Annotated in this window: 55 protein-coding genes and 1 tRNA gene (2 of these 56 only partly in view); 39 read left to right on the forward strand and 17 right to left on the reverse strand. The window is 42.6% G+C overall.

The features are described from left to right. The 21 genes from J3L18_RS19465 to J3L18_RS19565 all read left to right on the forward strand — a co-directional run. On the forward strand, positions 1-1,000 hold the 3' portion of the coding sequence (locus J3L18_RS19465; protein WP_129569966.1) for an MBOAT family O-acyltransferase. Its footprint begins 389 nt before the window's first position; only the last 1,000 of its 1,389 coding nucleotides appear in the window; the start codon falls outside the window, past its left edge; it ends in the stop codon at positions 998-1,000. Then, the gene (locus tag J3L18_RS19470; RefSeq protein WP_129569965.1) at positions 1,000-2,109 is read left to right on the forward strand and encodes an alginate O-acetyltransferase AlgX-related protein; all 1,110 of its coding nucleotides are present in this window, start codon (positions 1,000-1,002) and stop codon (positions 2,107-2,109) included. Before J3L18_RS19465 ends, J3L18_RS19470 begins: the two co-directional genes overlap by 1 nt. A gap of 20 nt (positions 2,110-2,129) precedes the next feature. Beyond that, complete coding sequence (locus J3L18_RS19475; RefSeq protein WP_129569964.1) at positions 2,130-2,966, forward strand: glycosyltransferase family 2 protein; 837 nt, start codon at positions 2,130-2,132, stop codon at positions 2,964-2,966. A 42-nt stretch (positions 2,967-3,008) separates the two neighbouring features. Continuing rightward, complete coding sequence (locus J3L18_RS19480; RefSeq protein ID WP_129569963.1) at positions 3,009-3,950, forward strand: glycosyltransferase family 9 protein; 942 nt, start codon at positions 3,009-3,011, stop codon at positions 3,948-3,950. Next, on the forward strand, positions 3,943-4,869 hold the full coding sequence (locus tag J3L18_RS19485) for a glycosyltransferase (RefSeq protein WP_129569962.1): 927 nt from the start codon (positions 3,943-3,945) through the stop codon (positions 4,867-4,869). Before J3L18_RS19480 ends, J3L18_RS19485 begins: the two co-directional genes overlap by 8 nt. Then, complete coding sequence (locus tag J3L18_RS19490; protein WP_129569961.1) at positions 4,859-5,713, forward strand: hypothetical protein; 855 nt, start codon at positions 4,859-4,861, stop codon at positions 5,711-5,713. The genes J3L18_RS19485 and J3L18_RS19490 overlap by 11 nt, the downstream gene beginning before the upstream one ends. Before the next feature lie 102 nt (positions 5,714-5,815). Beyond that, complete coding sequence (locus tag J3L18_RS19495; RefSeq protein WP_129569960.1) at positions 5,816-6,640, forward strand: glycosyltransferase family 2 protein; 825 nt, start codon at positions 5,816-5,818, stop codon at positions 6,638-6,640. 3 nt (positions 6,641-6,643) lie between these two features. Beyond that, a complete protein-coding gene (locus tag J3L18_RS19500) occupies positions 6,644-7,576 on the forward strand; it encodes a hypothetical protein (RefSeq protein WP_129569959.1) in 933 nt (310 codons plus the stop codon). An 11-nt stretch (positions 7,577-7,587) separates the two neighbouring features. Beyond that, on the forward strand, positions 7,588-8,505 hold the full coding sequence (locus J3L18_RS19505; protein ID WP_129569958.1) for a glycosyltransferase family 2 protein: 918 nt from the start codon (positions 7,588-7,590) through the stop codon (positions 8,503-8,505). A 10-nt stretch (positions 8,506-8,515) separates the two neighbouring features. Continuing rightward, positions 8,516-9,676, forward strand: a complete 1,161-nt coding sequence (locus J3L18_RS19510; protein WP_129569957.1) for a glycosyltransferase family protein — start codon at positions 8,516-8,518, stop codon at positions 9,674-9,676. 30 nt (positions 9,677-9,706) lie between these two features. Further along, positions 9,707-10,735 (forward strand): glycosyltransferase family 4 protein, encoded by a 1,029-nt coding sequence (locus J3L18_RS19515; RefSeq protein ID WP_091174013.1) that lies wholly within the window; start codon positions 9,707-9,709, stop codon positions 10,733-10,735. Then, a complete protein-coding gene (locus J3L18_RS19520; protein ID WP_091174015.1) occupies positions 10,732-11,949 on the forward strand; it encodes a glycosyltransferase family protein in 1,218 nt (405 codons plus the stop codon). The genes J3L18_RS19515 and J3L18_RS19520 overlap by 4 nt, the downstream gene beginning before the upstream one ends. Positions 11,950-11,952: 3 nt before the next feature. After that, entirely contained in the window at positions 11,953-13,236 is a 1,284-nt protein-coding gene (locus J3L18_RS19525; RefSeq protein ID WP_223266185.1) for a glycosyltransferase family protein, read from the forward strand. Further along, positions 13,223-14,113, forward strand: a complete 891-nt coding sequence (locus J3L18_RS19530) for an FkbM family methyltransferase (protein WP_129569956.1) — start codon at positions 13,223-13,225, stop codon at positions 14,111-14,113. The genes J3L18_RS19525 and J3L18_RS19530 overlap by 14 nt, the downstream gene beginning before the upstream one ends. Then, complete coding sequence (locus tag J3L18_RS19535) at positions 14,114-15,271, forward strand: glycosyltransferase family 4 protein (protein WP_129569955.1); 1,158 nt, start codon at positions 14,114-14,116, stop codon at positions 15,269-15,271. A 97-nt stretch (positions 15,272-15,368) separates the two neighbouring features. Next, entirely contained in the window at positions 15,369-16,778 is a 1,410-nt protein-coding gene (locus J3L18_RS19540; protein WP_129569954.1) for an exosortase Y-associated Wzy-like protein, read from the forward strand. Positions 16,779-16,860: 82 nt separating this feature from the next. After that, positions 16,861-17,484, forward strand: a complete 624-nt coding sequence (locus J3L18_RS19545) for a class I SAM-dependent methyltransferase (protein WP_129569953.1) — start codon at positions 16,861-16,863, stop codon at positions 17,482-17,484. Beyond that, positions 17,481-18,344 carry a glycosyltransferase family 2 protein gene (locus J3L18_RS19550; protein WP_129569952.1) on the forward strand — a complete coding sequence of 288 codons (864 nt, stop codon included), beginning with the start codon at positions 17,481-17,483 and terminating at the stop codon, positions 18,342-18,344. Before J3L18_RS19545 ends, J3L18_RS19550 begins: the two co-directional genes overlap by 4 nt. Further along, positions 18,341-18,907 carry an exosortase Y gene (gene xrtY / locus J3L18_RS19555; RefSeq protein ID WP_129569951.1) on the forward strand — a complete coding sequence of 189 codons (567 nt, stop codon included), beginning with the start codon at positions 18,341-18,343 and terminating at the stop codon, positions 18,905-18,907. The genes J3L18_RS19550 and xrtY overlap by 4 nt, the downstream gene beginning before the upstream one ends. Continuing rightward, complete coding sequence (locus J3L18_RS19560; RefSeq protein ID WP_223266184.1) at positions 18,873-19,445, forward strand: putative colanic acid biosynthesis acetyltransferase; 573 nt, start codon at positions 18,873-18,875, stop codon at positions 19,443-19,445. Before xrtY ends, J3L18_RS19560 begins: the two co-directional genes overlap by 35 nt. 31 nt (positions 19,446-19,476) lie before the next feature. Next, complete coding sequence (locus tag J3L18_RS19565) at positions 19,477-21,048, forward strand: hypothetical protein (protein ID WP_129569950.1); 1,572 nt, start codon at positions 19,477-19,479, stop codon at positions 21,046-21,048. Here the strand turns inward: J3L18_RS19565 and obgE are convergent. The 4 genes from obgE to J3L18_RS19585 all read right to left on the reverse strand — a co-directional run bounded on the left by obgE (position 21,041) and on the right by J3L18_RS19585 (position 23,432). Continuing rightward, on the reverse strand, positions 21,041-22,048 hold the full coding sequence (obgE, locus tag J3L18_RS19570; RefSeq protein ID WP_090530054.1) for a GTPase ObgE: 1,008 nt from the start codon (positions 22,046-22,048) through the stop codon (positions 21,041-21,043). The two genes, J3L18_RS19565 and obgE, sit on opposite strands and share 8 nt — an antisense overlap. A gap of 112 nt (positions 22,049-22,160) precedes the next feature. Beyond that, positions 22,161-22,739 (reverse strand): adenylate kinase, encoded by a 579-nt coding sequence (locus tag J3L18_RS19575; RefSeq protein WP_090530057.1) that lies wholly within the window; start codon positions 22,737-22,739, stop codon positions 22,161-22,163. 98 nt (positions 22,740-22,837) lie between these two features. Beyond that, positions 22,838-22,911 (reverse strand) — tRNA-Arg (locus tag J3L18_RS19580). A gap of 59 nt (positions 22,912-22,970) precedes the next feature. Then, complete coding sequence (locus J3L18_RS19585) at positions 22,971-23,432, reverse strand: redoxin domain-containing protein (RefSeq protein WP_129569949.1); 462 nt, start codon at positions 23,430-23,432, stop codon at positions 22,971-22,973. 264 nt (positions 23,433-23,696) lie between these two features. On the opposite strand from J3L18_RS19585, the gene J3L18_RS19590 reads away from it, so the two are divergent. The 3 genes from J3L18_RS19590 to atpC all read left to right on the forward strand — a co-directional run bounded on the left by J3L18_RS19590 (position 23,697) and on the right by atpC (position 26,697). Beyond that, on the forward strand, positions 23,697-24,683 hold the full coding sequence (locus J3L18_RS19590; RefSeq protein ID WP_129569948.1) for an NAD(P)H-quinone oxidoreductase: 987 nt from the start codon (positions 23,697-23,699) through the stop codon (positions 24,681-24,683). A 174-nt stretch (positions 24,684-24,857) separates the two neighbouring features. Beyond that, positions 24,858-26,363 (forward strand): F0F1 ATP synthase subunit beta, encoded by a 1,506-nt coding sequence (atpD, locus tag J3L18_RS19595; protein WP_090530069.1) that lies wholly within the window; start codon positions 24,858-24,860, stop codon positions 26,361-26,363. A gap of 82 nt (positions 26,364-26,445) precedes the next feature. After that, complete coding sequence (gene atpC / locus J3L18_RS19600) at positions 26,446-26,697, forward strand: ATP synthase F1 subunit epsilon (RefSeq protein ID WP_091174059.1); 252 nt, start codon at positions 26,446-26,448, stop codon at positions 26,695-26,697. A 222-nt stretch (positions 26,698-26,919) separates the two neighbouring features. Here atpC and J3L18_RS19605 read toward each other — a convergent pair whose 3' ends face one another. The 3 genes from J3L18_RS19605 to J3L18_RS19615 all read right to left on the reverse strand — a co-directional run bounded on the left by J3L18_RS19605 (position 26,920) and on the right by J3L18_RS19615 (position 29,620). Further along, a complete protein-coding gene (locus J3L18_RS19605) occupies positions 26,920-28,425 on the reverse strand; it encodes a TlpA family protein disulfide reductase (protein ID WP_129569947.1) in 1,506 nt (501 codons plus the stop codon). A gap of 144 nt (positions 28,426-28,569) precedes the next feature. Further along, positions 28,570-28,926 carry a Fic family protein gene (locus J3L18_RS19610; protein WP_311084055.1) on the reverse strand — a complete coding sequence of 119 codons (357 nt, stop codon included), beginning with the start codon at positions 28,924-28,926 and terminating at the stop codon, positions 28,570-28,572. Further along, a complete protein-coding gene (locus tag J3L18_RS19615) occupies positions 28,913-29,620 on the reverse strand; it encodes an ankyrin repeat domain-containing protein (RefSeq protein WP_129569946.1) in 708 nt (235 codons plus the stop codon). Before J3L18_RS19615 ends, J3L18_RS19610 begins: the two co-directional genes overlap by 14 nt. Positions 29,621-30,010: 390 nt before the next feature. Here J3L18_RS19615 and ilvD point away from each other — a divergent pair, with 390 nt between their 5' ends. From ilvD to J3L18_RS19685, 14 genes are all read left to right on the forward strand, one after another. Then, the gene (gene ilvD, locus J3L18_RS19620; protein WP_175490025.1) at positions 30,011-31,717 is read left to right on the forward strand and encodes a dihydroxy-acid dehydratase; all 1,707 of its coding nucleotides are present in this window, start codon (positions 30,011-30,013) and stop codon (positions 31,715-31,717) included. A gap of 142 nt (positions 31,718-31,859) precedes the next feature. Next, a complete protein-coding gene (gene ilvB / locus J3L18_RS19625) occupies positions 31,860-33,596 on the forward strand; it encodes a biosynthetic-type acetolactate synthase large subunit (RefSeq protein ID WP_129569945.1) in 1,737 nt (578 codons plus the stop codon). A 21-nt stretch (positions 33,597-33,617) separates the two neighbouring features. Beyond that, complete coding sequence (ilvN, locus tag J3L18_RS19630; protein WP_090530083.1) at positions 33,618-34,220, forward strand: acetolactate synthase small subunit; 603 nt, start codon at positions 33,618-33,620, stop codon at positions 34,218-34,220. Positions 34,221-34,421: 201 nt separating this feature from the next. Then, positions 34,422-35,480, forward strand: coding sequence for a ketol-acid reductoisomerase (gene ilvC, locus J3L18_RS19635; protein ID WP_090531289.1), 1,059 nt, complete (start codon positions 34,422-34,424; stop codon positions 35,478-35,480). A gap of 219 nt (positions 35,481-35,699) precedes the next feature. After that, complete coding sequence (leuC, locus tag J3L18_RS19640; protein WP_091174069.1) at positions 35,700-37,115, forward strand: 3-isopropylmalate dehydratase large subunit; 1,416 nt, start codon at positions 35,700-35,702, stop codon at positions 37,113-37,115. 35 nt (positions 37,116-37,150) lie between these two features. Then, positions 37,151-37,564, forward strand: coding sequence for a GxxExxY protein (locus J3L18_RS19645; protein WP_091174072.1), 414 nt, complete (start codon positions 37,151-37,153; stop codon positions 37,562-37,564). Positions 37,565-37,621: 57 nt separating this feature from the next. After that, positions 37,622-38,212, forward strand: a complete 591-nt coding sequence (gene leuD, locus J3L18_RS19650) for a 3-isopropylmalate dehydratase small subunit (RefSeq protein ID WP_090530089.1) — start codon at positions 37,622-37,624, stop codon at positions 38,210-38,212. An 87-nt stretch (positions 38,213-38,299) separates the two neighbouring features. Continuing rightward, a complete protein-coding gene (locus tag J3L18_RS19655) occupies positions 38,300-39,097 on the forward strand; it encodes a methyltransferase domain-containing protein (RefSeq protein WP_129569944.1) in 798 nt (265 codons plus the stop codon). A gap of 58 nt (positions 39,098-39,155) precedes the next feature. Beyond that, the gene (leuB, locus tag J3L18_RS19660) at positions 39,156-40,226 is read left to right on the forward strand and encodes a 3-isopropylmalate dehydrogenase (RefSeq protein ID WP_129570011.1); all 1,071 of its coding nucleotides are present in this window, start codon (positions 39,156-39,158) and stop codon (positions 40,224-40,226) included. Between the two features lie 131 nt (positions 40,227-40,357). Then, positions 40,358-41,113 carry a class I SAM-dependent methyltransferase gene (locus tag J3L18_RS19665; protein ID WP_129569943.1) on the forward strand — a complete coding sequence of 252 codons (756 nt, stop codon included), beginning with the start codon at positions 40,358-40,360 and terminating at the stop codon, positions 41,111-41,113. A 206-nt stretch (positions 41,114-41,319) separates the two neighbouring features. Next, positions 41,320-42,486, forward strand: a complete 1,167-nt coding sequence (locus J3L18_RS19670) for a 2-isopropylmalate synthase (RefSeq protein WP_091174080.1) — start codon at positions 41,320-41,322, stop codon at positions 42,484-42,486. Positions 42,487-42,488: 2 nt separating this feature from the next. Then, positions 42,489-43,739 carry a threonine ammonia-lyase IlvA gene (gene ilvA, locus J3L18_RS19675; RefSeq protein ID WP_112656072.1) on the forward strand — a complete coding sequence of 417 codons (1,251 nt, stop codon included), beginning with the start codon at positions 42,489-42,491 and terminating at the stop codon, positions 43,737-43,739. 138 nt (positions 43,740-43,877) lie between these two features. Then, a complete protein-coding gene (locus J3L18_RS19680; protein ID WP_129569942.1) occupies positions 43,878-44,900 on the forward strand; it encodes a proline iminopeptidase-family hydrolase in 1,023 nt (340 codons plus the stop codon). Positions 44,901-44,954: 54 nt separating this feature from the next. After that, positions 44,955-45,794 carry a DUF2911 domain-containing protein gene (locus J3L18_RS19685; protein ID WP_129569941.1) on the forward strand — a complete coding sequence of 280 codons (840 nt, stop codon included), beginning with the start codon at positions 44,955-44,957 and terminating at the stop codon, positions 45,792-45,794. A 206-nt stretch (positions 45,795-46,000) separates the two neighbouring features. Here J3L18_RS19685 and J3L18_RS19690 read toward each other — a convergent pair whose 3' ends face one another. The 4 genes from J3L18_RS19690 to J3L18_RS19705 all read right to left on the reverse strand — a co-directional run bounded on the left by J3L18_RS19690 (position 46,001) and on the right by J3L18_RS19705 (position 50,599). Beyond that, entirely contained in the window at positions 46,001-46,891 is an 891-nt protein-coding gene (locus J3L18_RS19690; protein WP_189549506.1) for an IS1595 family transposase, read from the reverse strand. Positions 46,892-46,972: 81 nt separating this feature from the next. After that, complete coding sequence (locus J3L18_RS19695; RefSeq protein ID WP_091174713.1) at positions 46,973-47,698, reverse strand: DUF2490 domain-containing protein; 726 nt, start codon at positions 47,696-47,698, stop codon at positions 46,973-46,975. A gap of 140 nt (positions 47,699-47,838) precedes the next feature. Further along, positions 47,839-48,864 (reverse strand): lipid A deacylase, encoded by a 1,026-nt coding sequence (locus J3L18_RS19700; RefSeq protein WP_129568624.1) that lies wholly within the window; start codon positions 48,862-48,864, stop codon positions 47,839-47,841. A gap of 10 nt (positions 48,865-48,874) precedes the next feature. Next, the gene (locus J3L18_RS19705; RefSeq protein WP_129568625.1) at positions 48,875-50,599 is read right to left on the reverse strand and encodes an ArnT family glycosyltransferase; all 1,725 of its coding nucleotides are present in this window, start codon (positions 50,597-50,599) and stop codon (positions 48,875-48,877) included. Positions 50,600-50,749: 150 nt separating this feature from the next. Between J3L18_RS19705 and J3L18_RS19710 the strand changes: the two genes are divergently transcribed. After that, positions 50,750-51,229: a DinB family protein gene (locus J3L18_RS19710; protein WP_129568626.1), complete on the forward strand. Its 480-nt coding sequence runs from the start codon at positions 50,750-50,752 to the stop codon at positions 51,227-51,229. Here J3L18_RS19710 and J3L18_RS19715 read toward each other — a convergent pair. The 6 genes from J3L18_RS19715 to nth form a co-directional block, all read right to left on the reverse strand. After that, a complete protein-coding gene (locus J3L18_RS19715; RefSeq protein ID WP_129568627.1) occupies positions 51,226-52,497 on the reverse strand; it encodes a hypothetical protein in 1,272 nt (423 codons plus the stop codon). The genes J3L18_RS19710 and J3L18_RS19715 overlap by 4 nt on opposite strands. A 56-nt stretch (positions 52,498-52,553) precedes the next feature. Then, a complete protein-coding gene (locus J3L18_RS19720) occupies positions 52,554-54,062 on the reverse strand; it encodes an FAD-binding protein (RefSeq protein ID WP_129568628.1) in 1,509 nt (502 codons plus the stop codon). 6 nt (positions 54,063-54,068) lie between these two features. After that, positions 54,069-54,425 carry a Bor/Iss family lipoprotein gene (locus tag J3L18_RS19725; RefSeq protein WP_112651392.1) on the reverse strand — a complete coding sequence of 119 codons (357 nt, stop codon included), beginning with the start codon at positions 54,423-54,425 and terminating at the stop codon, positions 54,069-54,071. A 132-nt stretch (positions 54,426-54,557) separates the two neighbouring features. Continuing rightward, complete coding sequence (gene cfa / locus J3L18_RS19730; RefSeq protein WP_129568629.1) at positions 54,558-55,673, reverse strand: cyclopropane fatty acyl phospholipid synthase; 1,116 nt, start codon at positions 55,671-55,673, stop codon at positions 54,558-54,560. A gap of 185 nt (positions 55,674-55,858) precedes the next feature. Next, entirely contained in the window at positions 55,859-56,881 is a 1,023-nt protein-coding gene (recA, locus tag J3L18_RS19735) for a recombinase RecA (RefSeq protein WP_090534412.1), read from the reverse strand. 158 nt (positions 56,882-57,039) lie between these two features. Beyond that, positions 57,040-57,671, reverse strand: partial view of an endonuclease III gene (gene nth, locus J3L18_RS19740; protein WP_129568630.1) — the 3' portion only. It continues 127 nt past the right edge of the window; only the last 632 of its 759 coding nucleotides appear in the window; its start codon lies off the right edge, out of view — the gene reads right to left on this strand; the stop codon is at positions 57,040-57,042.

The raw sequence follows: 57,671 nt of genomic DNA on the forward strand, positions 1-57,671 counted from the left end.
TATGAGCTACACCATTGAGGTTTACCGGGGCAATCAACCCGCCGAGCGTCACTTTGGCCTTTATGCCTTGTATGTAATGTTTTACCCGCAAATGGTAGCAGGCCCAATTGAACGGCCCCAGCATATTTTGCCCCAGTTACACCGGGTGAACAATTTCCGAAGCAGTAACTTGATAACTGGTTTATTTTTTATGGCGATGGGCCTGTTTAAAAAAGTGGTGATTGCCGATAGACTGGGCCTTTACGTCGACCCTGTTTTCAATAATCCGCATGGTCATTCGGCACTTGAACTGCTCGTAGCTACCTATTTTTTTGCATTCCAGATCTATTGCGACTTTAGCGGGTATTCGGATATCGCGGTTGGCACGGCCCTCGTTTTGGGTATCGAGCTAATGCAGAATTTTAACTTGCCCTATCTCGCCTCCAATGTTTCTGATTTTTGGAAACGCTGGCATATCTCACTTTCCACCTGGTTTCGTGATTATTTGTATATCCCGTTGGGGGGCAGCAAGATTAATTTCCGGGTAACCTGCATTAACCTGCTTATCGTATTTATGATAAGCGGCCTGTGGCATGGCGCCAACTGGAAATATCTTGTTTGGGGCCTGATTCATGGTTTGCTGCTCGTTGCTTACCAGTTATTCAACAAGTACGATATCGGGATCAAAGGCTTTACCTTCCTGAAATGGCTTTTCACTTTTAACCTGGTTTCTCTTGCCTGGGTGTTTTTCAGGGCAGCTACAGTATCCGATGCTTTTTATATTTTAAGTAAAATATTGGCCGGTAAAGGATTTACCTATTCGGCCGGTAATTTGATGTCTGTCCCTGAACTTTGGTATTGTGCCTTTATTATCATTATCCTGCTTTTAGGCGAACGTTATTTGCGAAAAGCGAAAGATTATTCAAACACAACAAAGGCGGTCATTATAGGCGGGCTTATCCTTGCCTGTTACTTTTTAGGGATCTTTAACGAAGCTCAGTTTATTTATTTCCAGTTTTAATGCGTAAGGTTACCAGTTTATTCATATTGCTCATTAGTGTTGCGTTGCTGCTTAGTTCCATGAACCGGTCATTCATCAATAAATTATATTTTGACAAATATTTCAGCCACATTTATTCCAAAACAACAAAGGAAACCAACTGGTATAAAGCCTTTTTTTCCTATTCGGACAAGTGGCGCTATGGCGATCTTTACGGCATGTCAAATCTGCCTCAATACAAATTTGAACTCGAACTTTTTAAACACTACAACCCCAAACCCGGCAGGCAAAACACCAATAGGATATTATATATTATAGGCGACAGCTTTTTGGCAGATAAAATACTTTACGGCGCTTTTGATGCATTTGATAATGTAATTTTCCTTGATCGTCGTTTTGCCTTCGGTCCAATTAAACTGGATAGTACCAAACAAAACTATCTCATAATGGAATTTGCCAAGCGTAACCTGGTCACCTATGATATCAGCAAAACAGATGAAACAAGGTGGACAAGTAATGAAATTAAAAATGGCCTGAATTTTAGTAATGCCCCCCGGTTGGGTAACCAACCGCCGGCAGCATCTATTTTTGAACGGGTAGGCAATATCATCTTTAATAAGGCACTAAGCCGCAATCTTGAACTAATTCTTTTTGATAATAAACTGGCAACCTCTTTCAAAGAGGTCAAAGCATCACTCAACTATAAACTTTTTAATCGCGTAGCCAAAGAGGTAACGGAGAGTACTGATAAAAAAAGGCTTTTTTATAATACTACCGTCGATACCGCCAGTTTACAGTCAGCATTTAGGCCTAAAACCAGGGCCGCTTTAGATTCTATAGTCCGCAAACTGGATATTGCACGCGATTATTATCGGGCTATTGGCTTTAAAAAGGTTTTCCTTTCAGTGATCCCAAATGCAGTTTCAATCTATGACGATAAACGGATGCCTTATAATCATCTGTTAGAAAGAGTTGAGCAAAAAACTGATCTTCCTGTAATACCACTATACAAAACTTTCAAAGCCGAGAAGCGCAATCTATTCTACCGCAGTGACACACACTGGAACCCGCAGGGCTTGGATACCTGGGTAAATGAAGCGGACAAGGTATTAACATCAAACCTCAATTGAAGCCATTTTTTTCAATCGTCATGCCGTTGTATAATTGTGAGGGCACCTTACAGCAGGCATTAGATAGCATCAATTGCCAGGCTTTTAAAAACTACGAACTGGTTTTGGTTGATGGTGGTTCAAATGATGATACACAGTATATCATCAGTAATTTAAAAAAAACAGGTAAGGTTAGTATCCAGTTCATTTCTGAACCCGACAAGGGCATTTATGATGCTATGAACAAAGGAATTGATATGGCGAGCGGTCAATGGCTTTATTTTATGGGTGGCGATGATACTTTCAACAGCTCCGCAGTGTTGGATCAGGTTTATCAGGCCATCCAAAATGAACCTGCTGATCTTATATATGGTAATGTAACAGGCGCTACATCAAAGACGAAATATACGGATGATACTATTGATAAAGTATTATCACGCGGTATCCATCACCAGGGCATTTTTTATAAACGCGGGATATTTAATTACACCGGTAAATACAACATAAAGTTTAAGGTAGCTGCTGACTACCATTTAACATTGAAAGTATTTTGTAACCCCGTATTTAAAACCAAATACATCAATCTGGATATCGCGCGTTTTGGCGAGGCTGGTTTAAGCTCATCAACTTATGACTATCGTTTTTTCAGTTATCATTATAAGTTTCTGTCAACACGTAAAGCCCTCGGCAATATCAATGATAAAGCCACATGTTTGCAGCAATCAATTTACTGCTGCCTGTGGCTGGCGAAGGAAAAACAAAGCATAACTTTTGCCTGGTTCAATATTTTATACTACATAACTGGGTTAAACGGGCTGAACATTCCATTCAGGTTTAAAACCTTTTTACGAATGATGTACTGGAGTATGAAAAGGTAAGATGATAATACGCTTAGCTGTTGGAAGCCTCAAAGCAATATTTTGAAAAACCGAATTAAAACTATAAAATCAACGCTGTTTTACTTTTATAAATACGGTATACCATCCTATATCATTGCTTTTGGCGAATCACTGGGCGATAATCTGCTGCTCACCGTATTAAGCCGGGAGCTCTACGGGCGCAGACATAAAAATATTTGGGTAAAAAGTAACCAACAACAACTCTTTGAGCATAATCCGAATATCAAACTTATTTTACCTTTTGGGGCATTATTATCGGGTATGCTTCTTAAAGCCTTCAACGTAAAAACTGTTTTTCCCAAATACACAGTTTATCACCCCGAAACCGACGGCGACGAAATACCCGAAAAGCATATCATTTTAAAAATGGCTGACGATTTACAGCTTAAAGGTAAAATAGATCTTAAGCCTGTTTTAGTTTTAACGGCTAATGAACGGGAAGCCGCGCAGTGGGCAAAAAACCATATCGTAGTAACAACATCCGGCTCGGCAGCATTGTTCCCAATGGGTAACAAAGAATGGGACGTTAAAAAATATCAACAAGTTGTTGATCTGCTTTGTCAAACCCATAAATTCATCCAGTTAGGCTCTCAAACAGATGCACCTTTGAAAAACGTTATCGATCTGCGCGGGAAAACTACGATCCGGCAAACAGCCGCTATATTAAGTAATGCCGCCCTTTTGGTATCGCATGTAGGGTTTATGATGCATTTGGCACGCTCAGTCGACTGCCGGTCGGTAATCATATATGGTGGGCGCGAAAGGCCAGACCAATCGGGGTATATCAGTTTTAAAAATGTATATTCTGCGGTTGAATGCTCACCATGCTGGTTACATAATACCTGCCATTACGATAAAAAGTGCATGCAAATGATTTTACCTTGCACTGTTGAGGCGGCTGTAATAGAACAATTGGCTTTAATTAACGAACCTTTACCTGCCGATATCTTATATAATGGCTAAATTAAGCGTAATCATCCCTACTTATAACCCGGATACAGCAAGATTACAGCAAACGCTTTCGGCCTTAAAAAGCCAATCACTGCCTGCCAACCAATGGGAGTTAATCATTATCGACAATAATTCATCTAACAATTTCCGGCAGCAGCTTAATTTAAGCTGGCACCCTGCCGTTCAAATTATAGATGAAACAAAGCAAGGTTTAACCTATGCCCGGCTTAAGGGTTTCAATGAATCAACGGGCGATATTATAGTAATGGTTGATGATGATAATATGATTGAAGGCGGCTATCTTGAAAAAGCCCTTAGTATATTTGGCCAGAATCCCAAAATGGGCGCTATAGGTGGTAAATCAATCCCATTGTTTGAAACTAACCCTCCCGAATGGCTGTGGGAGTTTTACGGAAGCCTGGCCCTGCGCGACCTTGGCGATACCCCCTTAACAGCGGCATGGAATAATCAATATCCAATAGCTGCACCCATAGGCGCAGGGATGGCTATAAAACGCGAAGCGCTATCATCCTATTTGGAAAAAATAACACAGGGCAAAAACAACATCAGCGACAGGTTGGGTAACTCCTTAAGCTCCGGCGGCGATAACGATATTGTGCTCGAGATCCTTAAAGGCGGCTGGCAGGTTGGTTATTTCCCTCAGCTCATACTACAACATATTATTCCTGCTCAACGTATGCACGCAGGTTACCTTGCACGTTTGCTTAACAATACCAATAAATCATGGGTGCAGCTACTGCAAAGCCACGATATAAACCCATGGCAACAAATCACAAAATCGGGGGCTACATTACGGAAAGCTAAAGCCTGGTTTATCTACAAAGCGTGGAAAAACGCTGCGGCATATATAAAATGGCAGGGCGCATGCGGTATGTATGACGGGCTTATAAAGAACAACCATGCTCAATAAAATAAGCAATTCACTGGCTTATCGCTTACCAGTACTTTACAGGAGCTTACTTAAATATAAGCCCCTTGTTGTAGGGCAGCCCAAAGCATCATTGGCTTATACTGTACTTATGATGACAGGCAAAAGCATCATAGATATGACGTGCCTGGCCGTATATTCTATTGCAAAATATTGGGAAGAGATTCCTAAACTGATCATCGCATCCGACGGATCGTTATCTCCGGAAGAAATCAAAAGTAAATTTAAGTTTTGGCCGGGTGAGCTTATTGTTAACCACTGGCAACAAAGCGCGGTATATCATCAGGGTAAAAACAGGATCAATCTTTTAAACTATGCCGAGAGCCATGTGCTTGGCAAAAAATTGGCTGTGATACTTCACCAGGCCGAGATCCAACCTGTAATATGGATAGACAGTGACATACTTTTTTACGAGGATTTTAAAAAACATATTCCCCAACATAACGGGTTTGTTTGCGGCGGAAGCCAGGAGGGACACTCAACTTATGATGACCGCGTTTTGAATTTCTACGGTAATAACCTCTATGATACTTATACCTTCAGTTCGGGCTTATTAATTATTTATGGGCCCAGAATTTGCGAAGACTTTCGGCTGGAGGAATTATTGTTTCACGTAAGTAACTATGTGCATTATTTTACCGAACAAACTATTTTTGCTCATATAGCAAGTTCATCAATTGGAATACCCTGGACAACAGAGATTATAAAAAACGATCACCAGGATAACCAACAGATTAAGCCTATGAAAAAAAAAGGAATCGTGGGCAGGCATTATACTGCAAACGTCCGGCATTTATTCTGGCGCGACTCGTTGTTTAATTTATAGCTTTCCTTGTTACAACAAGTCATTAATTTTTTATACCGCAATCCGCGTTCACAATTACAAAAATTCAGGCGTTTTGGTGGCTATTTCAATTACCGAAACATAATGAACGGGCGTAGGGAGATGGAACAGCGTTCGCTTGAGTTGCCCCCGGTAGTTTCACATACTAATGGGTTGCCGATTTACTTTTTAACAGGTAAAAACTACCTGTACCAAACGCTTTACTGCATCCAATCGTTAATTAAGTCAACTGCTGCGCAATTTAAATTCATATTGGTTGATGACGGCAGCTTTAATGCTGCACTGATGGAGAGGGTAGCAAAACAGCTGCCCGGCGCACAGGTAATTACAGTGAAGCAAATCAGTGAAAACCTGCAAAACACGTTGCCCGAAACACGTTATCCGTACCTGCATAAAAAAAGAGCTGTATATCCTCACATTAAAAAACTAACCGATGTGCACACCATCCCAGGCGATGACTGGAAACTGGTACTGGATTCGGACATGCTTTTTTGGCACGACCCCAGAGAGATAATTACCTGGCTTTACGCCCCGCAACAACCTTTGCACATGATTGATTGTACAGAAGCTTATGGATATCCTCAGCAATTAATGGAACAACTGACCGGAGCACCTGTAAAACCGTTGCTTAATGTGGGGGCTATCGGTTTAAAAAGTGAAGCTATTGATTGGGACAAGCTGGAAAACTGGGTTAAAACACTGGAGGAGCAGGAAGGAACTTCTTATTATTTAGAGCAGGCGTTATCGGCCATGATGATAGCCGACACTGATGCTGCTGTTTTAAAAGCCGGAGATTATATTGTTAACCCCGGCCCGGATCAGATAAAAAACAAAACAGGCATTCTTCATCACTATGTCGACCTTTCAAAAGAAGGTTATTTTAAACAAGCCTGGAAACATTTTTTATAGCCTGTGTCATTAGGTAAAATAGCATACAAGTATTTTTTTAAACCAACCTTTTCGATAAGGTATCATATCAGTCATTTTGGGCTAAAGGGTTGGCTGAACATGCAGCGGGGCGAGCAGCAAATGAAAAAAGCTGCCTTAAAGTTCCCCCCGCTTAGTCTGTCAAAACAAAAGATCCTGAATGTAAGCTTCCTTACCGGGGCAAAATACTGGCACCAAACCATTTTTTGTGCCTATACACTTGCCCACTTTTCGGATGGCGAGATAGGGATCAGGTTATACTCAGACGGAACACTTACCGACGAGCAAATCGGTTTTATAAACCAGGTATTGCCAGGTATTGAAACCATATCCGAGCAACAGGTATTACAACATCTCAACCTTGTTTTACCACAACATACATTTCCAACGTTACGGCATTTGCGTAACTGGCACCCCTTTTTCCGCCGGTTGATTGATATTCATACCTCACCATCCTGGGCAATCCACATGGATAGCGATATGATCTTTTTTGGTAAACCCAATCAAATTATTGAAGCATATCAACGCAAAACAGCAGTTTATATGAAAGAGCAGCTGGCAAGCTCATATTTTGTGGACAGTGAGGATACACTTAAGGATAAATACGGTATCAATTGTATAAAAAGTGTTAACGGCGGCATTATAGCCTACGATAACGCCAGGGTTGACTACACCGATCTTGAAGAAAAAGCTAAACTGTTGTTACAGCATTACCCCCAGGCGGGCCCGGCACAGGTTGAGCAAACGCTGATGAGCTATATGCTACATCATCAAAACGCTGCGGCACTTGATGAAAAATCATACAGCATTTTTTACGATGACAAGCCCGATTTAAGCAGGCCCAATATTGTCCGTCATTATATTTTTAAGGCCAAACTGCCTTATCTTACTTCAGAGTGGAAAAAAGTAATCCTTTAGTTTCTGTTTGCATGCCGGCATATAACGCGGGCAAATATATTGCAGAGGCCGTAAGTTCGGTACTTGAGCAAACCTACACCAACTGGGAGCTTATTATTGTTAACGATGGTTCTACTGATGATACTTCCATCGCACTTAAACGGTTTACCGATCCGCGCATCAGCGTCCATCAGCAGGAAAACAGCGGGCAGTGTGCTGCTGCAAATAAAGCCTTTAGTCTTTCGAAAGGCAGGCTTATTAAATTTATGGATGCCGATGACATGATTTCGTCTGGCTTTATTGCAGAACAGGTCAAACGTATTGGTGATAGTGAAAATGCAATAGCCTCCGCTGCCTGGGGACGTTTCTATAATGATGACATTCGCGCATTTAAATTAAATGAAGAGTTCATCAGGCAGGATTGCAAACCAATTGACTGGCTGGTGTCATCCATGCATGGCAAACAAGCTATGATGCAATGCGCCTTATGGCTAATCCCAAGGGCCGTGCTTGAAAAATCGAATTTATGGGACGAGCGTTTAAGCCTTGTAAATGATTTTGAATTTATTACACGCGTGTTGTTGCAAGCAAGTGAGATTCGCTTTGCTCAAAACGCTGTGTTGTATTACCGGAGCGGTATAAGCAATTCGTTGTCCGCGTTAACTTCCAGGCGAGGAATTGAGTCGGCTTTTACCTCTATTTATGAAGGTACAACATACATGCTTCAGCATGAAAATAGCCCAAGAGTAAGAACCGCCGTTGCCGATTGCCTGCAAAACTTTGTTTATGCATATTATCCCTACTATCCTGATATTATAAACAAAGCCCAACAACGCATTAATGAGTTAGGCGGTTCAAAAGCTAAATATCCGGCAGGTGGTTACACAAAAATGCTAAACCGGATTATCGGCTGGAAATTAACACAAAAATTTAAAGCCTTATTTGGCTAATAGTTTATCCATGCGCATACTGCTTTCATTTTTACAGGATAAAGTAAGCAGACCACATCCTGTACCTTCATATCGTTTTTGGCAGCATTATATTAAAAATGGTATTGTTGAGGCGGAGATGAGCTATATTGAAGTACCGGAGGTTGACTGGGCGGAAGGATTAGTGTATGACGAAGGTTCGGTTGCGTTGCAAAACTGGCAGGAACGGAGCTGGCAGGCAACCCTCAATTACATCAAAGCCAACCGGCAAAATATCGACATTTTTTTAAGCTACCTGTATCCCAAACAAATACTTGCAAAAGCAATAGAACAAATCAGGAAAATGGGCATTCCATGTGTTAATTTTTATTGCGATAGCGTGCGGGAATTTAAAACAGTACCGGCAAAGTTCAGGATCTTTGATCTGATCTGGGTACCCGAGTATGAGGCTTTGCCTCTCTACAGGAAGGCAAGGGTCAAACATATCAACTTACCGATGCCGATGTGGGTTGAACCCCAATTAAGGTGTCGCACCCCGCTTCATGAAATACCGGGGGTATCATTTATCGGTTCAAAAGACATCCTGCGGGAAAACCTGTTAGGCCAGGCCATTCAAAAAGGCCTGCCGGTAAGCGTTCGTGGAGCCGGCTGGTTAGCACAGAGTGCAGGTCCTGTATTTGTTCCTGGTTCTGCTTATTTAAAACTTATTAATCAGGTTAACTTCGTAAAACAGCAGGGCTTTTCCGGCTTAGCAATCAAAGGGCTTCAGCAACTGACCAAATTTACTGTAGTCCCGGTTGGCGACGATCATATATTTCCAAGACCAGATTTTGACGAGTATATCAACATCACTCAAAGCAGCATGGTTACTTTGGGGATTAACCGGGTGCCAACTTTTAAACGTACACATAATAAACCACTAACCTACTCACGCTTGCGGGATATAGAAGCGCCAATGCTTGGCGCCTGCTACCTTACCGAATATTGCGAAGGCATTGAGCAGCTTTATGATACCGATAACGAAATTAACGTTTACCGCACGGTTGATGAATTGGTACAAAAAACTACTGAACTGCTCAACAATAAAGAAAAAAGGAATAAATTAAGAATCAACGGGCAGCAAAGGGTCTTGAACGACCACGCCATTCCGTCATCGCTAAAAAAAATAAAGAAGGCCCTTTTTGGCACCTAAGCTTACCGATAAGCTGTTGTACCCAACAAATTGAAAATAGCCATTATAGTAAATCCGCTGATCCCGGTGCCTCCCGAGCAATACGGCGGCATCGAACGCATTGCTTTTATGCTGATCCAGGAACTTAAAAAAAAAGGCCACGATATTACCCTGTATGCCAATGAACATTCGCAGCCGGGCTGTAAACTCATCGGTTACCGTGAATCGGCTCATTATGGCGTTAAAGATCTGCTGAAAATTAACCGGCTTACGTCAAAAATTGCTTTTCAGCATTTTGATATTGTACATACCTTCGGTCGCATGAGCAATATTGCGTTGCTAATGTTAAGCCGAATCCCAAAAATCGTATCCTATCAGTTGCCCCCTACCGTATCGCAGGTAAAAAAGGCGGTAAGTATCGCTCATAAAAACACATTGAAATTTACCGCTTGCAGCAATTACATAGCCAATCAAATCAATGCGTTTGCTGATGTAACTACCATTTATAACGGGGTGGATTTAAACGACTACGATTTTAATGCAGGTGTTCCCGATGATGCCCCGCTCGCTTTTTTAGGCCGGATCCAACATGAAAAAGGGACAGCTATTGCCATACACACGGCAAAAAAAACAAATCAAAAACTGGTAATAGCAGGCAATGTACCCAATGAGCCAATACACCAGCAATATTTTAATGAACAGGTAAAACCCCATATTGATGGCGAGCAGATCAAGTACATAGGCCCGGTCAATAACCGTCAGAAAAATGACTTGCTTCGTAACTCAAAAGCTTTCCTGATGCCGGTAACCTGGGATGAGCCCTTTGGTATTGTAATGGCCGAAGCACTGGCCTGCGGTACACCCGTTATCGGTTTTAATCGCGGCGCAATACCGGAGATAGTAACTAACGGATTAAACGGTTTTGTGTGCGATATGGAGGCCGACATGATAACGGCGATTAACAGCATTGACTCAATCAGCAGGGCCAGCTGCCGGAAGATAGCGGAACAAAAATTTAGTGCCGGTGTACTGGCCAAACAATACGAAGAATTATACCAACTGGCACGGGACAAAGATTGAAGAACGTTACTTTTATAACTACCGGCCAGCCAACTACTAACCCTCGCCTCGTGAAGGAAGCCGAAACTTTGCACAAGCTTGGTTATAGTGTTAAAGTGATCTGCTGTTTTTACCAGCAATGGGCCCAAAAAACCGATGAAGCTTTAACAGGCAAATATCCCGGTATGTACATTTATTGCGGTGGTGATCCGGTGATACAAAAAGCAACTTACCTTAAAACCCGCATTCGCCAAAAGTTAAGTACGCTGCTGTTTAAATATACCCGGCATTTCGATATACCTGAGAACGCTATCAGCCGCACACATACCGAAGCATTGTCTAAAGCTAAAAAAATAAAAACAGATCTTTATATCGCCCATAACCTCGGCGCCTTGCCCGCAGCCATACAGGCAGCAAAACATTACAACGTAAAAGTTGGTTACGATGCGGAAGATTTGCATTCGGGACAGTTTGCATCAACTCATAATGAAGGTTACAAACTCAATAAATACATTGAAGAAAAATACTTTCCCTATGTTGATTATTTTACTGCCGCCAGTCCCCTCATTGCAGAATTTTATCAACGCCAATACCGCTATTTAAAGCCTGTTGTAATAAACAACGTGTTTCCTAAAACAGCGCTGCAAATCAGCCCTAATTATAAAGCTCACGAACCATTAAAACTGTTTTGGTTTTCGCAAACAGTAGGCCCCGAACGAGGATTGGAAGATGTAATTAAAGCAATAGCTGCTACAAATGGGCATGTTCGGTTACACTTGTTAGGCAGCAGCAATGAAACTTACAGATATGCATTGTTGAACCTTGCCAAAGAACTTAAATTAAATGCAGACCAGTTGTGGTTTCATGAGCCCATTGGAGCGGGCGAGATTTTCGATTTCGCGAACCAGTTTGATATTGGCATAGCCACCGAAACAGGCATTCCTTTAAACAGGGATATCTGCCTTACCAATAAAATTTTTACCTACATACAATGTGGACTGGCAATGATAGTGAGCGATACGCAGGCGCAAGCCTTATTTATGGAGCAATATCCGGGTACAGGAAAACTATACCAAAAAAGCAACCTGCAATCACTAACGGATTGTATCAGCTTTTACCTCCAAAACCCGGATATTTTATACCAAACCCGTTTACAAAACTACCAGCTTGGCCAAACAGCATTAAACTGGGAAACCGAAAGCCGTACCTTTTTAAGTCTTGTTCAAAAAGTATAACAATTGAATAAAAAGCTGCTCATTATTTCGCCATACTTCCCGCCGGTAAACGCGGCAGATATGCAGCGCGTGAGGATGAGCCTCCCTTATTTTGCAGCCTGCGGCTGGGATGCCGAAGTGGTGACCATTGATGCCCAGTATGCCGACCTGGCAAAAGACGAATTGTTGTTGCAAAGTCTCCCTCCGGGCATTAAAGTTCACAAAGTGAAAGCGCTCAGCAAGGCACTCACTTCAAAAGTTGGGTTGGGCAGTATTGCCATCCGCTCGTTATGGTATTACCGCAAAACGGTTAACTGCCTGCTGAAGAACAACAAATTTGATCTTATTTATTTCTCAACCACACAGTTCCCGGTTTGTACGTTGGGTGCTTACTGGAAAAAGCGATTCGGGGTTTCCTACGTCATTGATATGCAGGACCCCTGGCATTCCGATTATTATATCAACAAACCTAAAAGCGATCGGCCGCCAAAATATTGGTTCGCTTACCGTTTAAATAAATACATGGAACCCATCGCCATAAAAAATGCGTCCGGGATTATCAGTGTATCTGCCGGTTACATTGATCAGCTCAAATTACGTTACCCGGTAATTCAAAAAGTTCCGGCCGCTACTATAACCTTCGGGGCATTTGAGCCCGATCTGCAAATAGCTAAAACTAACCAAAAAAATTTTGCAGGGTTGCTTCATGACGGCTTTATCAATGTGGTATATATCGGCCGCGGAGGGAAGGACCTTCACAAGGCCATTAGCCCGGTGTTCGACGCATTAAGAACCGGATTGAATACCAATAAAGAGCGGTTTGACAAAATCAAACTCTACTTCATCGGTACCAGTTATGCCCCCGCCGGGCAAGGGATCGCTACTATCCTTCCCCTGGCAAAACAATATGATATGGAAGAACATCTTGTTGAAATTACCGACCGCATCAGCTACTATCAAGCTTTGCTCACATTGCAGCTGGCCGACGCTCTTTTTATACCTGGGTCAGATGATCCTAAATACACAGCATCAAAAATATTCCCATACCTGCTCACAAAAAGGCCGGTTTTGGCCGTATTTAATGCCGCAAGCTCTGCTATACCTATTATGCAGCAGTACGGTGTAGAACATGTTTACAACTATGATGACGTTACCTCCGAAAACTTATTTATATTTTTTGAGCAATTAATTAAGGGTAATTTCCAGACTGTTGAATATAATGCTGATGCCATCGAAAAATATTCGGCACTTGAAATGACGTTGGCGCAGTGCCGGTTATTTGATAGAATTATTTATGAACGCCATTAAACGAACTGTCGGCTTTATTTTAAAACATCCTTTGGGAAAAAAACATCCGGCAAAAGCCTTATGGCGGTTTGCCTGGTGGCAGGTACAGTCAAGGCTTTCAAGGTCGAAGTTCATTATAAAACCTTTTGTTGGTGATGTTAAGTTTTATGCAACCAAGGGGCTGAGGGGTATTACCGGTAATATATACACGGGGTTACATGAATTTAATGATATGGCCTTTCTGCTTCATTTTTTAAAGCCGGAAGATATCTTTTTTGACATTGGCGCGAATGTAGGTTCATATACGCTGTTGGCTTCCGGCATAGCCAAAGCTAATAGTGTTACACTTGAACCTGTTAAAGCAACTTTTGATATTTTAAACAGCAATATCGGGCTTAATTATTTGCAGAGCAAAGTAAAGCTTATTAATGCCGGCGCCGGCGCAACAGCGGGCGAGATCAGATTTTCGGCCGATGAAGATACCGGAAACCATGTTATTACTAAAGATGAGAAAGGCAAAAACACTGTTATCGTACCTATAATCACTATTGATTCACTATTGGAAACATACAAACCCGCTCTTATCAAGATAGACGTGGAAGGTTTTGAGACCGAAGTGCTTAAAGGAATGGGATCTACCCTTGATTCGCCTCTGCTAAAGGCCATCATCATTGAGCTTAACGGTAGCGGCGGCCGGTACGGTTTTAGCGATCAGGATATTCACAAGTTGTTACTGTCAAAAGGTTTTAGGGCCATTGTCTATGATCCTTTTAAACGCGTTTTAACCAGGTTAGATACCTTTGGTGCATACAATACTATTTACTGCAGAGACATTGAACTGATAAACCATCGCCTTCAAAATGCAAAAAGTATTAATATAATGGGTGAGACCATCTGAATGAAAAATTTGGCCATAGTTATCACTCATCCTATACAGTATTATGCACCGGTATTTAAGCTCCTGTATGAACGGCAAAAAATAAACGTCATGGTATTTTATACCTGGGGCGAAGGCGGTTTGCAAAAATTTGATCCAGGCTTTGGTAAAACTATCACTTGGAACCTTCCGCTCCTTGAGGGTTATCCTTATGAGTGGGTAAAAAACATTTCGACCGATCCCGGCTCGCATCATTCAAAAGGAATTGATAATCCCGATCTTATCAGTCAAATAAATAACTGGCAGCCCGATGTTATTATGGTGTACGGCTGGTTTTACAAAAGCCATCTCAAAATCCTCAAATATTTTAAAGGCAGGGTACCTGTTATTTTCCGGGGCGATTCAACTTTACTTGATGATAAAGGCGGTATCAAATCCGTATTGCGAAGCCTGTTTTTAAAGCGGATTTACCGCCATATTGATTTTGCACTATATGCAGGGTCAAACAATAAGGCTTATTTTAAAAAATGCGGTTTAAAAGAAACGCAGTTATTTTTTGCACCGCATGCTGTAGATAATGATCGCTTTGCCGAAGACAGGACCAATGAAGCCCTTACCCTTCGCAAACAGTTAGGAATAGCTGATGATGAAAAACTCCTGCTTTTTGCAGGCAAGTTTGAGCATAAGAAAAACCCGCTGTCGCTGCTTGAAGCATTTATCGACGTAACACAGCCGGGCACCCATCTGCTATTTGCAGGAAATGGTATTTTGGAGATAGAACTGAAAAATAAAGCAAGCCGGCATAAAAACATCCACTTTATTGATTTCCAAAACCAGCTTTATATGCCGGTGGTTTATCAGGCATGTGACATTTTTTGCCTCCCTTCAAAAGGCCCCGGTGAAACCTGGGGGCTGGCCATAAACGAGGCGATGGCCTGTGGCAAGGCCATATTGATATCAAACAAAGTAGGCGCGGGCACCGATTTGGTAAAGGATTATGAAAACGGACTTATCTTTAACGCGAATGACGGGGTTGATCTAAAAAGCAAGCTAAAAACATTGCTACTCTATGATAAAACCGCTTTATTTACAATGGGGCAACAGTCCAGGGAAATTATTGAAGGTTGGAGCTTTGTCAAACAGGTTGAAGCGATAGAACAATTGGTGTTAAGTCAATAGTATTAAATCTTAACTCACAAGTTTGGTTTCTGACCTTTTTTTACTTATAACTTCGAACTAATGGCAAAAGGCAATTTATCAATAACATAATTAATAAATGCAGCAAAGCAAATCGATAGAACGATATATTGTGTTGTTTATACCATGGCTGCTGGCACTGGCATGTAAAAGTGATAGCGTGTTATCCTATTTTATTGCATGGGGGGGCTCATTTTTTATATTCCTGATAACACTTACCGGCTGGGTACGTCCAATCCCCGACGACCGCCCCATGGCCGAACAGTTGATGAGGCCCTTATTTATTATCCAGATAATTTTTGCGGGGTACATGTGCAGCACATCCATCTTTTATTTTATGAATACCCTCGGCTATGAAAATTTCAAGCACGTGTTTATTCACACGTTAAAGGATAAAGACACTCTGGGCTTAATTGCCCAATGCCAGCGCTATTACTGCCTTGGGCATGCTTCATTTGTGATGGGCATACTTATTTTCATGAATTATCCGGTAATTAAAAAATACTACGTCGAAACCGAAAGGCTGGCAAATCTGCTCATGACGTCGGCAATTGTCAGTTTTCCGCTTTCGCTGTTATTTCTTAAGATACCCGGCCTTTCCCAATTTTATTACCAGTTTAGCTCATTGAGCTTTATTGCCGGTACATTGGCGCTGGCCTTTGCCATACCACTAAAAAAAGGGGCCAATACGCTCATCTGCCTTTTACTATATGCCTTTAATTTTTATCAGGCGCTTACATCTGGGTTTAAAGAACCTATTATTATCAGCGTACTGGTTTTAGGGATCTTCCTATATCCTACCTATAAAAAATTAGTAACCATCACTTTTGTCCCTATCATTGTTTTATTATTTACGGTTTTACCAACATATAACCATATTTTCCGGGCCAATGCATGGAATGGAGATGCAGATAGCGACGAAGCTTCACAACTGGCCCTTGACGCAGCATTAAATAGTGATAACAGCGATGTTGACGAAACTAACTGGGATTTTTTGGTATATCGCTTAAGTGAGATCGATATGTTTACCCGCTTTGTGCAGTCGACACCTAAAAATGTGGATTTTTATGGATTGGATATTGTTAAACAATCGGCTATTGCGTTGGTGCCGCGGATTTTCTGGCCCTCCAAGCCAATTACCGAAGCCATGATCATGCAGCGCGTTTATGATGCCGGGGTGGTTAACCGTAACTCTACCGTATCAGCCAAACCCGCCTACATCGTTGATGCGTATCTTTCAGGAGGTGATTGGGGGATCTTTATTTTCCTTTTCGCTTACGGCGCCCTCGCACAGCTAATAGCTGTTAAAGCCGAAAAACTTTTTGGGGGATATATATTAGGCACAGCACTTATATTTTCGGGCCTGTTTCAGATCATGTGGCGCGGCATCAGTTTTGAGTTCCTGTTCAATACCATCTTCTGGAGCTATATCAGCATGCTGCTCATTCATAAGGCATTGTTAAATTCTAAAATTTTAAAAGAGATTTGAATTACGCAACCGATCGATATGATTTTGAAAGAACTGTCTTAATGAAAAAATATAAAAATGTGGATCCGCAAATAACCATCGCATGAGCGCTTATAAAGATTACGATTATCCCGATGCAAGCCCTTGCCATGTATTTAAGGAGCTCGAGAAACCGCTTATGTCGTTATTAAATAAGGATAACAACACCAGCATTCTCGACCTTGGCTGCGGCAATGGTCACCTGGTAAATTATTTATTAGCAAGGGGATTTAATGCTTATGGTATCGATGCATCTAAACCAGGCATTGCTATTGCCGATAAAATAAATCCCGGCAGGTTTTTCGTTCATGATCTTTCGGTTGAAGGGGTACCGGAGCCATTAAGAGCTATACAGTTTAATACCATTATATCAACTGAGGTTATTGAGCATTTGTACGACCCCTACGCGTTTATACGCCTTTGCCGGGATGTTTTAAGCGAATCAAAAGGTGAGCTCATCATCTCAACGCCTTATCATGGTTATTTAAAAAACCTGTTTTTGAGTATTTTAAATAAATGGGATAATCATATCAGCCCTTTGTGGCAGGGCGGGCATATCAAATTTTGGTCGGTTAAAACGCTGACACAAATCCTCAATGAACATGGATTTGAGGTAACAGCATTCAGGGGCTGCGGCAGGTTCCCTTATATTTGGATGAGCATGATCATTAAAGCCAAACTTAAGTGAGCGAGAGCCTGGATATTATTATCTTAACTTTTAACGAGGAAAAGAACATTGGCGACTGCCTGCAAAGCGCGGCGGTGCTAAAAGCCAATATCTATATTGTTGATTCAGGTTCAACGGATACCACACTGGCTATTTGCCAAAGGTACACGCAAAACGTCTTCAGCCATCCATTTGAAAATTATGCAGCCCAGCGTAACTGGGCTTTGAATAACCTGCCTTTAACAGGTACCTGGGTACTTAACCTGGATGCTGATCACCGGGTAACACCAGAGCTTGCCGCCCAGCTTAACGATATTTTCTCCAAGCCCATAGATGCTGAAACAAATGGTTTCCTGATCAGCAGGCGTACCCTATTTATGGGCAAATGGATCAAACATGGCGGCCACTATCCAACATACCACGCCAACCTGTTCAGGCGCGGCTTCGGGCATTGCGAAGAAAAATTGTATGATCAGCATTTTAAAGTTACCGGTAAAACGCAGGTACTTAAAACTGATATCATCGATGTAATAACCGATTCGCTTACCAGTTTCATTGCCCGGCATAATCATTGGGCAACGCTGGAGGCACAATACCTTGTTGAACAGCAAAACACCAAGGTTGTTGATGATAACGGCAAGCTGGTACATCCACGTTTATTTGGCAACCCTATGGAGCGGCGCCGGTATATGAAAAAACGATACGAGGCGTTTCCTTTATTTGTAAGGCCTGTAATTTATTTTACCGTAAGATACTTTATAAAATTGGGTTTTTTAGATGGAAAAACCGGGCTGGTATTCCATTTTTTACAAGGATTTTGGTTCAGGTTTTTGATTGATGCAAAAATTTATGAGTTACAAAAGGAGAGCAAAAAACAATGAAACAACGTGCTTTTTTAAATAACCCGGCGATACGGTTCGTGCTGTTGTTTGTATTGCTGTTTACCATTTTTTATAGCTTTAATATTTTCTTTTTCGGCATTACTAATCCCGGCGGAAATTATAACGCCTTTTTAGCCGAACACCTGAATTATATTGCGGCTTTGAGACAGGTTTTATTGGATTGCAGTGTCATGATCCTGAAGTGGCTTGGTTACGCTGCCATTGATAATAATTCCGAGTTACTGGTTGCGGGTAAAGGGACACTGGCTATTGTATACAGTTGTCTCGGCTTAGGGTTGGTCAGCTTCTTTTCGGCATTTGTGCTGGCCTATCCGTCTCCGTTGCGATCAAAATTGGTATTTCTCATTTCAGGCATTTTAGTTATCGAATTTTTAAACGTGATTCGTTTTGTTTTACTGGCCATCTTCTGGTCGAAAAAGGCAAACCGGATAGTTGATCACCATACCATTTTTAATATACTTCTTTACATTATTATAGCGTTTAGCCTGTATATTTGGATCAAACGTAATGATAAGCTTACCGGCGCTGATGTTCAGAACTGACCTTTCAACTTATAATAATTATCCTTATCATCCGGGCGGCAACGTTTTAAAACGCATTTTGTGGTACTACTGTAACGCCATATTCTTTAAAACAAGCATTATACCCTCAAGTGCGTTCAAAGCATTTTTGCTGAAGCTGTTTAGTGCCAAGGTGGGTAAAAATGTAACTATTAAGCCTTGCGTAAACATCAAATATCCATGGAACCTGCATATCGGCGATGAAAGTTGGATAGGTGAAAATGTATGGATAGATAGTTTAGTGCTCATCCATATCGGCGCGCACGTTTGCCTGTCGCAGGGGGCTGTGCTGTTAACGGGCAGCCACAATTACCAAAAAACATCCTTTGATTTGATAACCAAAGGCATAATTTTGGAAGACGGCGTGTGGATCTGCGCCGGGGCTATGGTAAATCCGGGCGTGACGGTAGCATCGCACGCGGTATTGACCAGCGGTTCTATCGCTACAAAAAACATGGAGGCGTACGGCATCTACCAGGGCAACCCGGCGGTAAAGATCAGGGAACGGGAAATCAGTTAAAACTTAAACATCATCTGCTTAAAATAATTATATGCTGAAACAGAAACTACAAACCCACCAAATCATTTTATTGGTTATTAGCGGGATTGTTTTCTTTATGGGCATTATGCTGATCATAGCCCCAGCCGCCATTTACCCCGACCCCAGCAAGGGCTTCCAGGTAATGCGCTCAATGGAACTGGGTTCGGCATTTAATGTCATGGTTAAACCCGATCAGAACGATATCAGCAAAAACACTTCAGAATTCCTCGCCTGGTGGTCGCCGGGGCAATACCTGGTGCCCTATTTCTTTAAACTTATTTTTGGCGTCAACACAGGTCGCGCTTCTTCAATAGTAACCCTGCTATTTTCGTTATCCGGCATTTTCGGCTTTTACTATTTCTTTAAAAAAGCAGGGTTTACACCAATGATCTCGGCTTTAAGTGTACTATTCATCGTAATTCAGTTATCTTTTTTTACACCTTATGTATTTTACAATGGTGGCGAGGTACTACTTTTTGGTTACACCGGCTGGTTTTTATACGGATGCATAGCCATTGAAAAAATAACCTGGAAACTGGCCGTATTCCTCTTTATAGGTGGAATATTAGGCTTCATTTGCAAATCGTCATTTTTATGGATGTATGCTGCCACTTGCTGTTTTTTATGGCTTAGGTTTTCTATGGAAACAAAAGACATCATTCGCTGGATAAAAAATGGCATATGGATAGGAGTCCCTGCGGTATTATCCTTATTTATGATCTATCATTTTTATCTTTCAAAAGGTGCTAACCCCTCATCGATAACCGGGGGCATAAAGCTGGTTTGGGAAACTTTTGGCTTTCCTTTGGCCTCGCCAATATTAACCGCTTTTTCGGTAGATGACCTTACAAACGGCCTTTTGTTTCATGATGACCCTCCCATGTTTACTTACTTTTGGGGGGTGATCATCGTGCTGATCTGTGCAGTATTAAGCATTTTATTAATTTGGTTTATTGTAAAAAAGGCGCCTCACAAAAATTATGCGCTGCTACTGGTGGTTTTTTATGTGGTATCGGTGTTGTTTTTCGGACAATCATTTTTGAGACAGGCCAATATTTCATATGAAGCAAGGCATTTGAGGCTCATCGGGCTTATCGCCGCACCCGGCATCATTTACCTGGTAAGCAGATTGCAAACTGGTTATAAATACCTGTTTTATTTTATATGTTTTGTAATAGCTTACTCCAGCTACAAATACTTTGTGCCAAGCTACTTTCAAAATAAAAATATCGGCGCAAGGGGATATTCGGGGATAGCACAGTTATTTATCGATCAGCCATCGCTAAACTATATCCGCAACCTCGATAAGCAAAACAACAACGCCATTTTTGTATTTAACAGCCCTGATCTGAGCCTGGAAATTGAACGCAACCGCACTATAACCGTTGAAACCATTGGCGCTGAAGTGGCAATCGATTATGATGACTACGTATATAATGGGCACGCCGGACCACTGTACATAGTTTTGCCCGCCGATTACATCGGTCCAAAATCAACTATCATGCGCAAATGTTTTCCTGGCTATACCGGCTTTAAAATGACGATGCTTAGTAATGACTACATTTTGTGGGAGGCTAAATAACGCTGGCGTTGATCTCTTTCCAGAGCAGGTCTTTTAGCTGATCGATATTTTTCTGGGCTACAGATGATATAAATATAGAGGGGATTCCATCGGGGATCTCCTTTTTCATTTCAGCCTGCAGCTCATCGTCGAGCATGTCGGTCTTGGTTATGGCTAACACACGAGGCTTGTGCATCAGTTCGGGATTATATTCTTCCAGTTCATGCAGCAGGATGCTGTATTCTTCTTTTATACTGCGCGATGTATCGGCAGGCACCATAAACAGCAATACCGAGTTGCGCTCAATATGTCTCAAAAACCTAAATCCTAAACCTTTGCCCTGTGATGCTCCTTCAATAATGCCCGGAATATCGGCCATTACAAATGAACGGCCGCCACGGTATGATACGATACCTAAATTAGGTACCAGTGTGGTAAAAGCGTAATCGGCAATTTCGGGCTTGGCAGCCGATACCACCGAAAGCAGGGTGGATTTACCTGCGTTAGGGAAACCTACCAAACCAACATCAGCCAGCACTTTTAGTTCGAGGATATTCCAGTCCTCACGGCCATCTTCGCCGGGTTGGGCAAAGCGGGGGGTCTGTTGGGTTGATGTTTTAAAATGCCAGTTGCCCAAGCCACCGCGGCCACCGGGAGTAAGGATCTTGGTTTCACCATCTTTGGTTATTTCAAAAAGTACTTCACCGGTTTCAGCATTTTTCACGGTAGTACCAAGGGGCACTTCCAATATTTCGTCGCGGCCGGTTTTGCCCGTACGCAATGAGCTGCCGCCCGAATCGCCATCACCGGCAATTACGTGTTTACGGTATTTAAGGTGCAGCATAGTCCACAGTTGGGCGTTACCTTTTACAATAACATGGCCTCCCCTGCCGCCGTCGCCACCATCGGGACCGCCTTTTGAAGTTAATATATCACGATGCAAATGGGCAGAACCAGCACCTCCGTGGCCTGAACGGCAACAGATCTTCACATAATCAACAAAATTTGAACCCTGCGACATAATTTTTGATTTAGACGGAAAGTCCGAAAGTCAGTAAAGTCCGAAAGTTAAGAATTTTAATCTTCCTAACCTGCGGACTTTACTGACTTCCGGACTAAAGACTTCCGAACGACTATTTTTTATACTCTTCAATTACATTAACAATAGCATCGAAGATTTCATCCACCGAACCTACGCCGTTAATGCTTTTAAATTTATTTTGATTTTGATAAAAACCAGCTACAGGAGCAGTTTTATCATTATACTCTTTAATACGCTTGCGGATCACCTCGGGATTGGCATCATCTGGTCTTCCAGATTCCTTACCACGCTCTAACAAGCGACGCTCCAACTCATCATCGCCAACTTCAAGGGCGATCATGCCCGAAATTGCCGATTGTTTTGATTCCAGTAACTCATCCAAAGCTTCTGCCTGAGCAACTGTACGTGGAAAACCATCAAAAATAAAACCTTTGGCGTCTTTATTAGCATCAAGCTTATTGCTGATCATGCCAATAACCACGGCATCCGGAACAAGCTTCCCTTCATCCATCAGTTTTTTAGCTTCTAAGCCCAACGCTGTACCTTGTGTAATCTCGCCACGTAACAAATCTCCGGTTGAAAGATGGATCAAATCGTATTTTTCAATAAGTTTTTTCGACTGAGTACCTTTCCCGGCTCCGGGAGGGCCAAACAAAACCAGATTTAGCATGCTCTTGATAAATTAAAAGCCTTTCGGTAATACAACAGAAAGGCTTACAGTTAATTTGCACCAGCGGTGGAAAAATTCCGGACTGCAGTGCTTTGTTGTGCACTCGAAGGGAGTCGAACCCCTAACCTTCTGATCCGTAGTCAGATGCTCTATCCAATTGAGCTACGAGTGCTTTCCGAAATGGAATGCAAAGATAGATTTTTAAACTTTCGCTGCAAACTTTTATTCAAATTATTTTACAATTTCGGCAATAGCCTCAAAATTTGGCAGTTGGCCGGCATCTTCAAGTACATCGGCATAAATGATATTCTGCTCTTCGTCAATTACAAAGGCGGCGCGCTTTGAAACACCCTTAAGCCCCATCACAAACTGGTCATAAATAGCACCATAAGCCGTAGATACTTCTTTGTTAAAATCAGAAAGCAGATCGAACTGATAATTGTTCTCTTCTTTAAACTTAGCTAAAGTAAAAGGCGAATCAACAGAAATGCCCAATATAGTAGCGTTTAAACCATCATAGTATCCAAAGCTATCGCGCATGGTGCAAAGCTGCGTGGTACAAACGCCTGTAAACGCTAAAGGGAAAAAGTGGATCACGACCTTACGGCCTTTAAAATCGGCTAATGAAACGGTTTTTAAGGCCGATGATATTAAAATGAACTGAGGGGCGGGCTGGCCAATCTGTAATGACATACGTATTTGTTTTATACTGCAAATAAATCGTATTTAAATCTCACTTTCTAATTTTGCCGATAATTCTAATGTCAATTTATATGAAAACTACAAGCAGAAAGCGCAAACCCTAAAGCCGAAAGAACACTTATAAATACTATTTAATTACTTTATCTAATATCCAATATATAGACAGTATGTAATTCCCTGAAAACTACTGGTGCCATTTACTATTAAACAAACATCCAAATCTTTATAACGGTTACTAATACTGATATTTAATCTATGAAAGCAATAGTGATTACCCACCCTGGCAGCCCGGAAGTTTTACAGCTTACGGAAAGACCAAAGCCTGTTATCACTCACAACGAAGTATTGATAAAAGTAATGGCGGCAGGCATTAACCGGCCCGATGTTTTTCAACGTAAAGGCAATTATCCCCCACCTGCCACTGCACCTGCGGACATCCCCGGACTGGAGGTAGCCGGTACCGTTGCCGACATTGGCGAAGCGGTTACCCGTTGGAAACCGGGCGACAAAGTTTGCGCACTCATTACCGGCGGTGGCTATGCCGAATATTGTAAAGCGCCCGAAGGCCAGTGCCTGCCTGTTCCTTCCAATTTAAGTTTCCCTGAAGCTGCTTCTCTCCCCGAAACATTTTTTACCGTTTGGAGCAATGTTTTTGATCGCGGCAGCCTTCAACCCGGCGAATCATTATTGGTGCATGGTGGCTCAAGCGGTATTGGCGTTGCAGCTATCCAAATGGCCAAAGCTTTAGGCAGTACCGTTTATGTAACAGCCGGATCTGATGAAAAATGCAGTTTCTGTGAGCAGCTTGGCGCGGATAAAGCCATCAACTATAAAACGACTGATTTTAAAGACGCGATCAATTCGCTTACCGATGGTACAGGCGTTAATGTGATCCTGGATATGATTGGCGGCAACTATATGCCTGGCAATATCGATTCGCTGGCTGTTGAGGGGCGGCTGGTCATGATCAACGCAATGAATGGCCGCGAAGTACAGCTTGATTTGGGCAAAGTAATGGCAAAAAGACTAATCATTACCGGATCGATGCTACGCAGCAGGGAAACGGCTTTCAAAGCAGCTATCGCCCAAAACCTCGAACAAAAAATATGGCCATTGTTATTATCGGGAAAAATCCGGCCCATAGTGTACAAAACTTTTGATGCAGGCGAGGCCGCCGAGGCTCATAAACTAATGGAGAGCAGCACTCATACAGGCAAAATTGTTTTGACTTTTGCGCAATAAATGCAAACAATTATCAATGTTGAAATTATCCTTCAAAAATCTTAAAACACTATGTAAATAATTGGATAGAAATCTTAACTTTGCGCCTCTGAAATAGCATCTTATACATTCCTGTTACAAATGATGTATGTTGCTGTTCAGTAAAAGCATTTTTTAAAAAACACCAGGTTATATATGCCAAACATTGGAAAAATTTCAAGGATCATTGGTCCGGTAGTCGACGTAAGTTTCGCTGATGACGCTCATCTTCCTAAAATTTATGACGCATTAGAGATCACGAAAGACAATGGCCAAAAAGTTATTTTAGAGGTTCAGCAGCACTTAGGCGAAGACCGTGTACGTGCTATCGCGATGGACTCGACCGACGGCTTGTTACGCGGTATGAAGGTATTGGATACCGAAGCTGCTATCAAAATGCCGGTAGGCGATAATATCAAAGGTCGTGTATTTAACGTGGTAGGTGATGCTATCGACGGTATCCCGAATCTTGACAAAGTAAATGGTCGTCCTATTCACGCAACCCCTCCAAGGTTTGAAGACCTATCTACCGAAACTGAAGTACTTTTTACAGGTATTAAAGTTATCGACCTTTTAGAGCCTTATGCAAAAGGTGGTAAAATTGGTTTGTTTGGTGGTGCCGGTGTAGGTAAAACGGTATTAATCCAGGAACTGATCAACAACATCGCAAAAGCTTATGCAGGTTTATCTGTATTTGCCGGTGTTGGTGAGCGTACACGTGAAGGTAATGACCTTTTACGTGAGATGCTTGAATCAGGCATTATAAAATATGGCGACGCTTTCATGCATTCAATGGAAGAAGGCGGTTGGGACTTAACTAAAGTTGATACCGAAGCCATGAAAGATTCAAAAGCAACATTCGTATTCGGTCAAATGAACGAGCCGCCGGGTGCACGTGCACGTGTGGCCCTTTCAGGCTTAACAATTGCCGAGTACTTCCGTGACGGTGATGAAGATGGTAAAGGCCGTGATATCCTTTTCTTTATCGATAACATTTTCCGTTTTACACAGGCAGGTTCAGAAGTATCAGCGCTTTTAGGTCGTATGCCATCAGCAGTAGGTTACCAGCCAACGCTGGCAACTGAGATGGGTACCATGCAGGAGCGTATCACTTCAACCAAACGTGGTTCGATCACTTCAGTACAGGCCGTTTACGTACCTGCGGATGACTTGACTGACCCGGCACCGGCTACAACCTTCGCCCACTTAGATGCTACTACCGTACTTTCACGTAAAATTGCCGAGCTTGGTATTTATCCTGCAGTGGATCCATTGGATTCAACCTCACGTATCCTTAGCCCAGCTGTTTTAGGTGATGAGCACTACAATACAGCTCAACGCGTTAAAGAGACTTTACAACGCTACAAAGAACTTCAGGATATCATCGCCATCCTTGGTATGGACGAGCTTTCTGAAGAAGATAAGTTAGTTGTATCACGCGCTCGTCGTGTTCAGCGTTTCTTGTCACAACCATTCCACGTTGCTGAGCAGTTCACCGGCTTAAAAGGTGTACTGGTTGACATTAAAGATACCATCAAAGGTTTCAACATGATCATGGACGGTGAAGTTGACGAGTATCCTGAAGCAGCTTTCAACTTAGTTGGCAGCATTGAAGATGCTATTGAAAAAGGCAAAAAGCTGTTGGCTGAAGCTAACTCTTAATAAGAAGCAAGAAAATAAGACTCAAGAATCAAGAACAGGAAAAGCCTGGCTCTTGATTCTTAAATCTTGAATCTCAAAAAGCATGACATTAGAAATTCTTACTCCCGATAAAAAAGTTTACGAAGGCGAGGCCACCTCAGTAACCTTACCTGGTGCTTTGGGATTATTTGAAATACTGAACAACCACGCCCCAATCATTTCCACCCTTCAGGATGGCAAACTTACCGTACGCGGTGGTGCAGCTAAAGAAGAAGTGTTTTTTATTAAAGGCGGTGTTGTTGAAGCATTAAACAATAAAGTAACTGTTTTAGCCGAAGGTATTCAGCACAAATAGGCGCTACTTTATAAATTTATAAAGCCCGGATAAGCTTTTATCCGGGCTTTTTTGTACCCTTTTTTGGGGAGGATACGTAAACGCCATTTTTGTAAAGTACGAAGCAATCTCCTATTAGCAGAGCGGCCCATGCAAACAAACTACCCTGTAATTGCCCTGGGGATTGCTTCATACCTTACAATCAATAATGACCTAATTCTTTATCAATCATAACCTTTCTGGTTAATGCGCTTGTTTCAAAGCCTTGTCAAGCTCTGCTGTAAGTGTATACCCGGATGATGGCCTTTCGCTGTTATTATTTACAATCTTGCCATCGGTTCCGATTGTAATATAATGAGGGATACCTGTTACGTTATATTTTTGACATACCGGGTTTCTTGTCCAGCCCTCTGCAATGAGGTTGACACCACTTACATTTAATGAGGCCAAACTACTTTTCCACGCTTTCTCGTCCGAATCAACACAGATGTTCAGGAACACTACATTCTTATCTTTATACTGCTCGTGCAAAGCTGCAGTCGTGTTCTTTATTTCGTAAACGCAAGGGCCGCATCCTACGCCCCAAAAATCGATATACACTACTTTTCCCCGGAAGCTTTTCAAGGACACCACCTCACCCTTATCATTCTTCAAACTAAATTCAGGCGCCAGATTACCGGGTTTTAATTGCCGTACTGTTGCATAAAATTGCGCAAGAGTATCTGCATATCTTGGCGTTTTAACCTTAGTTTTAAAATCCTTGTAGATGTTCTCAGCATCGTCAAACGAATAGTAACCAAAATCCATCTCTATGGCTTTCGTTATAAACCAGTCACGGAACTCAATTAAATGGAGATTGGCCAGCCCCAGATAATATTCATCCCACGCAGGAGTAAAGGGCGTTAATTTCTTATCCCAATCCGATCCTATTATAGTTGTATTATTCAGTCCCTTATAAAATCGGACGTAGTTAAAAATAAATTCTTTGTAGCTATTGCTGTTTTTAAAAGAAAACTCTGATTGGGCGTGATATGCTCCGGCAGGAAATTGCTGATTGAGCGCTTTTCCTGTAGCAGAGGTGTCGTTTATATGCAACTCATATTTAGATAACAAGTGATGGCTATTCAAAAAACCAACGTACTGATAATAAACATCAGTAATTAACTTCTGACTTTCGGGATGATCAAGATGCACCGCGGCTGTCATCATCACTTTATTATATAACTTATTGATCTTCTCAAACTTTGCGGAATCGGTGAGTTTATTATCATATAAGGACTGTCCCAAATCCATCAACTCTTTACGGTAGAGATTATACATCAGCATCATGGTTTGCAACCGCTCGTTTGTATGCTGGAAAGGAGAGGTGATGCGGAATGTGTTTTTAAAGTCCTTATTATCCCAACTAAGTAACAGGGTATCGTTCCTTTGGGCGCAAACGGTGATAGCATCGTCATTGAGGTACAGATAGATATCTTCGGTATCTCCGTCAATATTTATAGCTGTATTGAAATTGCCGTCCTTATCAACAGGTATCGTTAATGAGTAATTAGTTAAATCGCCGGTTACAGCCATCTCCCAATATTTATCAGTAAAGTTTTTGACGTTCCCTTTAATTACAGCCGTAGCTTTAGGAGTTGAGACAATTAGCGGCTTATTTTCAGCAACAGCTTTAACAGGTTTCTTTTTTATCTGGGCATTTGCCGTTGCTACTAAGAGCAGTAGAATTATACAGGTTAGGTTTTTCATTCAGGGTGACAGGGTTAGATTATGTCAAATATAAAGAAATAAACTATTCGAATAAATCAACTCTTATTTTTAATTCTACAACTTAGGATTCATACTTACCATTTTACGGGGCGCAAATGTGCAGAATAATGGGTACTGAACTATTTAAAGAGATTGAGGCAACACCTGCAAAAAAGGCAGAGCCGCAGAATAATCCAGCAACTCATATTCCAGTCCCAGCAGCCTGATGTTATTGATGGTCATAGTGATATTTTTCCGCTTGCAGGAACCAGGCTTTAAGACCGAGCTTTCGGATATGAACCATTTTTCAAACAGGCGTGCAGTACGTCCATTGCCATCTTCAAAAGGATGGATCTTCACAAATATCAAGTGGATCATTGAGGCAGAAAAGAATGCTTCCGGAACGGCCAACTTAGCTTGCAATAACAGCTCGATATCATTAAAAAGCAACTCCAGTTTTTGTTCGACCAAATCAGACGAAGCCTCGCTAAAGCAAATCACAGATTTCTTTGTAACCGTTGCTTTTAGCAGCATCGCAAATACTCACCCCATCCTTATTAATAAAGGTTTTATCGGCATGATGCTGTAGCAATAATTTAACTATTTCGGCCCGGCCCTGTTTAGCGGCTAAAAACAAAGCCGTTTCGCTATTCCGATTTACCGGGTTTGGGTCGGCACCTTTTTCAAGCAGTAACTTTATCACATCATAGTGCCCCTTATAAGAGGCTATTAATAACGGGGTAGATTTATCTGCCGCTTTACAATTTACATCAACTCCTTTGGTTAACAGCAAGGCAACCGTTGCTGCCTGTCCGTTTCTTGATGCTATAATGATGGGGTTCCAATTGTGCTCGTCTTTAGCATTAATATCTGCACCTTTTTCAATCAGGTAGGCGGCCATTTCGGTACTGCCGCTTTGGCAAGTCACCATCAGGGGTGTCCAATTTGATTTTGGAACAAGGCTTAAATCAGCTCCCGCTTCCACCAACATCTTTACAGCTTTAAGATCGTTTTGCCCTACTGCTTTAAGCAAGGGTGTCATATCATTTTTACCTCTTATGTTTATATTCTTTGGTGATTTCAATAATTCGGAAAGCTGATCGTAATTTTTGTTTTCGATGGCGGTAAATGCATCTTGCGAGAAACTTTTTGTTACGCTAAATAGCAGTAATGTCAGGATTAGGATTTTGTTCATTGTAAGTATATGATATTAATGCCTGAAACTAATCATCTATCAACTTCCATTAGCACAGCCGGATACTTTTTTTTTAAAGTTAAATTATCTTTCCTCCCATTTCAGGCAGAAAATCGACAACTTGCTATGCATGCATAAAAAACATACCGAATACCGTTTTAAACTTTGGTCTATTTTGTAAAATATTTTATATCTTTATGAACAAATTTTACAAAATTAAATTCTATAAAATCAAAATAATTAAAATTAAATACTTATTTTAAAAAATCAGAAATGACTATTGCTATTGCATGATGCTATGGCTACCTTACATATATTGATTTTCGATACCAAGTAAACCAGTATCATCAACAAAAATTAAATACTAAAACTGTCTACATATCTAATAAAATGAGTTCATCATCAGATACCACCAACGCTATAGAATTGAACAAGTATAGCAAAACATTTACCCAGGACCCAACACAGCCTGCCGCACAGGCCATGCTTTACGGGATCGGCTTAACAGACGATGATATGCGCAAAGCACAGGTCGGCGTGGCCAGTATGGGTTACGATGGTAACACTTGCAACATGCACCTCAATGACCTGGCTAAGCTGGTTAAACAAGGTATCTGGGATGAAGACATGGTAGGCCTGATATTCCATACTATTGGCGTAAGCGATGGCATGAGCAACGGTACCGAAGGTATGCGTTACTCATTGGTGAGCCGCGATATCATTGCCGACTCAATTGAGGCTGTTACCGGCGCTCAGTACTATGATGGCTTAATTACCCTGCCGGGTTGTGATAAAAACATGCCAGGTTCCATCATGGCTATGGGCCGTTTAAATCGTCCTTCAATCATGGTTTACGGTGGAACTATTAAACCGGGTCATTGGAAAGGCGAAGATTTGAATATTGTATCGGCATTTGAGGCTTTGGGTAAAAAGATTGCCGGCCAGATTGATGATGTTGATTTTATGGGCGTTATTAAAAACGCCTGTCCAAGCGCAGGTGCCTGCGGTGGTATCTATACAGCTAACACGATGGCTGCAGCTATTGAGGCATTGGGTATGAGTTTACCGTATTCATCATCAAACCCTGCTCTAAGCGCTGAGAAAAAAGCAGAATGCCTTGCCGCCGGTAAAGCTATCAAGGTGTTGTTAGAAAAGGATATTAAACCATCAGATATCATGACCCGTGAGGCATTTGAAAATGCTATCGTTGTGATCATGGTACTGGGCGGTTCAACCAACGCGGTATTGCACCTGATTGCAATGGCAAAAAGCGTTGACGTTAAATTAACCCAGGATGATTTCCAGGCTGTAAGTAACCGGATCCCGGTACTGGCCGATATGAAACCAAGCGGTAAATACATGATGGAAGACCTGCACAACATTGGCGGTGTTCCGGCTGTAATGAAATACTGTTTAGAGCAGGGCTGGTTACATGGTGATTGCCTTACTGTTACCGGTAAAACCATTGCCGAAAACCTTGCTGAAATCCCGGCCCTGGAGTTTGAGACTCAAAAGATCATCAAACCGAAAGAAAACCCGATCAAAGCTACCGGCCACCTGCAAATTCTGTACGGAAACCTTGCCGAAGGTGGCAGCGTTGCTAAAATCACCGGTAAAGAAGGTGAACGTTTCACCGGCCCTGCCCGTGTATTTGATGGCGAGTTTGAACTGATTGCCGGTATCCAGAGCGGCCGTGTTAAAAAAGGTGACGTTGTGGTGATCCGCAACGTGGGCCCTAAAGGCGCGCCGGGCATGCCGGAAATGCTAAAACCAACCTCAGCCATATTCGGTGCCGGTTTGGGTAGTTCAGTTGCATTAATTACAGATGGACGCTTTAGCGGCGGTACGCATGGCTTCGTCGTCGGTCACATCACACCCGAGGCTTACGATGGCGGGTTTATAGCGATGGTAAAAGACGATGATATCATTAATATTGATGCTGTTGCCAATACTATAAACGTTTCGCTACCGCAAGAAGAAATAGCCGCACGCCGTGCCGCATGGCAAAAACCGGCGCTGAAGGTTACCAAGGGTGTGTTATACCGTTACGCTAAAAACGTGACTACCGCTGCCGAAGGCTGCGTTACCGACGAATAATTAATAAACAAAATGGCTTATTATAAAAGCCATGAATGAATAAAGTGAACACAAATTAAGCCCGTTCATTTTAGCAAATTAGAGACAGATAGAATAAATCAGTTTAGCACCAAAAAGTGCTATGAATATAAAAAATACAGGTATGGAAACTGCACAAGAAACCTTAACCGCGCCAGCCGCCACCGAAACCGTAAACGTTTCTGGATCGGTAGCATTATTGGAAGCATTGATAGCCGAAGGTACCGATACCATTTTTGGTTACCCAGGAGGCGCTATCATGCCCATTTATGATGCTTTGTTTGATTATAATGATAAACTGAACCATATACTGGTACGCCACGAACAGGGCGGCATTCACGCCGGCCAGGGTTATGCACGTACATCGGGCAAAGTGGGTGTGGTATTTGCCACCAGCGGCCCGGGCGCTACCAACCTGGTAACAGGCTTGGCCGATGCCCAGATCGACAGCACCCCGTTGGTTTGTATTACCGGTCAGGTTTTCGCGCACCTTTTAGGTACCGATGCCTTCCAGGAAACTGATGTGATCAACATTACCACTCCGGTTACCAAATGGAACTACCAGGTAACTGATGCCACCGAAATCCCGGAAGTTATTGCCAAGGCATTTTATATTGCCCGTAGCGGCAGGCCAGGTCCGGTATTGATAGATATTACTAAAAACGCGCAGATCCAGCTGTTTGACTTTGCAGGCTACAAACCTTGCGATCATATCCGCAGCTACAGGCCGAAACCAATTGTTCGTCCGCAATATATTGAGCAGGCTGCTGAGTTGATCAACAGTGCTAAAAAGCCATTCATCCTGTTTGGTCAGGGTGTTATTTTGGGCAGTGCCGAGCAGGAGTTTAAAGCCTTTGTTGAAAAAAGTGGTATCCCAGCCGCCTGGACAGTACTTGGTGCAGGCGCTATCCCTTCAGACCATCCGTTAAATGTAGGTATGCTGGGCATGCATGGCAACTACGGCCCTAACGTTTTAACTAACGAGTGCGATGTATTGATCGCGATAGGTATGCGTTTTGACGACCGTGTAACCGGTCGCCTGGATAAATATGCTAAACAAGCAAAAGTTGTTCACTTAGATATTGACCCTGCCGAGATCGACAAAAACGTAAAATCAACCGTACCGGTTTGGGGCGATTGCAAGGAAACACTTCCATTGCTGACCAAGGCCATCGAAAAGAAAGAACATACAGAATGGTTAGCTAAATTCAATGATTACACCCGCCAGGAAGTTGAGGCCGTTATCCATAACGAACTTAATCCAACTACGCCTGAAATGACTATGGGTGAGGTAATCAAACAGCTTAACGAGATTACCAAAGGCGAGGCAGTTATCGTTACCGACGTAGGTCAGCACCAAATGGTAGCATGTCGCTACGCTAAGTTTAACAATACCCGCAGCAACGTAACCAGCGGTGGTTTAGGAACCATGGGTTTTGCATTGCCTGCTGCTATAGGCGCTAAATTTGGCGCTCAGGATCGTACTGTAGTAGCTATTATTGGCGATGGAGGTTTCCAGATGACCTGCCAGGAATTGGGTACTATTATGCAAAGCGGTATCGATGTAAAAATTATCATCCTTAATAACCGCTTCCTGGGTATGGTAAGACAATGGCAGGAATTATTTAATCAGCGCCGTTACTCATTTGTTGATATTCAAAGTCCGGATTTTGTGGCATTAGCCGCAGCATACCGCATCCCGGGCAAATTAGTTGATGACCGTGCAGATTTGACTGCAGCATTAAATGAAATGCTAACCGCACCGGGATCATTCCTTTTAGAAATAATGGTTACCAAAGAGAATAACGTATTCCCGATGGTGCCACAAGGATGCAGCGTAAGCGAGATCAGGTTAAAGTAAGCCCTCTAAAAAAACAGAATCATGAGCGAAGCAGAAAAAAAACAGGAATTTAACATCACCATATATACCGAAAACCAAATTGGTTTATTAAGCAGGATAGCTATTATATTTACACGCCGTAAAATCAATATCGACAGCCTGAATACTTCTCCGTCGGAGATTGAAAGTATTCACCGTTTCAATATTGTAATTAACGAATATGAAGAGGTAGTACGTAAGCTTACCCGCCAGATAGAAAAACAGGTTGAGGTGTTAAAAGCATATTATCACACCAACGAAGATGTGATTTGGCAGGAATTAGCGTTATATAAGGTATCAACCGATGTAATTGCCGAAAAGGTTAGCGTTGAGCGTTTACTACGCGAAAACGGTGCTCGCGCGGTAGTGATCCGTAAGGACTACACCGTGTTTGAAACCACCGGTCACCGCGAGGAAACCGATAACCTGATCAACATACTACAACCTTACGGCCTGATTGAGTTTGTACGCAGCGCCCGTGTTGCTATCATTAAAGACAGTGAAGGCTTTAACAGCAAACTGCGCGAATTTGAAAGGCTTGAACCAGGTGAAGAGGTAATCGAAAATGAATACCTTAACCAGGGCGAGAAGGTGTTTACGATGTAGAGCACAAAGCTTAAGGCCGAAAGCCGAAAGCTAAAAAAAAAACGTCATTGCGAGGTACAAAGCAATCCCAAACTATACGGGGGATTACTTTGTACCTCGCAATGACGGGATTAATAAAAAGAACAAAAACTTAAATTACTCAATACAAATAAAATCGGTGAGATCACCACTGTTCGGTGAAATCACAAAAATCAAAAAACAATGGCAAAACTAAATTTCGGCGGCACTGAAGAAAACGTAGTAACCCGCGAAGAGTTCCCTTTATCAAAAGCTCAGGAAGTATTAAAAGATGAAGTAGTAGCGGTAATTGGCTACGGTGTACAAGGTCCGGGCCAGGCCCTGAACCAAAAAGACAATGGTATCAACGTAATTGTTGGTCAGCGTAAAGGCACTAAAACTTGGGATAAAGCTATCAGCGATGGTTTTGTACCCGGCGAAACACTTTTTGAAATTGAAGAAGCCTTGCAAAGGGGAACTGTGATTTGCTACTTATTGAGCGATGCAGCCCAGATTGCGTTATGGCCAACTGTTAAAAAACACTTAACCCCAGGCAAAGCTTTATATTTCTCTCATGGCTTTGGTATCACTTTCAACGAGCAAACTGGCATCGTACCTCCTGCTGATGTTGACGTGTTCCTGGTTGCTCCTAAAGGTTCAGGTACTTCATTACGCCGTATGTTCCTGCAAGGCCGTGGCTTAAACTCAAGCTATGCCATCTTCCAGGATGCTACCGGTAAAGCTTTTGATCGTGTTATCGCTTTAGGTATCGCTGTAGGTAGCGGTTACTTATTCGAAACCAACTTCAAAAAAGAAGTATATAGCGATTTAACCGGCGAGCGTGGTACTTTGATGGGTTGCGTTCAGGGTATCTTTGCTGCTCAGTACGATGTATTGCGTAGCCATGGTCACTCTCCATCTGAAGCATTTAACGAAACTGTTGAAGAGCTTACCCAATCATTAATGCCGCTTGTTGCTGAAAACGGTATGGACTGGATGTACGCCAACTGTTCAACTACTGCTCAACGTGGTGCGCTTGACTGGTGGAAAAAATTCCGTGACGCTACTAAACCAGTATTTGAAGAGCTTTACGAAAGCGTTGCTACAGGCAAAGAGTCACAACGTTCTATCGATTCAAACAGCCAGCCAGATTACCGCGAAAAACTGGATGCCGAACTGAAAGAATTACGCGAAAGCGAATTATGGCAAGCAGGCAAAACCGTACGCAGCTTACGCCCTGAAAACCAGGTTGTAGAAGCGTAATAAATTAGGTGAAAGCCGAAAGGTAAAAGGCGAAAGGCCTTAAAACAAACTCACCAACACGTCATTGCGAGGCACGAAGACAACCGACCGTAGGGAGCTCATTAATACCTATAAAAAACAAATTATAATTATTAATAATCCCAAACTTTACAGATCGGATCTGCCAATCGGGGATTGCTTCGTTCCTCGCAATGACGTTACTAAAGAAAAATAATAAAAATGGGACAAACATTATTTGATAAGATCTGGGATGCGCACGTCGTCAGCAGCAGCGAGGGGTTCCCGGATATTTTGTATATCGATACACATTTCATTCACGAGGTAACCAGTCCGCAGGCATTTGATGGCTTGCGTCAAAGAGGCTTGCCCGTTTTCAGGCCAAAACAAACTGTGGCCACAGCCGATCACAACGTTCCAACCATTGATCAGCACTTACCCATTAAAGAAGAACTTTCACGCTACCAGGTAGATATGCTCACCAAAAACTGTAAAGAGTTTGGTGTTGAGCTATATGGCTTAGGCCACCCGTACCAGGGTATCGTTCACGTTATAGGCCCCGAGCTGGGCATCACCCGTCCGGGTGGTACTTATGTTTGCGGCGACAGTCACACTTCAACTCACGGCGCTTTTGGTGCTATTGCCTTTGGTATAGGCACTTCGCAGGTTGAGCAGGTGTTGGCTACCCAATGTTTACTTCAGTCGCGCCCAAAACGCATGAAAATTGAAGTGAACGGAAAACTACAAAAAGGCGTTGGCGCCAAAGATATTATCCTTTACATCATTGCGCAGATCTCGGCTGCCGGCGGTACCGGTTATGCTGTTGAATATGCAGGTGATACCATCCGCTCGTTGAGCATGGAAGGCCGCATGACCATCTGCAACATGAGTATTGAGATGGGTGCACGTTGCGGACTGATTGCTCCCGACGAAACCACCATCAACTACGTAAAAGGCCGTGAATTTGCTCCTAAAGGTGAAGAATGGGACAAAGCAGTTGCCTACTGGAAAACTTTATACTCTGATGCTGATGCATCTTTTGATGAGGTATTATCCTTTAAAGCTGAAGATATTGAGCCGATGATCACTTACGGAACAAATCCGGGTATGGGCATCGGTGTTACACAACATGTTCCTGAAACTGCTTCATTTGAAGCCAAAGAGCAGGGATCATATAAAAAAGCCCTTGATTACATGGGTCTGCACGATGATGAAACGCTATTGGGCAAACCAATTGATTACGTCTTCATCGGCAGCTGCACCAACTCGCGCATTGAAGACCTACGCCAGGTTGCCGAGTTTGTAAAAGGCAAACATAAAGCCGATAATGTTACTGTATGGGTAGTTCCCGGCTCAAAACAAGTACAGCAGCAGGCTATTGCCGAAGGACTGGACAAAATATTTGATGCCGCAGGCTTCCCGCTTCGCGAACCAGGCTGCAGCGCATGCCTTGGTATGAACGAGGATAAAATCCCGGCAGGTAAATATTGCGTCTCAACCTCAAACCGCAACTTTGAAGGAAGACAAGGGCCAAACAGCCGTACATTCCTTGCAAGCCCGCTTACCGCGGCAGCAAGTGCTATAACAGGTGTGGTTACGGATATAAGGGAATTTCTGAAGGAAGAGGAATTGGTCTGAACTCGAATTTTATAGGAATTGAATGAATTAACAGAATGGAGATTAATAAAAAACGGACACCTGAAGAGTTTAAAGATTGTACGAGCAAAATAATTGGCTGTGCCATGCGTGTGCATTCTACTTTAGGGAACGGTTTCCAGGAAGTAATTTATCAACGAGCCTTAGAAATAGAAATGGGTTTGGAAGGTCTGAGATTCGTCCGGGAAATGGAGATGCCTATCTTTTATCGTAACGAACAAATCGGAACAAGGAGAGTGGATTTCTTTGTCGAAGGCGAAATAATGGTTGAACTGAAGGCTATTGCACAGTTAGAAAACGTTCATTTAGCTCAGGCCATAAATTACCTCGAAGCTTATAACATCCAAACAGGTTTACTCATAAACTTCGGAAGCTTAAGCATGGAGTTTAAAAGATTATTGAATAAAAAATATATCCCAAATCTGAATTAATGATTTTTTTCGATTCGAAAAATTCCCTTAATTCAAAAAATTCGAGTTCAGACAATTATGGCAACTAAAATATTTAAACACATTCAAACCAGCGTGGTGCCTTTGCCTATCGAAAACATCGATACGGATCAAATCATCCCTGCGAGGTTTTTGAAAGCCACTACCCGCGATGGTTTTGGCAATAACTTATTCCGCGATTGGCGTTTTGATGAGAACGATAACCCTAAAGCGGATTTCGTACTTAATCACCCAACTTTTAGCGGTAAGGTATTGGTAGCCGGTAAAAACTTTGGCTGCGGCAGTAGCCGTGAGCATGCTGCCTGGGCTATATCTGACTATGGTTTCGACGCCGTAGTGAGCAGCTTTTTTGCCGATATTTTTAAAGGCAACGCCCTTAATAATGGCTTGTTACCTGTACAGGTAAGCGATGATTTTCTGAAAAAAATCTTCGATGCCGTTTATGCCGATCACAAAGCTGAAGTAGAGATCGACCTGGAAAGCCAGACTATCACCATCTCATCAACCGGCGAAAAAGAAAGCTTCGAGATCAATCCTTACAAAAAAGCCTGCCTGATAAACGGCTACGATGATATCGACTACATTTTAAGCCAAAAAGGCAAAATTGAGGAGTTTGAGTTAGCAAGATAGACCATAGTTTATAGTCCATGGACCATAGATTAAAACTAAGTGGGCTATGGACTATGGACCATCGGCTATGGACAAACAAATGAACTAATGAACCAACAAAAACATATTCAGCGAGAAGGTAAAGGTACCGCCAAATTATTCGACGAACGGAGTTTAGCGAACGATTATGCAACCCTTGCCCCCCTGCTCAGGCCGGGCCTGAAGGTGCTGGATGTTGGTTGTGGTACCGGCGCTATCTCTAAAGATATTGCAGCTTTGATTGGCGAAAGCGGTCATGTTACAGGCATCGATAATACCGAATATTTTATCCAGAGCGGCAAGGAAACTTACGCTTCGGTTCAAAACATGGAGCTCATCTATACCGATCTGTTCAGCTTTGAGCCGGAAGAACAGTACGATCTTATTGTATCGGCCCGCGTTTTACAATGGTTGAGCAATCCAGTTGAGGCTTTGAAAAAAATGTATTCGTTGTTAAAACCTGGTGGTACGGTATCCATTTTGGATTATAACCACGAGGCTTTACAATGGCAACCGCAACCACCGGCAAGCATGCAACGCTTTTATGCTACCTTTTTAAGGTGGCGGGGCGATGCCGGCATGAATAACCATATTGCCGAAGATTTGCCGGAATATTTGCAGGAAGCAGACTTTACCGATATTGAAGTATTTAACGCTGATGAGGTTTATCAAAAAGGCGAGTATAACTTTGAAAGCAAAGCAGGCATCTGGGCAAAAGTAGCCCAATCAAAGCAAATGGTTGAGGAAGGCTATATTGATGATGAATCGCGCTTGCAGGCCATTAACGAGTATACCAGCTGGGTAGAGAACGAGGCCGAGCAAATGGTTATGAAACTAAAAGAAGTACGCGGTGTAAAACCCGAATAAATAAAACATCTATAAAAACAAAAAACCGCTGCCTCAGGCAGAAATTAGGGTTATGGGAATTAAAAAACACATATTAGTAATACCCGGCGACGGGATAGGCCCGGAGGTTACCACCTGGGGTAAAGCAGTTTTAGAAAAAATCGGTCGGGATTTTGGCCACGAATTTACGTTCGACGAAGCCTTGATGGGTCATGCGGGTATCGAGGCAACCGGTAATCCACTGCCTGATGAAACACTGGCTAAAGCTAAAGCAAGCGATGCTATCCTGTTTGGTGCTATCGGTCACATCAAATATGATAATGATCCGTCGGCCAAAGTGCGTCCGGAGCAGGGATTATTAAAGATCCGTAAAGAGCTTGGATTATACGCCAACCTGCGTCCTATTATGCTGTTTGATGAGCTTTTGGATGCATCAAGCCTTAAGCCTGAGATCCTGAAAGGTACCGATATCCTTTTCTTCCGCGAGCTAACCGGCGACGTTTACTTCGGTGAGAAAAAACGCAGCGAAGATCGTAATACAGCATCTGACCTGATGATTTACTCACGTTACGAAGTTGAGCGCATTGCTATTAAAGCATATGAGGCAGCCCGAGTACGTGGTAAAAGGTTATGCTCTGTTGATAAAGCAAATGTACTGGAGGCTTCACGCCTGTGGCGCGAGGTTGTACAGGAAATTGCAAAACAATATCCTGATGTTGAAACAGAGCACATGTTTATTGATAACGCAGCCATGCAGCTGGTTAAAAACCCTAAAAAGTTTGATGTGGTACTAACCGCTAATCTTTTTGGCGATATCCTTACCGACGAAGCATCGCAAATTGCAGGTTCGATGGGTATGCTGGCTTCGGCTTCAGTAGGTGATGGCACAGGATTTTTTGAGCCTATCCATGGTTCGGCACATGATATTGCCGGTCAGGATAAAGCAAACCCGCTGGCATCAATATTATCAGTAGCTTTAATGCTTGAAATTAGTTTCGGCTTAAAAGATGAAGCTAAAAAGATAACAGACGCAATTGATAAAACCCTGAAAGACGGTTACCGCACAGGGGATATCGCTGATGCCAATACTGATAAAGTGAAAATTTTAGGCACTACGGCAATGGGCCAAAAAGTGCTGGAATATTTGTAGGTAGAGATTAGAGACCGGAGCTTGGAGATTAGGCAATGTATTGATAGAATCACCATTCCCCTTGTAATCCCGGCAAAAAAACAAAATCTGTGAAATCACCTTAATCAGTGAAATCACAAAAAAGGAATAACATGAAATGGAACGCCGATTTATACGACCAAAAGCATGCCTTCGTATTTAAATACGGAGAAGACGTGCTTGAGTTTTTGGATGTGAAACCTGGTGAGCGCATCCTTGACCTGGGTTGCGGCACAGGCCATTTAACTAAACTAATACAGGATAAAGGTGCCATCGTAAAAGGCACCGATTATTCGCCCGAAATGATAGCCCAGGCTAAACAGCTTTATCCTGATGTTGACTTTTCGGTGGAGAACGCGGCTGATTTTCACGCCGAAGAAAAGTACGATGCTGTATTCTCGAACGCTGCGCTGCATTGGGTGCTTGATGCCAATGGTGCTATCCACAGCGTAGCCAAAAGCCTTAAACAGGGCGGCCGGTTTGTTGCCGAAATGGGCGGCCAGGGCAATGTTGAACGTTTGATTGAGGCTACCAAACTGGTACTGCATAATCATGGTTACAATGAAAAAGCTGATACCAAAGTATGGTATTTCCCTTCGGTTGGCGAATATGCTACCAAACTGGAAGAGCATGGTTTCAGGGTTACCTACATGATTCATTATGATCGTAAAACCCCGCTGCAGGATGGCGATCAGGGCGTAGCCAAATGGATTACCATGTTTGGCGCACAGTTTTTAGAAGGCATTCCAGATGATGAGAAAGAGCAGATTCTGGCCGAGATCACCAAAAAGCTTGAACCTTTTTACAATGAAAACGGCCAATGGTACGCCGATTATAAAAGGTTAAGATTTCTTGCCATTAAAAAATAGATATGAGACGTGAGATTTGAGATATGAGATTTTTTTCTCTAACTTGAATACTCGCTTCTTCAAAGAGATATGAGACGTGAGATATGAGATTTCTTTATACCTCAAATTATACCTCTAACAAAAAATAAAAGAAACAAAAATAACAATATAGATGATTAGGCATGAGTCTCAAATCTCATATCTAACATCTCAAATCTAAAAAAGATATGTTACACGATCCCAACCGCGTTTATGTTTTTGATACCACGCTCCGCGATGGCGAGCAGGTACCGGGTTGCCAGTTAACAACCCCCGAGAAGATTGAGATAGCTAAGGAACTGGAACTACTGGGCGTGGATATTATTGAAGCAGGTTTCCCGGTTTCAAGCCCGGGCGACTTCCAAAGCGTTGTTGAAATTTCAAAAGCTGTTAAAGAACCTACCGTTTGTGCGCTTACCCGTGCCAACAAAGGTGATATTGACGCTGCAGTAGCATCTCTGCAATATGCCAAACGTCCACGGATCCATACAGGTATCGGTTCGTCTGACATGCATATCAAACATAAATTCAACAGCACCCGCGAAGAGATTTTGGAGCGCGCTGTTGAAGCCGTTAAATATGCCAAAAAATCTGTCGAGGACATTGAGTTTTACGCCGAAGATGCCGGCAGGGCCGATGTGGTTTACCTGGCCCAAATGGTTGAAGCTGTTATCGCCGCCGGTGCTACAGTAGTAAATATTCCAGATACAAATGGTTACTGCCTGCCAGATCAATACGGCAGCAAAATCAAGTTTTTGAAAGAGAACGTTAAAAACATTGATAAAGCTATCATCTCTGTACATTGCCATAACGACCTTGGTTTGGCTACAGCCAACTCAATAGCTGGTTTGCAAAATGGCGCGCGCCAAATTGAGGGTACCATCAACGGTATCGGCGAACGTGCCGGTAATACTTCTATCGAAGAAGTGGTGATGATCCTCAAAACGCATCACACCCTGGGCCTGCATACCAATATCGACTCTAAACGGTTCTATGAATTGAGCCAGATGATCCGCACACAAATGCGGATGCCGGTACAGCCTAATAAAGCTATTGTAGGTGCAAATGCCTTTGCGCACAGCTCGGGTATTCACCAGGACGGCTTCCTGAAAATGCGCGAAAACTATGAAATCATTCGCCCTGAAGATGTAGGCTTTCCGAGCGCCACAATAGTGCTAACCGCGCGCAGCGGCAGGCATGCTCTGAAATTCCATCTGGAGCGTTTAGGATATACGCTGGATAAGGAAGAACTTGCTTTTGTTTACAATAACTTTTTAACGCTTGCCGATAGCAAGCTTGACATAAATGACCAGGATTTGCAAAGCCTTATGGCGCACCGACTGGTAAAAAATTAACAATGGAAACTGATACAAAAAGCCAGCTTAATTTCGAAGCGGCATACCAGCGGATAAAAGACGTTGTGAAACGTACCCCGCTGCAATATAACGCCGGTCTCTCGGCAAAATACGAGTGTGAGGTTTATTTAAAACGCGAAGACCTGCAGGTTGTTCGCTCATATAAGTTGCGCGGTGCATACAACATGATCAGTCAGTTAAATGACGATGAGTTGAGCCGTGGAGTAGTTTGCGCCAGCGCGGGTAACCATGCCCAGGGCGTAGCCTTTTCGTGCAATAAAAAGAATATTAAAGGCGTAATTTTTATGCCCGAAATTACCCCCAAACAAAAAGTTAAACAAACCGCCATGTTTGGGAACGGCAATATAGAGATTGTTCTTACCGGCGATACTTTTGATGATTGCCTGGCAGAAGCCCTTGCCTACACCGAAAAAAATCAGATGACCTTCATCCCTCCGTTCGATGACTACCGCGTTATTGAGGGCCAGGGAACCGTAGGTGTTGAAATACTGCAGGACCTTCCGGATATTGAAGTAGCGATTATGCCTATCGGCGGTGGTGGCTTTGCATCGGGAACAGGTACTTATCTTAAAAACAATGTTCCAAACATCCATCTGATAGGCGTTGAGCCTGAAGGTGCCCCATCAATGCTAGGCGCCATAAACCATGGTAAACCCATTACATTAGATGAAATAGACCGCTTTGTTGATGGCGCTGCTGTTAAACGCGTTGGCGCATTAACTTATGATATCTGCAAAGATATCCTGGACGATATGCTGCTGGTACCTGAAGGTAAAATTTGTACCACTATACTGAAACTTTACAACGAAGATGCTATTGTGGTTGAACCCGCAGGAGCGTTATCAGTAGCCGCACTTGATGCCTGTAAAGAGCAGATCAAAGGCAAAAAGGTAGTTTGTATCATCAGCGGTGGTAATAACGATATTGCCCGTATGCAGGAGATTAAAGAAAAATCATTACTGTACGAAGGCCTGAAACATTACTTCATTGTTCGTTTCCCGCAGCGTCCGGGGGCATTGAAACTATTTGTGAACAGTGTATTAGGTCCCGGTGATGATATTACCCGTTTCGAGTTCATCAAAAAGAATGAAAAAGAAAACGGCCCTGCACTGGTTGGTATCGAACTAAAAAATGCAGAGGATTATCCGGCCTTGTTACAGCGGATGCATGCGCACCGTTTCAATGTTATTGAACTTAATAAAGATCAAACTCTGTTTGAGTATTTGGTGTGATACACTAAATACTCAAAAAAAAGCGTCATTGCCTTTAACAAAGCAATGACGCTTTTTTTTGTATATCCAATGAAGCTAATTTAGTTAGCTTCTTATTATCTTTATCTAATAATCACCTCCACCATTCCTATCGCTAACATGAAAAAGCTATTCTTCATCCTGATTGCTGCCTGCTTTTGCGCATGCAACAATCCGTCAAAACCAGCGGCAGATACCGCAACTGAATCATCAAACATTCCTTACGCAATAAAAACCGGCGGGAATAAGCTCATTAAAGTTGCCGGTAAATATAACGTATGGACGAAAAAAGTTGGCGACGGTAAAATAAAAGTGTTACTGCTGCATGGCGGTCCGGGTTTTTCACATGACTATATGGAATGCTTTGAAGATTTTTTGCCGAAGGAGGGCATTGAGTTTTATTATTATGATCAGCTTGGCTGTGGTAATTCGGATGCTCCTGCTGATACCTCATTATGGAACATTCCGCGTTATGTTGAAGAGGTTGAAGAAGTGCGTAAAGGATTAGGGCTTGATAATTTTTATATACTCGGACATTCATGGGGCGGTATGCTGGCTATGGAATACCTGCACAAATACCAGTCGCACGTTAAAGGGGCGGTATTATCAAACATGACAGCCGGTATTAAAGGCTATGTTGCCTATGCCGCTGAGTTGAAGAAGAAGTTTTTCACGCCGCGTGATATCACTGTATTTGATTCATTAGACAGGCTTAAACAATACGACTCGCCTCAATACAACGACTTACTGATGAATAAGCTATATACCCAGGTGATCTGCAGGCTTCCATTAGAGAATTGGCCCGAACCTTTATGGCGTGCCTTTAAAAAAGCGAATCATACCATATACATACAAATGCAGGGTGTTGACGAGTTTCACGTAACCGGCAATTTCAAAGGATGGGAATTTTGGGACAAACTGCAGAATATAAAAACGCCTACCCTTGTTTTAGGCGGCGTACACGATGAAATGAACCCCGAAGACATGAAAAAGGAAGGCCGTTTATTACCCAACAGCCGCACCTATTTATGCCCCAACGGCAGCCACATGAGCATGTATGATGATCAGCAAAATTATTTCAAAAACCTCATCGCTTTTTTAAAGGACGTTGACGCGGGTACATTTACCGCAGATAAAAAGTAGCACACCAATTCTAACCCAGCGTTTTATATTCCACCACCATTAAAACCGTAAATCATGAAAAAGTTATTTACCTGTATCATCACCACGATGATCTTCACTGCGGTAAATGTTTATGCGCAGTTAACGCCGCAACCCAGTTCAACGCAAAGTATTGTGCAGGATTTTGGCCTCGGAAAAATCAGTCTTGTTTACTCCCGTCCGGATGTAAGAGGCCGTAAAATATTTGGAGGTATGGAACCTTACGGAAAAGTTTGGCGCACGGGGGCCAATTCGGCCACGGTAATTAAATTTACCGATGAGGTAAGCATGGAAGGCAACAAGATCCCGGCGGGTGAGTATGGGCTGTTCAGCATCCCCGGCGAAAACGAGTGGACCATCATCCTCAGCAAACAACCAAAGCAATGGGGCGCCTATAACTATAAGGAAGCTGATGATTTTTTGCGTTTCAAAGTAAAAACAGAACACCTTAAGGCTTTAACAGAAACCATGACCCTCGCATTCAGCAATGTTACAGCATCCACCTGCGATTTGCAGATGATGTGGGAGCACAGTGGCTTCACAATTCACATGACCACCGATATCGATGTCAAGGTAATGGCCAGGATCGACTCGGCCATGAATACAGATAAAAAGCCATACTATGAAGCTTTGATCTATTACTATAACAATAATAAAGATATGGACAAGGCCTTAGCCTGGGCAACCGAACTGGAAAAAGACAAAAACTTTCCGCCGTTTGTGCCTAAACTATGGAAAGCCCGGATCTTATTGAAAAAAGGTGATAAAGCTGCAGCCATAGCAACAGCCCAGGAAGGTGTAAAAATGGCTACCGATATGAAGACGGATGAATATGTACGTTTAAATAATGAACTGATTGCACAGGCGAAGAAGTAATTTTTGATTCATTTATCGTTGTTAAACAAAAGACCTTGCCAGTGATATTGGCAAGGTCTTTTGTTTAACAAATCCAAAAAAAGGACGGGTTTGCGCGATTCCCCTCTCGAGAGGGGCGAAGGGGTGTGTTTCTGCTTTGATAAGTCTACAGCAGCCCCCCTGCTACCGCTCATTCCTCCACACCCCCTCTCAAGAGTAATAGCCCATCAAGAGGCAGTAGCCATTTTGTTAATTAAAAAGTTAAACACCTGGTTATTGCCTCTATTGTTATATTTAAATGTGAACTCATTCAGGTATGATTGCAAATGTCTGAGCGATACTTTATGGTATTGACCATATATCCCCCGTTTTAACAATGTCCAAAAGCCCTCAATCGTATTGGTGTGATACTCTCCCCGGGCATACTCTTCTTTTTCCTTGTTTAATACCTGATGTTCACGGAATATTTTATTTAAACCGGCATATCCACCAAAGCCGTCCGTTACAATAGTAGCATCTGTGCTCACTGATTGTTCAACAATGGGTTTGAGCGTTTTCCCATGTGCCTTATCTATGACCTGAAGCTTTAGACGGCCATCCCGCTCCAATAACCCAATCACGGGCTGTTTATCCTGCATGCCGGTGACCTGCAAATTATTATCGCGCCTTTCCTGCCGCTTTTTCTTTGAGTGATTGGCTTTTTTACCACCTAAATAAGTCTCATCTACCTCAACAATACCCTTAAACAAACCGCCATCCCCGCCGTCCCGCATGGCTTCCCGTATCCGCATCTGCAAATACCAGCCTGTCTTACGATTGCATCCCAGATCCCTGCTTAACTGACGTGCAGATAACCCCTTTTTCGCATTCAGCATTAATGAAATAGCCAAAAACCATTGCGGCAAAGGAAGTTTGGTGCCCTCGAAAACAGTGCCGACCAAAACGCTATAGCTGCGGTTACAGCTATTGCAAATATGCCGTTGGCTTTCCTGGCGCTTGCTGCTCCGTTTGCTGTTGCAATACGGGCATTCTGGCAATCCTTGCCATCTTAATCCTTCAAGATAGTCTATGCAACTGGACTGATCTGGAAAACGCTTAATCGTCTCTATGATATTCATTATCATAAATATACAAATTATTCCTGCCTTTTCATGGGCTATTACTCTCTCAAGAGGGGAGCCTTAGAAATCGCTTAGTTATTAAAACCTTGTATAAAAAGCCAGCTGTGCTACATGGTTTACCACATAGGCATCGGCTTGTTTAATGTATTGATTAAGATAACCAGCTTCGGCGTCAAATGATTTGCTAAAGCGGTAGCCAACCGCTACGTAAGCACGGTTTTGATCAAAAAAGTGTTTATTAACTTTATTCTTATTTTGAACGTTTACAAAGGCCTCGTTTTGCAGGGCGAGGAAAGTACCTTCTGTAAATACATCCGAATCCGGTTTCATCGGGATCACTGCACGGGCAAAATACCTGAAACGCTGAGCAAAATACCGATCGTTTTTATTATCGGCAGTGTTCCCTAAAAAGCGCTGCTCTAACCTAAAACGATGTGCCAATTGCACATGTTTGGTAAGCTTATGGGTATATGTGTACTGCTGCCAAATGCGGTGCTCCGGGCGAAATGTTGTTTCGTTACTTGGAGTTCGGCCATAGGTAGCTATGTAGGCATAACCCAAGGCCCCTACCTTGTTTTTGGCAAAATAATAATTAGCCGAAGGACGGAGCAGGATATGCTTTAGGTAACTTACTTCATCATGCGAGCGCAATTGTCCGTCGAACGAATAACCCCAATGTTCGGATAATTTTTGGCTGTGAAAAATAGCCGCCCAGCCCGAAAACTGGTTGTCTTGCGCAAGCAGCCTTGCAGGTGCCGCGAGCAGTAGTACTGCGAAAATTAATAGTTGTTTTTTTAATTGCATGGATGATATATGTGTGTTATAAAGGTTAACATTTATTGTAGAGACGCATTACATGCGTCTCTTTTTGCGACAGAAATTTGCAGGATCTGTCGTTTTATTAAAGTAGAGACGCATGTGCTGCGTCTCTACGCATAGCTTTACTAATCCTTAAACCTTACCAGGGTTTGGCGGCCCAGATCAACCGTTACCCTGAAGGCTTCCTGGTTGCTGCTGTATCCCGGTGTTTGGTGCAGGCTTAATATAAACTGTCCCTTTACACGCTTGTATAAAAACGGCGTGTAAATAATATCCAAACGGTTATAAGTTTTCTTTTCAAAAAACGCGTCGCCGTAAATAATATGGCTGCCCTGGCCTTTGTAAAATTCGTCAAATAGGGCAAAACGTTTCCAGCTTAAATAAGCATTAGCTACAAAGCCGGCGGGTTTATGAAAACCATCAACACCCCTAACCCGCTCAAACGACATCATGCCGCCTGCTTCAATAGATAACGAATCTAAAATGGTTTTATGACTTAAGTCGAGCCCTAATCTTATTTGTGCGCCGCCATTATCCTGGATGTGGTCGTTTGGTAAAAGCACCTCAGCCCCTGCATCATGCATCAGCAAAAAATAGTGCGAAACATAAAAGGGCCCGGTTAAGGATGGTCGGTATTTACCCGAAAAACCGAACAGGAACTGCTCACGATCGGTAACGGTTTGGCGGCTTACCCAGTCAATCCAAGCGGTTTCGGTAAAGTGGGCATTATGAAAACGAGTAAGCAAACCCTCAACATTGGGGCGGTAGTAGCGTAAAGTGTCGTTCAATAAAGCCCGTGGATAATCATCCAGCAAACCCTCGCGCGGGAAAGCACCGGCATTGAACAGCCAGTTTTTGCCGGTGAAGCTGTAATAGGCAACGGGGTTAACTTTTAAAAAATATGGTTTTGCGCCAAACTCGTGAATACCGTTAACACCTACAATGAAGTGGTTTAAGCTATCCACATTAAGGCCCAGGTCAAGCGCGGTACGTACGCCTGAATAAGTACGCGAGCGGGCCACAAAATCTTTATACTCACGGTTATCCATAAAACCTAAACCGTTAAAATGAATATCGAGGCTGCCCTGTGCAAGGGCGGCAGTGGCGGTTATGATCGAAAAAAGAACTAAAAGGTATATGCGTTTAAACATAGCTGATTTATTATTTTACTGTAATGTTGATGATCTTATTATTACGACCTCCCGGAAACGGTTCGGTACGGATGGAGAAAATCAGTTCGTACTTACCAGGCTGCATTGGGGCGGTCACGTTAAATTTAAAATGCCCGGTCTCGCCGGTTTTTAATGAAATACGGTTAAAGCTATCGCCAGATTGCTGCATATCTACCTGGTTGATACTCTTGAAAAAGCATGCCTCTAAAAACACCTTGTGTTTTTGGTTGGTATTAGTAAAACTGATGGGAAAAGGATATGGGTTTTTGAAAGTGAGATCAAAATCCTTTTTCTGTCCGGGCGTCAGGATTTCTTTATAAGACTCCACCTGAAAATCGATCTTCTGATAGGTGCGGACATCATCAACCCAGCCACCATACCAGGTACCTGCGTAAATTTTCATAGAATCGGTACTAATGGCGCGATCCGGAAAGGTATTGTTTACCACATAAACCCTTTTATGCTGAATGCTATCCTCAATAGGCCAGATATCATACTGGGTACGGCGATAGTAGCGGGCATCGTAATCAAACCCGCGTGTAGTATTGTTGTAGAAGTTATATTTCGAAGGGTTCTGGAACCCCTCATTAAAAATCACATAATTATCTCCGGCCTTTTCATGAATAAGATGGGCCCAATCTTTAAAACCAAAAAAGCTGCGCATGGCATCAACTTTTAACAAGGGAGGAAAGGCAATTATAAGCGCTACACGTAAGATAACTATCATCCCAATATTGATCACAGCCAGGCGGTTAAACCATTTAGGTTTTGCCCCGGGCTGCGTAAAGCGGATAAGCACCACCATAGCCAGCGGAACGTAAGCGATCAGTGCCCAATGCAGTTGAACCTCACCTTTAAACGATGTAAGGAAAAAGAATGCCAGGATCCCAATAGCGTTAACCAAAAGGACCCGGGTAAAAGTATCCTGAACTTTTGCAGTAAACCCCTTATAAAATAATAGCCAGCCAATCAGCGGACCGGCCATCAGCAGTTGTCCTAAAGGATATACATAAGTATATTCAAAGTTATATTGCTCGTTTGAGCGTTCGGATAAGTGATAACTTAAGGATGGGAAGCCGTGCTCTGCCTGCCAAATGATATGCGGTGCATATAAAGCGAGTGCCAGCATTACAATTCCGTAAAAAGACCCTCGCTTAAGCAATTTTATATTAGATACAAGCGTGAAAGCAACCAACAAAATGCCATGGTACTTGCTATACAGCAGACAGGCTATCACCACGCCCAATATAATGGCAAGTTTTAAGCTATCCTCTTCAATATATTGCTGATAAAAATACAGGAACAGCACCGTGAAAAACAGCAAAGGGGCATCAGGGGTGGTGGTAAAACCATAAATATGGAATACAAAGATGCCCGAAACTACCAGTATAAAGTTAATGGCATCTACTTTATAGCGCTTTAACATCAGCCACATCAGGTATAAAGATGTGGTGGTGCTCATCACTGTAAAGAGCCTCGCTCCAAATTCATTATGTATGAGGCTGTAACCTGCTTTAATGAAAACGGCCACCATAGGCGGATGGTCATAATATCCCCAGTCTAAAAAACGCGAATAAACCCAGTAGTAAGCTTCATCGGCATGGATCTCCAGGGTAAATGCCTGTACGGCATTTAGCAAAGCCCACAACAGTAAAAAATAAATTATTGGCTTGTTATATTTTACCGGCGCGCTATTTAAAGAGGTATCCTGCATTAAAATGGATGAGTAAATGAATGGGCAAAGGTATGATAAAAGATATAAGCCATAAAACGTTGGCAGCGGCGATGTGATAATTTGACGAAAAACATACCACAATCTTCATAATTTAGCGCAGCTGGAAAGCCTTAACCCATCCAATATAAAATGAAACAAGAATTTGAGGTTATCAAAAAACCACGCCTGATGCTGTTAAACGTTGTTAAAGATCTTAGCCCCGAACAACTTAACTACATCCCCGCAGGATTTAACAACAACCTGATCTGGAACCTGGCGCATATGATTTCCGGACAACAAGGTATTTGCTATACACGTGCAGGCGTACCTATTGTGGTTGATGACAAGTACTATACCCCCTACCGTCCCGAAACAAAGCCGCAAAGTTTTATTAATGCCGATGATATTGCTGAGGTTAAAGAGCTGCTTATTTCAACTATTGATAAAATGGAGGAAGATTACCAGACAGGTATTTTCTCAAACTATCAACCGATGACCACCCGTTATGGTGTTACCTTGAGCAATATAGAAGAAGCAATCCGTTTTTTGCCATTTCATGATGGTTTGCATACCGGTTATATCATGGCTTTGAAAAGAGCGGTTTTGGAGGAGATGAGTAAGCTTGTTTAGTATACAATCTTACTAAACGGGATCCCTACCGTTAGCCCGATTGCTGTTTTATTGTAAGGCAGTCGGGTATTCTTTAAGGAATTATTGATGTCCTGAAGCAAAAGTTGTGCTTCAAAATTTATGGCTGGGACTCCCTTTTTATCAATAAGAACAATTGGGATGCCGATGATAGAGTTGAGCGCCTTATAAGCCCCCCAATTTTTTTCGATGCGGAAACTCACCCCCACATGCGAGGTTCCGGGGATATACACCAGCTTACCCGTCGCACCAGGGGTTATAAAATTTTTATATTGACCAATGTACTGGTCGCCTTTATTTATGGTGACGGTGTTGATCCCATCTGTTCCCTGTGCTCCCGTTACATCAGCACTAAATAAGGAACCGCTTTGTACCGTATTATTCACAAAGCCTTTACCGGCAAAGGTTAAAAAGAACCGGCCCAATTTGGGGCTTTCCCAGAAACGGGTATGACTTACAAATAATTCGAGCGGGTAATTGTAGTATCGGTTAACCTGTGCATTAACATCATTGCTTACCATAAATTTTTGTGGAATAACCGGGATGTAAACGCCCAGGCTTGTCCAGTTATCGGTTATCAGGTCATAACTACCTGTATTTACCAATAGTTCTGATTGCTGTTCAGAAAACTGTTGCAAATAATCTGCCCGAAGCGAAGCGTAAAAAGTTTTCCGGAGTTTGCTTTTAACCTCATTGAGATTTTGTCCCGGCACCTCCTCCTGTTTTAAAGCGTTAAGAGATTGCTCAAACTCTTCAGCTTTTTTGTTGATACTTTGAGCGATCGTATTTACTATTAATGCCCGGGCAGCATCCATCTCCTTTTTGAAATAGCCATTGGCTGCGTAATAAGTTCGCGGTTTTCCCATCCAGGTTTTTTGAATGGTAAAACCCAGTTGATTATCATAATACCTGTTAGCACTTTTTGCCGAATATGCGTTTGCTATATTTACCCTCGCCCCTGCTACTACAAATGACCTTACCCAATCATCACTATCAATGGGTTGGTGAAAATTGTGATTGATGCTGATCGTCCCTTCGGCTGCATTGATATTAACATGGTTTTTATAGAGGGAAAGATCTTCGTTACCCGAAAGATAAGAACTCACTTTATTTGACAGGAAAATGTTCATGGCCTTGTTGGAGATCAACATTCCCTGTCCGTTACTATTAGGCCAATTGGTTACTTTATTGTTTATCGCTTTTATCTCATCGATGACCTGCCCAGTGGTCTGGGCTTTCAACTTCACCACGAAGCAACATACAAAGAGCAGACAGTATATTACTGCCTTCGCCGGATTTACATATTTCAGGCCAGCCCCCATTGCTGCGTAATTTGATTGGTAAAAACTTTCTGGCAGTCGGCATTGAGCAGGGTTTTCCGGGCGTTGATCCACCGGGTGGCTGCATCGCCATACATTCTTTGGATGCGTTGCGGTGTAATTTCGTTGGCTTTGCCCCAATGAAATGTAAAGGGGATATTTTCATGCTCAAGCATCAGCCAAACCTGGGTATAAAAGTTATAAGCTTTGTCTGATAGCGGTGCATCCAACTCCATAATGCAGGTATGTTCAAACCGGGTAAAGCCCAATGTGGCTTTGGTTTGCTTAACAAACCTGAATGAAAATACACCGCTGAAAGGGCCGATATCTTTATTGATCTTCAACATCAAATCGGCAACCCTTGGCGAAAGTTCTGCCGGGAAACCGATGGCAGAGCTCAATAGTTTTCCTCTTAACGTAGTATTGCTAAAAATTTCGCCCAGCGTACCAAAATGAGGATAAGTATTAGTTGTCATGCTGATATTTAACACCTTGGTAACTACAACCGGAACCAAAGCGGGCACAGCATCAGTAATAGTACCTATAAAACTGGCAGCATCATCTCCCGGACCGATCCCTGCCGCATTATCAACCGGGGGCTGATAGTTGGTACGATATGGGCGCTTATACATAGTGGTTACAAATGCCCCTTTGTCCAAATCGTACGGATTAAGTAACACCGAAAAATGACACGGGCGCTCGCTACCGCATGGCAGCTTATCGGTATCGCTAAAATCAAGTGTTGCCATCATACCCTGTAGTTCGGCATCATAAGGTAACCGTTGCACATAAGTTTCTAACAAAAACAGGGGTTCTGTTTCCATTAGTACGCCGTGGATAATACCGAAGCTCCCAAAACTTACCAATGCGGCATTGAAAAGTTCATCATCCTGTATCAGCTCGGTTTGCAGCAGATCCATAAACCGTTGCGCTACAACGGGAGCGGAGGCTCTTTCCAACCAAATGTGCCTGTCAGGACTTACCACAATATGGAGCCCTACTACAAAATCTGGTGTGGCACCAAAATCAAACGCCGAGCCATGAGTTCCTGTACTCACTGCACCAGCTATAGTTTGCCCGTTGCTGGCACCGGAAGTTTTAAGTGACAAGCCCCTGTTTTTCAAAAATGCGCCGAGTTCCCAAATACCGTTGCCACTTTGTGCAAAAAGCAGGTGGTCTTTGTTGCCAGTGTAAGCAGGGTTTACGGCTGTATCGGCAATAGTAAACCTGGTGTTAAGGGGTTTTGTATCCAGCATTACACCATCTTTAACCGTTGCTATTTTTGTCCACGACCAGCCAGCGCCCAATGATCGTAATGGGGTACCGGTCTCAATAGCTTCTTTAATCAGGTTTTGAAGCCCTTTGGTAGCGTTATTATAACCTTCAAGGGCATCAAGATTGTCTTCGTTGCCTAATTCATACAGATCTTTAATTTGCTCGGTAAAAGTTTCGTGCCGGTTTTCCCAACTGCTGACTCCTGTTTTAATAACTTTCATAGCCGCTTATTTGATTACGCCATCTTTGGCGCAAGGTTTACCGCATTTCCACTCTACCCTTGCAGGGCTCCAGATACCTAAGGTTACAACAGTAAGCAAGGAATAACCGAAATTATTCTTCACCGTAACTTCGGCCATACCATTGGAGCCAAGGGAATCACATATAGGAGTAACGATTCGCTTGGGGCTTTGGATAGCCCCCCAAAAAAAGAAGTTTACATTCTGGTGCGATACCTCTGACCCAGCCTGCGCCTTTGTTTCGACACGGGCCGTGTAACAACTGCACAGCATTAATGAGATTAAAACAGCAGGGATAAGCTTCCTGTAAAAATGCAGGAGCCTGTTCAAACGTGATGGTAACATATTGTAAGTATTTGGGAAATTTCCTAAAATACAATAAAGTAAATCCAAATACTTGATTTTCAATTAAGTAAAAACACGTTTATTGAATACGTACTTTTACGTCATTTATTTGATAATGAAAAAGAAGGGGGCTTATCTTATTGATTTGTACAATCCCAGATGCTTTGGTTTAGTTAAAACGATATGCCATAAATGGTTTTTTCTTGAGCGGAAGGATGCAGCGCTGGCACTAAGATAGTAGCGCCACATGCGGTAAAATGTATCACCATATTTAACGTTAAGCTGCGGCCAGCTTTGCTCAAATTTTTTACGCCACTCCATACAGGTTCGGTCGTAATATACGCCGAAGTTATGCCAATCTTCCAAAATAAATAAGCCCTGCCATGCTGTTGATAGCTGTGCTGCAGATGGCAGCATACCATTCGGAAATATGTATTTTGCAATCCAGGGATCGGTAACTTTAGTTGAGTAATTACCGCCTATGGTATGAAGAAGGCAAATACCGTCATCTGCTAAATTTTCGTTCACCCTTTCCATAAAGATGCGATAATTACGATAGCCAACATGTTCAAGCATCCCCACAGAAACTATCCTGTCGAATTTTTCATGTACATCGCGATAATCCTGCACCCTGATCTCCACAGGTAAATCTTTGTTAATCTCCTTTGCAATAATGGCCTGCTCTTCTGAAAGGGTTACGCCCATTCCTCTTACGCCATACTTTTCGGCCGCATATTGAAGGAGGCCGCCCCATCCGCAGCCTATATCAAGTAAGCTAATGCCTGGTTCCAATTTTAACTTACGACAAATCAGATCAAGCTTAGTTTCCTGGGCCTCATCCAATGTTTGTGCAGTTTCCCAATAGGCACAGGAGTATATCATCCGCTTATCAAGCATCAACTCAAAAAGGTCGTTGCCAATATCATAATGCTTATGTGCAACCTCCTTAGCCTTTGATTTGGTTTGCTGATTACTAAATTTTGCCTTGAGAAAGTATTTAAGCGTATTTAAGTCGCGCGGGATCATTTTATCAACCCGGTGATACTGGACGCGAAAAAAAAATTCGTCAAGCGCTTCACAATCCCACCAACCTTCCATGTAGGCTTCCCCAAAACCTAAAGACCCTCCTGCCAGCACACGATCATACAATTTAGGATTGCGTACCTGTAAATCCCATGGGTTATTGCCATTCACGGTAATACCACCTGAAGCAAACATATTTGTAACAATCTCTTTTGATGATCCCATAGCTTTTTCCGGTTTATGCGGTGATAAAGATATTCTTTTTGCGGAAAAACAGGAACAATTGCTAACATAGTACTGCCGCGGGTTACACTACGCCAAACCCGCGGCAATTTTAAAAAAAAAAGCCCCCTTACAGGAGGCCTTCTTATATTTTCATTAAATCACTTTAAAGATCAGTATAATCCCAATTATACTTCTTCCATGCTTTCGCCGGTTACTGTTTCTTTGATCTTATTTTCCAATTCTTCCTGTAGCTCAGGGTTATCAAGGATCAGTTGTTTAACAGCATCACGCCCCTGGCCTAAACGGGTTTCGCCATAGCTAAACCATGAGCCTGCTTTTTTAATAATGTTGTATTCAACACCCAGGTCAATGATCTCACCGGCCTTTGAAATACCTTCGCCAAACATGATATCAAACTCGGCTACACGGAACGGAGGGGCAACTTTATTCTTAACGATCTTAACCTTTACGCGGTTACCGGAAACCTCATCAGTGTCTTTAATTTGGGAAATACGGCGTACATCCAAACGTACCGAAGCATAAAATTTCAATGCATTACCACCAGTAGTGGTTTCAGGGTTGCCAAACATAACACCGATCTTATCGCGCAGCTGGTTAATAAAGATACAGCAGCATCCTGTTTTGCTGATAGTGCCGGTTAGCTTACGTAATGCCTGGGACATTAAACGTGCATGCAGGCCCATTTTTGAATCGCCCATTTCGCCTTCTATCTCGGCTTTAGGAACCAACGCTGCAACAGAGTCGATAACCAAAATATCAATAGCGCCCGAACGGATTAGGTTATCGGCAATTTCCAGTGCCTGTTCACCATTATCAGGCTGGGAGATCAGCAGGTTTTCAACATCCACGCCTAATTTCTTGGCATAAAAACGATCGAAAGCGTGCTCCGCATCAATAAAGGCTGCAATTCCACCGTTCTTTTGCGATTCGGCAATGGCATGGATAGCCAAAGTTGTTTTACCTGATGATTCAGGCCCGTAGATCTCAATGATCCTTCCTTTAGGCAAACCGTTAACTCCCAAAGCAATATCAAGCCCTAATGAGCCGGTTGATATAACTTCAGTTTGTTCAACTACGGATTCGCCCAATTTCATGATGGTGCCTTTACCGTATGATTTTTCCAGCTTGTCTAACGTAAGCTGTAATGCCTTCAATTTATCAGCGCTATTTTTATCTATGTTAGCCATCGTATTAATTTCTTCAACAAATATAATTACATTTTTTTTAAAAATACTAATTTTTTTAGTATTTTATTTTTATAGTGAATGGTTCATTAAATGAGTAGTTGATTAGGTTAGTATTGGCGAAGATAACCAACTATTCACTTAATCAACTACTCACCTAATCAACCTTTATCCACACTCCGCTTCTTCAACTCCTTATCTATAATATTAAGGGCCTTTTTCTTTTTAGCTTCTTTGGCCTTCTTAAGTTTTGCAGCTTCAAGCCTTTGCAGCGCGGCTTCTGTATTATTGCGTTCATAATAGCGACAAAACCACGTAAGCGGACAAATATCGCATTTAGGGCTGCGCGCCAAACAAATATACCGGCCGTGCAATATAAGCCAGTGATGTGCAACACCTATATATTCTTTAGGAATATTTTGGACCAACTGCCTTTCAACCGCCAACGGGGTACGGGCATTATTAGTTAAGCCAATGCGGTTGGCCACCCTAAAAACATGCGTATCAACAGCCATGGCCGGTTCTTCAAAAATAACCGAAGCGATCACATTGGCTGTTTTACGGCCTACCCCTGGCAATTTTTGCAGATTTTCGATCCCCGAAGGTATTTCGCCATTAAAAACTTCCATCAGCATTTTGCCCATGCCTACCAAATGTTTGGCTTTATTATTAGGATAACTTACTGACCGGATGTATGCAAAAACTTCGTCGGATGTTGCGGCAGCCAGATCTTGCGGAGTAGGAAAACGCTCAAACAGTGCCGGCGTTACTTGGTTAATCCGTTTATCAGTAC

It is taken from the genome of Mucilaginibacter gossypii (genome assembly GCF_017569325.2).
Taxonomy (GTDB): domain Bacteria; phylum Bacteroidota; class Bacteroidia; order Sphingobacteriales; family Sphingobacteriaceae; genus Mucilaginibacter; species Mucilaginibacter gossypii.

What these genes read in the sequence shown, in the direction of transcription:
- ilvD (WP_175490025.1), top strand. Translation starts at nt 30,011, where the DNA reads ATGAGTTCATCATCAGATACCACCAACGCTATAGAATTGAACAAGTAT.
- atpC (WP_091174059.1), top strand. Translation starts at nt 26,446, where the DNA reads ATGACATTAGAAATTCTTACTCCCGATAAAAAAGTTTACGAAGGCGAG.
- J3L18_RS19690 (WP_189549506.1), bottom strand. Translation starts at nt 46,891, where the DNA reads ATGAATATCATAGAGACGATTAAGCGTTTTCCAGATCAGTCCAGTTGC.
- atpD (WP_090530069.1), top strand. Translation starts at nt 24,858, where the DNA reads ATGCCAAACATTGGAAAAATTTCAAGGATCATTGGTCCGGTAGTCGAC.
- J3L18_RS19695 (WP_091174713.1), bottom strand. Translation starts at nt 47,698, where the DNA reads ATGCAATTAAAAAAACAACTATTAATTTTCGCAGTACTACTGCTCGCG.
- J3L18_RS19585 (WP_129569949.1), bottom strand. Translation starts at nt 23,432, where the DNA reads ATGTCATTACAGATTGGCCAGCCCGCCCCTCAGTTCATTTTAATATCA.
- J3L18_RS19725 (WP_112651392.1), bottom strand. Translation starts at nt 54,425, where the DNA reads ATGTTACCATCACGTTTGAACAGGCTCCTGCATTTTTACAGGAAGCTT.
- J3L18_RS19605 (WP_129569947.1), bottom strand. Translation starts at nt 28,425, where the DNA reads ATGAAAAACCTAACCTGTATAATTCTACTGCTCTTAGTAGCAACGGCA.
- J3L18_RS19540 (WP_129569954.1), top strand. Translation starts at nt 15,369, where the DNA reads ATGCAGCAAAGCAAATCGATAGAACGATATATTGTGTTGTTTATACCA.
- J3L18_RS19680 (WP_129569942.1), top strand. Translation starts at nt 43,878, where the DNA reads ATGAAAAAGCTATTCTTCATCCTGATTGCTGCCTGCTTTTGCGCATGC.
- J3L18_RS19485 (WP_129569962.1), top strand. Translation starts at nt 3,943, where the DNA reads ATGGCTAAATTAAGCGTAATCATCCCTACTTATAACCCGGATACAGCA.
- recA (WP_090534412.1), bottom strand. Translation starts at nt 56,881, where the DNA reads ATGGCTAACATAGATAAAAATAGCGCTGATAAATTGAAGGCATTACAG.
- leuC (WP_091174069.1), top strand. Translation starts at nt 35,700, where the DNA reads ATGGGACAAACATTATTTGATAAGATCTGGGATGCGCACGTCGTCAGC.
- J3L18_RS19565 (WP_129569950.1), top strand. Translation starts at nt 19,477, where the DNA reads ATGCTGAAACAGAAACTACAAACCCACCAAATCATTTTATTGGTTATT.
- cfa (WP_129568629.1), bottom strand. Translation starts at nt 55,673, where the DNA reads ATGGGATCATCAAAAGAGATTGTTACAAATATGTTTGCTTCAGGTGGT.
- J3L18_RS19505 (WP_129569958.1), top strand. Translation starts at nt 7,588, where the DNA reads ATGCCGGCATATAACGCGGGCAAATATATTGCAGAGGCCGTAAGTTCG.
- J3L18_RS19495 (WP_129569960.1), top strand. Translation starts at nt 5,816, where the DNA reads ATGAACGGGCGTAGGGAGATGGAACAGCGTTCGCTTGAGTTGCCCCCG.
- J3L18_RS19700 (WP_129568624.1), bottom strand. Translation starts at nt 48,864, where the DNA reads ATGTTTAAACGCATATACCTTTTAGTTCTTTTTTCGATCATAACCGCC.
- J3L18_RS19545 (WP_129569953.1), top strand. Translation starts at nt 16,861, where the DNA reads ATGAGCGCTTATAAAGATTACGATTATCCCGATGCAAGCCCTTGCCAT.
- obgE (WP_090530054.1), bottom strand. Translation starts at nt 22,048, where the DNA reads ATGTCGCAGGGTTCAAATTTTGTTGATTATGTGAAGATCTGTTGCCGT.
- J3L18_RS19615 (WP_129569946.1), bottom strand. Translation starts at nt 29,620, where the DNA reads ATGAACAAAATCCTAATCCTGACATTACTGCTATTTAGCGTAACAAAA.
- J3L18_RS19535 (WP_129569955.1), top strand. Translation starts at nt 14,114, where the DNA reads ATGAAAAATTTGGCCATAGTTATCACTCATCCTATACAGTATTATGCA.
- leuD (WP_090530089.1), top strand. Translation starts at nt 37,622, where the DNA reads ATGGCAACTAAAATATTTAAACACATTCAAACCAGCGTGGTGCCTTTG.
- J3L18_RS19490 (WP_129569961.1), top strand. Translation starts at nt 4,859, where the DNA reads ATGCTCAATAAAATAAGCAATTCACTGGCTTATCGCTTACCAGTACTT.
- J3L18_RS19590 (WP_129569948.1), top strand. Translation starts at nt 23,697, where the DNA reads ATGAAAGCAATAGTGATTACCCACCCTGGCAGCCCGGAAGTTTTACAG.
- J3L18_RS19560 (WP_223266184.1), top strand. Translation starts at nt 18,873, where the DNA reads ATGATAAGCTTACCGGCGCTGATGTTCAGAACTGACCTTTCAACTTAT.
- J3L18_RS19705 (WP_129568625.1), bottom strand. Translation starts at nt 50,599, where the DNA reads ATGCAGGATACCTCTTTAAATAGCGCGCCGGTAAAATATAACAAGCCA.
- J3L18_RS19720 (WP_129568628.1), bottom strand. Translation starts at nt 54,062, where the DNA reads ATGAAAGTTATTAAAACAGGAGTCAGCAGTTGGGAAAACCGGCACGAA.
- xrtY (WP_129569951.1), top strand. Translation starts at nt 18,341, where the DNA reads ATGAAACAACGTGCTTTTTTAAATAACCCGGCGATACGGTTCGTGCTG.
- J3L18_RS19645 (WP_091174072.1), top strand. Translation starts at nt 37,151, where the DNA reads ATGGAGATTAATAAAAAACGGACACCTGAAGAGTTTAAAGATTGTACG.
- J3L18_RS19575 (WP_090530057.1), bottom strand. Translation starts at nt 22,739, where the DNA reads ATGCTAAATCTGGTTTTGTTTGGCCCTCCCGGAGCCGGGAAAGGTACT.
- ilvC (WP_090531289.1), top strand. Translation starts at nt 34,422, where the DNA reads ATGGCAAAACTAAATTTCGGCGGCACTGAAGAAAACGTAGTAACCCGC.
- J3L18_RS19510 (WP_129569957.1), top strand. Translation starts at nt 8,516, where the DNA reads ATGCGCATACTGCTTTCATTTTTACAGGATAAAGTAAGCAGACCACAT.
- J3L18_RS19475 (WP_129569964.1), top strand. Translation starts at nt 2,130, where the DNA reads ATGCCGTTGTATAATTGTGAGGGCACCTTACAGCAGGCATTAGATAGC.
- ilvB (WP_129569945.1), top strand. Translation starts at nt 31,860, where the DNA reads ATGGAAACTGCACAAGAAACCTTAACCGCGCCAGCCGCCACCGAAACC.
- J3L18_RS19665 (WP_129569943.1), top strand. Translation starts at nt 40,358, where the DNA reads ATGAAATGGAACGCCGATTTATACGACCAAAAGCATGCCTTCGTATTT.
- J3L18_RS19470 (WP_129569965.1), top strand. Translation starts at nt 1,000, where the DNA reads ATGCGTAAGGTTACCAGTTTATTCATATTGCTCATTAGTGTTGCGTTG.
- ilvN (WP_090530083.1), top strand. Translation starts at nt 33,618, where the DNA reads ATGAGCGAAGCAGAAAAAAAACAGGAATTTAACATCACCATATATACC.
- J3L18_RS19655 (WP_129569944.1), top strand. Translation starts at nt 38,300, where the DNA reads ATGAACCAACAAAAACATATTCAGCGAGAAGGTAAAGGTACCGCCAAA.
- J3L18_RS19710 (WP_129568626.1), top strand. Translation starts at nt 50,750, where the DNA reads ATGAAACAAGAATTTGAGGTTATCAAAAAACCACGCCTGATGCTGTTA.
- J3L18_RS19685 (WP_129569941.1), top strand. Translation starts at nt 44,955, where the DNA reads ATGAAAAAGTTATTTACCTGTATCATCACCACGATGATCTTCACTGCG.
- ilvA (WP_112656072.1), top strand. Translation starts at nt 42,489, where the DNA reads ATGGAAACTGATACAAAAAGCCAGCTTAATTTCGAAGCGGCATACCAG.
- J3L18_RS19530 (WP_129569956.1), top strand. Translation starts at nt 13,223, where the DNA reads ATGAACGCCATTAAACGAACTGTCGGCTTTATTTTAAAACATCCTTTG.
- J3L18_RS19670 (WP_091174080.1), top strand. Translation starts at nt 41,320, where the DNA reads ATGTTACACGATCCCAACCGCGTTTATGTTTTTGATACCACGCTCCGC.